Origin of the sequence: Rhodococcus spelaei, assembly GCF_006704125.1 — a bacterium.
GTDB lineage: Bacteria > Actinomycetota > Actinomycetes > Mycobacteriales > Mycobacteriaceae > Rhodococcus_G > Rhodococcus_G spelaei.
This window is the reverse complement of the sequence record NZ_VIGH01000010.1, coordinates 113,645-170,950: the sequence shown is the minus strand read 5'-3', so window position 1 is coordinate 170,950 and position 57,306 is coordinate 113,645. Positions and strand designations below refer to the sequence as shown.

At 68.9% G+C, this 57,306-nt stretch carries 53 protein-coding genes and 1 pseudogene (2 of these 54 only partly in view); 24 read left to right on the top strand and 30 right to left on the bottom strand.

Translation table 11 applies throughout. The annotated features are described in order from the left end of the window. Positions 1-243: the 3' portion of a hypothetical protein gene (locus FK531_RS20610; protein WP_142102795.1), read on the top strand. Its footprint begins 195 nt before the window's first position; 243 of the gene's 438 nt are visible here — the last part of the coding sequence; its start codon lies beyond the left edge, outside the window; it ends in the stop codon at positions 241-243. Positions 244-306: 63 nt separating this feature from the next. On the opposite strand, the gene FK531_RS20605 is transcribed toward FK531_RS20610, so the two are convergent. Further along, a complete protein-coding gene (locus FK531_RS20605; RefSeq protein WP_354003519.1) occupies positions 307-1,569 on the bottom strand; it encodes an MFS transporter in 1,263 nt (420 codons plus the stop codon). 118 nt (positions 1,570-1,687) lie between these two features. Here FK531_RS20605 and FK531_RS20600 point away from each other — a divergent pair, with 118 nt between their 5' ends. Then, on the top strand, positions 1,688-2,278 hold the full coding sequence (locus FK531_RS20600; protein ID WP_246098296.1) for a TIGR03086 family metal-binding protein: 591 nt from the start codon (positions 1,688-1,690) through the stop codon (positions 2,276-2,278). Here the strand turns inward: FK531_RS20600 and FK531_RS20595 are convergent. Next, a complete protein-coding gene (locus FK531_RS20595) occupies positions 2,275-2,724 on the bottom strand; it encodes a MarR family winged helix-turn-helix transcriptional regulator (RefSeq protein ID WP_142102790.1) in 450 nt (149 codons plus the stop codon). The two genes, FK531_RS20600 and FK531_RS20595, sit on opposite strands and share 4 nt — an antisense overlap. Further along, a complete protein-coding gene (locus FK531_RS20590; protein ID WP_142102788.1) occupies positions 2,721-3,332 on the bottom strand; it encodes a DJ-1/PfpI family protein in 612 nt (203 codons plus the stop codon). Before FK531_RS20590 ends, FK531_RS20595 begins: the two co-directional genes overlap by 4 nt. Before the next feature lie 67 nt (positions 3,333-3,399). Here FK531_RS20590 and FK531_RS20585 point away from each other — a divergent pair, with 67 nt between their 5' ends. After that, the gene (locus tag FK531_RS20585; protein WP_181763056.1) at positions 3,400-3,915 is read left to right on the top strand and encodes a hypothetical protein; all 516 of its coding nucleotides are present in this window, start codon (positions 3,400-3,402) and stop codon (positions 3,913-3,915) included. A 209-nt stretch (positions 3,916-4,124) separates the two neighbouring features. Here the strand turns inward: FK531_RS20585 and FK531_RS22910 are convergent, their stop codons facing one another. Together FK531_RS22910 and FK531_RS20575 are read right to left on the bottom strand one after the other, a co-directional pair. Then, positions 4,125-4,253, bottom strand: coding sequence for a hypothetical protein (locus FK531_RS22910; RefSeq protein ID WP_290367641.1), 129 nt, complete (start codon positions 4,251-4,253; stop codon positions 4,125-4,127). A gap of 73 nt (positions 4,254-4,326) precedes the next feature. Beyond that, positions 4,327-4,707, bottom strand: coding sequence for a DUF7715 family protein (locus FK531_RS20575; RefSeq protein WP_142102786.1), 381 nt, complete (start codon positions 4,705-4,707; stop codon positions 4,327-4,329). 111 nt (positions 4,708-4,818) lie between these two features. On the opposite strand from FK531_RS20575, the gene FK531_RS20570 reads away from it, so the two are divergent. Further along, entirely contained in the window at positions 4,819-5,262 is a 444-nt protein-coding gene (locus FK531_RS20570; protein WP_142102784.1) for a MaoC/PaaZ C-terminal domain-containing protein, read from the top strand. Between the two features lie 87 nt (positions 5,263-5,349). Beyond that, entirely contained in the window at positions 5,350-6,684 is a 1,335-nt protein-coding gene (locus tag FK531_RS20565; RefSeq protein ID WP_142102782.1) for a hypothetical protein, read from the top strand. 114 nt (positions 6,685-6,798) lie between these two features. On the opposite strand, the gene FK531_RS20560 is transcribed toward FK531_RS20565, so the two are convergent. Then, positions 6,799-7,266, bottom strand: a complete 468-nt coding sequence (locus FK531_RS20560) for a hypothetical protein (protein ID WP_142102780.1) — start codon at positions 7,264-7,266, stop codon at positions 6,799-6,801. Here FK531_RS20560 and FK531_RS20555 point away from each other — a divergent pair. After that, positions 7,254-7,565, top strand: a complete 312-nt coding sequence (locus tag FK531_RS20555; RefSeq protein ID WP_142102778.1) for a MarR family winged helix-turn-helix transcriptional regulator — start codon at positions 7,254-7,256, stop codon at positions 7,563-7,565. The genes FK531_RS20560 and FK531_RS20555 overlap by 13 nt on opposite strands. Before the next feature lie 24 nt (positions 7,566-7,589). On the opposite strand, the gene FK531_RS20550 is transcribed toward FK531_RS20555, so the two are convergent. Next, entirely contained in the window at positions 7,590-8,177 is a 588-nt protein-coding gene (locus FK531_RS20550) for a TetR/AcrR family transcriptional regulator (RefSeq protein ID WP_142102776.1), read from the bottom strand. 63 nt (positions 8,178-8,240) lie between these two features. Continuing rightward, on the bottom strand, positions 8,241-9,341 hold the full coding sequence (locus FK531_RS20545; RefSeq protein WP_142102775.1) for an NAD(P)H-dependent amine dehydrogenase family protein: 1,101 nt from the start codon (positions 9,339-9,341) through the stop codon (positions 8,241-8,243). A gap of 45 nt (positions 9,342-9,386) precedes the next feature. On the opposite strand from FK531_RS20545, the gene FK531_RS20540 reads away from it, so the two are divergent. Then, a complete protein-coding gene (locus tag FK531_RS20540; RefSeq protein WP_435531080.1) occupies positions 9,387-10,973 on the top strand; it encodes an FAD-binding protein in 1,587 nt (528 codons plus the stop codon). Between the two features lie 15 nt (positions 10,974-10,988). On the opposite strand, the gene FK531_RS20535 is transcribed toward FK531_RS20540, so the two are convergent. Then, positions 10,989-11,768: an enoyl-CoA hydratase/isomerase family protein gene (locus FK531_RS20535; RefSeq protein ID WP_142102773.1), complete on the bottom strand. Its 780-nt coding sequence runs from the start codon at positions 11,766-11,768 to the stop codon at positions 10,989-10,991. A 122-nt stretch (positions 11,769-11,890) separates the two neighbouring features. Here FK531_RS20535 and FK531_RS20530 point away from each other — a divergent pair, with 122 nt between their 5' ends. Continuing rightward, positions 11,891-12,769, top strand: a complete 879-nt coding sequence (locus FK531_RS20530; RefSeq protein ID WP_142102771.1) for an SDR family NAD(P)-dependent oxidoreductase — start codon at positions 11,891-11,893, stop codon at positions 12,767-12,769. Between the two features lie 79 nt (positions 12,770-12,848). Here FK531_RS20530 and FK531_RS20525 read toward each other — a convergent pair whose 3' ends face one another. Next, positions 12,849-14,579, bottom strand: coding sequence for an aldehyde dehydrogenase family protein (locus FK531_RS20525; protein ID WP_142102769.1), 1,731 nt, complete (start codon positions 14,577-14,579; stop codon positions 12,849-12,851). 193 nt (positions 14,580-14,772) lie between these two features. On the opposite strand from FK531_RS20525, the gene FK531_RS20520 reads away from it, so the two are divergent. The 5 genes from FK531_RS20520 to FK531_RS20500 all read left to right on the top strand — a co-directional run bounded on the left by FK531_RS20520 (position 14,773) and on the right by FK531_RS20500 (position 21,696). Then, positions 14,773-15,144, top strand: coding sequence for an SseB family protein (locus tag FK531_RS20520; protein ID WP_142102768.1), 372 nt, complete (start codon positions 14,773-14,775; stop codon positions 15,142-15,144). After that, on the top strand, positions 15,141-15,656 hold the full coding sequence (locus tag FK531_RS20515) for a hypothetical protein (RefSeq protein ID WP_142102766.1): 516 nt from the start codon (positions 15,141-15,143) through the stop codon (positions 15,654-15,656). Before FK531_RS20520 ends, FK531_RS20515 begins: the two co-directional genes overlap by 4 nt. Beyond that, complete coding sequence (locus tag FK531_RS20510) at positions 15,653-20,551, top strand: putative T7SS-secreted protein (RefSeq protein ID WP_142102765.1); 4,899 nt, start codon at positions 15,653-15,655, stop codon at positions 20,549-20,551. Before FK531_RS20515 ends, FK531_RS20510 begins: the two co-directional genes overlap by 4 nt. Further along, the gene (locus FK531_RS20505) at positions 20,551-20,937 is read left to right on the top strand and encodes a hypothetical protein (RefSeq protein ID WP_142102763.1); all 387 of its coding nucleotides are present in this window, start codon (positions 20,551-20,553) and stop codon (positions 20,935-20,937) included. Before FK531_RS20510 ends, FK531_RS20505 begins: the two co-directional genes overlap by 1 nt. A gap of 132 nt (positions 20,938-21,069) precedes the next feature. Next, a complete protein-coding gene (locus FK531_RS20500) occupies positions 21,070-21,696 on the top strand; it encodes an RHS repeat-associated core domain-containing protein (protein WP_181763054.1) in 627 nt (208 codons plus the stop codon). Positions 21,697-22,085: 389 nt separating this feature from the next. Here the strand turns inward: FK531_RS20500 and FK531_RS20495 are convergent, their stop codons facing one another. Continuing rightward, positions 22,086-22,805, bottom strand: coding sequence for a DUF1266 domain-containing protein (locus FK531_RS20495; protein ID WP_142102761.1), 720 nt, complete (start codon positions 22,803-22,805; stop codon positions 22,086-22,088). A 143-nt stretch (positions 22,806-22,948) separates the two neighbouring features. Here FK531_RS20495 and FK531_RS20490 point away from each other — a divergent pair, with 143 nt between their 5' ends. Then, positions 22,949-24,415, top strand: a complete 1,467-nt coding sequence (locus FK531_RS20490) for a plasmid pRiA4b ORF-3 family protein (protein ID WP_246098294.1) — start codon at positions 22,949-22,951, stop codon at positions 24,413-24,415. Positions 24,416-24,431: 16 nt separating this feature from the next. Here the strand turns inward: FK531_RS20490 and FK531_RS20485 are convergent, their stop codons facing one another. Together FK531_RS20485 and FK531_RS20480 are read right to left on the bottom strand one after the other, a co-directional pair. Beyond that, complete coding sequence (locus tag FK531_RS20485) at positions 24,432-25,961, bottom strand: acyl-CoA synthetase (protein ID WP_142102759.1); 1,530 nt, start codon at positions 25,959-25,961, stop codon at positions 24,432-24,434. A gap of 102 nt (positions 25,962-26,063) precedes the next feature. Then, positions 26,064-27,062 (bottom strand): MBL fold metallo-hydrolase, encoded by a 999-nt coding sequence (locus tag FK531_RS20480; protein ID WP_142102757.1) that lies wholly within the window; start codon positions 27,060-27,062, stop codon positions 26,064-26,066. A 285-nt stretch (positions 27,063-27,347) separates the two neighbouring features. Between FK531_RS20480 and recC the strand changes: the two genes are divergently transcribed. From recC to recD, 3 genes are read left to right on the top strand one after another with little or no spacing between them, the layout of a single operon-like run. Then, complete coding sequence (gene recC, locus FK531_RS20475; protein ID WP_142102755.1) at positions 27,348-30,617, top strand: exodeoxyribonuclease V subunit gamma; 3,270 nt, start codon at positions 27,348-27,350, stop codon at positions 30,615-30,617. Further along, positions 30,614-33,943 (top strand): UvrD-helicase domain-containing protein, encoded by a 3,330-nt coding sequence (locus FK531_RS20470; RefSeq protein WP_246098293.1) that lies wholly within the window; start codon positions 30,614-30,616, stop codon positions 33,941-33,943. Before recC ends, FK531_RS20470 begins: the two co-directional genes overlap by 4 nt. Continuing rightward, the gene (gene recD / locus FK531_RS20465; protein ID WP_142102752.1) at positions 33,940-35,805 is read left to right on the top strand and encodes an exodeoxyribonuclease V subunit alpha; all 1,866 of its coding nucleotides are present in this window, start codon (positions 33,940-33,942) and stop codon (positions 35,803-35,805) included. The genes FK531_RS20470 and recD overlap by 4 nt, the downstream gene beginning before the upstream one ends. 16 nt (positions 35,806-35,821) lie before the next feature. On the opposite strand, the gene FK531_RS20460 is transcribed toward recD, so the two are convergent. From FK531_RS20460 to FK531_RS20445, 4 genes are all read right to left on the bottom strand, one after another. Continuing rightward, positions 35,822-36,232 carry a hypothetical protein gene (locus FK531_RS20460; protein ID WP_142102750.1) on the bottom strand — a complete coding sequence of 137 codons (411 nt, stop codon included), beginning with the start codon at positions 36,230-36,232 and terminating at the stop codon, positions 35,822-35,824. Positions 36,233-36,473: 241 nt separating this feature from the next. After that, positions 36,474-36,872, bottom strand: a complete 399-nt coding sequence (locus FK531_RS20455; protein WP_142102748.1) for a type II toxin-antitoxin system VapC family toxin — start codon at positions 36,870-36,872, stop codon at positions 36,474-36,476. Then, on the bottom strand, positions 36,869-37,105 hold the full coding sequence (locus tag FK531_RS20450) for a FitA-like ribbon-helix-helix domain-containing protein (RefSeq protein WP_142102747.1): 237 nt from the start codon (positions 37,103-37,105) through the stop codon (positions 36,869-36,871). The genes FK531_RS20455 and FK531_RS20450 overlap by 4 nt, the downstream gene beginning before the upstream one ends. 75 nt (positions 37,106-37,180) lie before the next feature. Then, the gene (locus FK531_RS20445) at positions 37,181-38,551 is read right to left on the bottom strand and encodes a TY-Chap domain-containing protein (RefSeq protein WP_142102745.1); all 1,371 of its coding nucleotides are present in this window, start codon (positions 38,549-38,551) and stop codon (positions 37,181-37,183) included. 141 nt (positions 38,552-38,692) lie between these two features. Here FK531_RS20445 and FK531_RS20440 point away from each other — a divergent pair, with 141 nt between their 5' ends. Next, positions 38,693-39,121 carry a hypothetical protein gene (locus tag FK531_RS20440; protein ID WP_142102743.1) on the top strand — a complete coding sequence of 143 codons (429 nt, stop codon included), beginning with the start codon at positions 38,693-38,695 and terminating at the stop codon, positions 39,119-39,121. Between the two features lie 89 nt (positions 39,122-39,210). On the opposite strand, the gene FK531_RS20435 is transcribed toward FK531_RS20440, so the two are convergent. The 6 genes from FK531_RS20435 to FK531_RS20410 form a co-directional block, all read right to left on the bottom strand. Then, the gene (locus FK531_RS20435; protein WP_142102742.1) at positions 39,211-39,981 is read right to left on the bottom strand and encodes an 8-oxoguanine DNA glycosylase OGG fold protein; all 771 of its coding nucleotides are present in this window, start codon (positions 39,979-39,981) and stop codon (positions 39,211-39,213) included. A gap of 119 nt (positions 39,982-40,100) precedes the next feature. After that, on the bottom strand, positions 40,101-40,691 hold the full coding sequence (locus FK531_RS20430; RefSeq protein ID WP_142102740.1) for a T3SS (YopN, CesT) and YbjN peptide-binding chaperone 1: 591 nt from the start codon (positions 40,689-40,691) through the stop codon (positions 40,101-40,103). 106 nt (positions 40,692-40,797) lie between these two features. Next, entirely contained in the window at positions 40,798-41,094 is a 297-nt protein-coding gene (locus FK531_RS20425; RefSeq protein WP_142102738.1) for a hypothetical protein, read from the bottom strand. After that, complete coding sequence (locus tag FK531_RS20420) at positions 41,091-41,441, bottom strand: hypothetical protein (protein ID WP_246098292.1); 351 nt, start codon at positions 41,439-41,441, stop codon at positions 41,091-41,093. The genes FK531_RS20425 and FK531_RS20420 overlap by 4 nt, the downstream gene beginning before the upstream one ends. A gap of 12 nt (positions 41,442-41,453) precedes the next feature. Next, positions 41,454-42,779: a hypothetical protein gene (locus tag FK531_RS20415; protein ID WP_142102736.1), complete on the bottom strand. Its 1,326-nt coding sequence runs from the start codon at positions 42,777-42,779 to the stop codon at positions 41,454-41,456. Between the two features lie 38 nt (positions 42,780-42,817). After that, a complete protein-coding gene (locus FK531_RS20410; RefSeq protein WP_246098291.1) occupies positions 42,818-43,111 on the bottom strand; it encodes a hypothetical protein in 294 nt (97 codons plus the stop codon). A 389-nt stretch (positions 43,112-43,500) separates the two neighbouring features. On the opposite strand from FK531_RS20410, the gene FK531_RS20405 reads away from it, so the two are divergent. Further along, entirely contained in the window at positions 43,501-43,923 is a 423-nt protein-coding gene (locus tag FK531_RS20405) for a (deoxy)nucleoside triphosphate pyrophosphohydrolase (RefSeq protein WP_142102734.1), read from the top strand. Then, a complete protein-coding gene (locus FK531_RS20400; protein ID WP_142102732.1) occupies positions 43,923-46,895 on the top strand; it encodes a DUF3427 domain-containing protein in 2,973 nt (990 codons plus the stop codon). The genes FK531_RS20405 and FK531_RS20400 overlap by 1 nt, the downstream gene beginning before the upstream one ends. Before the next feature lie 103 nt (positions 46,896-46,998). On the opposite strand, the gene FK531_RS20395 is transcribed toward FK531_RS20400, so the two are convergent. The 4 genes and pseudogenes from FK531_RS20395 to FK531_RS20380 form a co-directional block, all read right to left on the bottom strand. Continuing rightward, positions 46,999-47,844, bottom strand: a complete 846-nt coding sequence (locus tag FK531_RS20395; protein ID WP_142102730.1) for an HNH endonuclease — start codon at positions 47,842-47,844, stop codon at positions 46,999-47,001. A gap of 103 nt (positions 47,845-47,947) precedes the next feature. After that, positions 47,948-49,827 (bottom strand): annotated as a pseudogene (locus tag FK531_RS20390) (DNA/RNA helicase domain-containing protein). Next, entirely contained in the window at positions 49,775-50,695 is a 921-nt protein-coding gene (locus FK531_RS20385; RefSeq protein ID WP_181763053.1) for a hypothetical protein, read from the bottom strand. Before FK531_RS20385 ends, FK531_RS20390 begins: the two are co-directional and overlap by 53 nt. A gap of 360 nt (positions 50,696-51,055) precedes the next feature. After that, positions 51,056-52,891 carry a DUF262 domain-containing protein gene (locus tag FK531_RS20380; protein ID WP_142102728.1) on the bottom strand — a complete coding sequence of 612 codons (1,836 nt, stop codon included), beginning with the start codon at positions 52,889-52,891 and terminating at the stop codon, positions 51,056-51,058. Positions 52,892-53,248: 357 nt separating this feature from the next. Here FK531_RS20380 and FK531_RS20375 point away from each other — a divergent pair, with 357 nt between their 5' ends. The 4 genes from FK531_RS20375 to FK531_RS20360 are packed head-to-tail and all read left to right on the top strand — an operon-like array spanning position 53,249 to position 55,657. Then, positions 53,249-53,569, top strand: coding sequence for an SAV_915 family protein (locus FK531_RS20375; protein WP_142102726.1), 321 nt, complete (start codon positions 53,249-53,251; stop codon positions 53,567-53,569). Then, on the top strand, positions 53,566-53,853 hold the full coding sequence (locus FK531_RS20370; protein WP_142102723.1) for a hypothetical protein: 288 nt from the start codon (positions 53,566-53,568) through the stop codon (positions 53,851-53,853). Before FK531_RS20375 ends, FK531_RS20370 begins: the two co-directional genes overlap by 4 nt. Then, positions 53,853-55,007, top strand: coding sequence for a hypothetical protein (locus FK531_RS20365; RefSeq protein ID WP_142102722.1), 1,155 nt, complete (start codon positions 53,853-53,855; stop codon positions 55,005-55,007). The genes FK531_RS20370 and FK531_RS20365 overlap by 1 nt, the downstream gene beginning before the upstream one ends. Before the next feature lie 41 nt (positions 55,008-55,048). Continuing rightward, a complete protein-coding gene (locus FK531_RS20360; RefSeq protein WP_142102720.1) occupies positions 55,049-55,657 on the top strand; it encodes a hypothetical protein in 609 nt (202 codons plus the stop codon). Positions 55,658-55,670: 13 nt separating this feature from the next. On the opposite strand, the gene FK531_RS20355 is transcribed toward FK531_RS20360, so the two are convergent. The 3 genes from FK531_RS20355 to FK531_RS20345 form a co-directional block, all read right to left on the bottom strand. After that, positions 55,671-55,949, bottom strand: a complete 279-nt coding sequence (locus FK531_RS20355) for a GNAT family N-acetyltransferase (protein ID WP_142102718.1) — start codon at positions 55,947-55,949, stop codon at positions 55,671-55,673. A gap of 113 nt (positions 55,950-56,062) precedes the next feature. Beyond that, entirely contained in the window at positions 56,063-56,827 is a 765-nt protein-coding gene (locus tag FK531_RS20350; RefSeq protein WP_142102716.1) for a hypothetical protein, read from the bottom strand. Positions 56,828-56,856: 29 nt separating this feature from the next. Then, positions 56,857-57,306, bottom strand: the 3' portion of a protein-coding gene (locus tag FK531_RS20345) for a hypothetical protein (RefSeq protein ID WP_181763052.1). 258 nt of this gene lie beyond the right edge of the window; the window shows 450 of its 708 coding nt (coding positions 259-708); the start codon falls outside the window, past its right edge — the gene reads right to left on this strand; the stop codon is at positions 56,857-56,859.

The following is a 57,306-nucleotide window of genomic DNA, read 5'->3' as shown; positions in this document are numbered from 1 at the left end:
AAGCCGGTGGTGCCGTGGTCGGACGCGCTGTTCGTGATCGACCCCGCGCCGATCATCGGCGTGGTCGAGCAGCTGACCCGCAAGCCCGGCCGGGTCGCGGTCGCGCGGTGCCCGTCGAAGTCCGACGCCGAGGAGGCGTCGGCCTGGCTGCTGGACCGGTTGTCGCGGCTGGCGCCCGAACTGAGCCTGGACACCAAGATCGAGCCGGGCGGCGGCGGCTTCCTGCTGGTCCTGGTGCGCTGACGCGCAGTGGTGCGGATGTGGGGTGCGGGCACGCCGTGTCCGCACCACTGCGGCGAAGCCGCATTACCGGTCGAGTTCCCGCAGCGCCGGCAGCGCGAAGCAGACCGCGCCGATCACGCACACCGGAATCGCCAGCACGAAGAAGGTGGTCTCGATGCCGACGGCGTCGATCAGCGGCCCCGTCAGCAGGTAGCCGAGCGGCCCGGCGGCGTACGCGGTGGACGTCATCACCCCGACCACCCGGCCGCGCATGTGCTCGGGGCTGCGGGTCTGCATGGCGTAGTTCGCGATCGGCCCGACCGGACCGAACACCAACCCGACCATCAACGCGAGGGTCAGCGTTACCCACAGCGGCGGGAGGAACGCCATCCCGACCATGCAGGCGCCGAGCGCGGACACGGCCAGCAGCATCAGCGTCCGGCGGCGCACACGGGAGGCGAGCGCGCCGTAGGCCAGGGCCCCGATCACCCCGCCGACGGCCATCGCCATCAGCACCCACCCGAGCTGCGCCGGCTGGCCGAGTTCGGTGAAGTAGGTCGGGAACAGGACGCTCTCGACCGGCATGTACAACGCCACGACCGCCATGTCGACGAGCGCGAGGGTGCGCAGTAACCGGTTGTGCCACACGAACTTCAGGCCCTCGAGGGTGCCGGTCCACATCGACTCCGGCCGGGTTTCGCGGTCGGGCAGGCCCGCGCCCTCCAGTCGCAGGAAGGCGATCGTGGCGATTGACAGCAGGAAGCATGCCGAGGTCACCCACAGGGTGTTCACCGCACCGATCATCGCGATCAGGACGCCACCGACGCCGGGGCCGATCAGGTACGCGACGTTGTAGTTCGCCTCGTACAGGCTGTTCGATCGGTCCAGTGTCCAGCCGGCGTCCTTCGCGGCGGCGGGCAGCATCGATTCGCGGGCAGCGATGCCGGCCGGGTCGAAGGCCGCCCCGAGCGCCGCCAGAGCCGCGAGCAGCGGCACCGACAGTCCCACAGTCGCGGCCATCACCGGGATCAGCGCGACCGAGATCCCGGACAGGGCGTCCGAGACCAGGGAGGTGCGACGACGGCCGAACCGGTCGACCACGGTGCCGGAGAACAGGCTCGACAGCAGCAGCGGCAGGGTGGCGGCGCCTGCCACGATCGCGGCGTCGGTGGCCCGCCCGGTCTGCTGCAACACCAGCCACGGCAGCGCGACGACCGTGATGCCGTTACCGGTCGCCGAGAGCAGCGTGGCCAGGTTGATCAGGACAAGCGGGCCACGGCGGCGGGTCGGGGTTACCGTCGGCGCGGTCACGGATCGGTCCTTCGCGTCCGGGGAATGCGTTGGAATCGACGCTAACAGTGCCGTTCGGTCGCGCGCGAGTGATTTTCTCCGCGGCGACGAGTTCCGGGCCGCGAAGTGGTCAACACTGAGAAGGGACGTTCCCGTCGTACCGAAGGAGTCCACCGTGCTTGATCTCGAACCGGCCGCGCGTCAGATGATCCGACTGCTCGACGGCATCACCGACGACCAACTGTCGGCACCGACACCCTGCGAGGCGACAACTCTCGGCGCCCTCGTCGACCACGTCGCCGGGTTCTCGGCGGGCTTCACCGCCGCGGCGAACAAGAATCTGGGACCCGGCACCGCCGGCCCGCCCTCCGCGGACGGAAGCCGGCTACCGGCCGACTGGCGGCAGTCGATTCCGGTCCGCGTCGCCGCCCTCGCGGAGGCCTGGCGCGAGCCGGGCGCGTGGACCGGAATGACGCAGGTCGGGGGTGTCGACCTGCCCGGCGAGGCCGCAGGCGCATTCGCGCTCGACGAGTTGGTGATCCACGGATGGGACATCGCCCGCGCGAGCGGGCAGCCCTTCGACTGCGACGGCCCGGCCATCGTCGCGTGCGCCGACGTGGTGGCATCCACACCCGACGCCGTCCGGGACGCGGGTGGCTTGTTCGGGGCCGTCGTGGCAGTGCCCGACGGCGCGTCGCCGCTCGACCGGCTGGTAGGGCTCACCGGTCGCGATCCGGGGTGGACGCCCTCGAGTGCTCGGCCCTAGGCCAACGCGTCGAGCGCCTCGGACAGGGCGGTCATCGCGGCGAGTGCGCGCGTGAGTTCGCCGTGCCCCATCTGCTGCGCCAGACGGCGGGCGAAAACGGCGTGCCGGGGATTGATCTCGGCGATGGCGGCGCGTCCGGCTTCGGTGGGGGCGACCAACTTGGCGCGACGGTGGGCCGGGTTGTCGCGGTACTCGGCCAGGCCACGTGCGACGAGCAGGTCGGCGATCCGTTGCACGCTCTGCCGCGTGATGCCCATGTCGCGGGCGATCCCGGCGACCGGCAGCGGGTCGCGCCGTACCGCGCCGAGCACCTGCCACCATGCGGCCGTGATGCCCGCGGGACGGGCGAGTTGCTCGGCGACGTCGAGGAACTGGCCGTTGAGCTTGAACGCGGTCAGCGCGGCGCCGCTGAGCAGGTGTCGCGCGTCGGCATCGGTGTCCGTCACTGCGCCGTCAACTCGTGGAAGCCGGCCGGATCCCGGTCGCGGTAGAGCTTGAACCACGATTCGAGCACGCGCGGCTCGAACACCTCGAGTCGCGCGAGGATCGCGTGGGCGAACTCGACCGGGGCGAGTCCGCTCGCGGTGATCAGGCCGTCGTCGTCGACGGCGGGCATGTCTCGGTAGAGCGCTGCGCCCGCATAGCCGGTTCCGGCCAGGAACTCGACGGCGTTGCTGGTGTGCTCCCGGTCGTCGAGCAGGCCGGCCAGGGCCAGCCCGCCGGTCGCACCACAGATGGCCGCGACCGGAACGCCGGCGGCGAGGAACTCGCGGGCCTTCGCCGACCACACCTCGAACTCCGCGGTACTCCAGATCTCGTTGCCGGGCAGGATGAGCATCGCGCTCTGGTCCGGATGTAGGTCGGTGATGGCGAGGTCGGGCAGCATCCGCACGCCGCCCATGGTCGTGATCGGTTCGGTGCTCGCCCCGACCGTCGCGGTGGCGAAACGGCCGGGGGTCTTGTGCCACTGCGGGTTGTTGATGTGGGCGATGGCGTAGCCGACCTCCCAGTCGGCGAGGGTGTCGTACGCGGCGAGGTGCACGGTTTCAGTCATGGACAGCACGCTGTCATGTTGACAGTGCGCTGTCAATGGCGATCGGGCCCGCGCCTACCCTGGATCCATGCCCGAGCGCAACGCGTCAGGACCGACCGGAGCGAGTGGTGCCCGCACCCGATGGGTGCGGTTACGTCGCGAATGGCATTCCCGGCTCGACCCGAGTGAACAGTCGGCGGTGATCTCGTGGGGCGCGTTCACTGCGACCTTCGTCTCGGTCCGCGCGCTGACGCACTGGATCCGCGCCGGGCACGGGCCGACGAGTGGTGGTATCAGCTTGGGTGGACGCCACTTTCACCACTACAACATCGGGATCGCGCTACTGACGGCCGTCGGGGCGGTCGCGATCAGGGGTTCGGAGAAGGACCGTCGACATCCGGCGGTCGCGCTCGCGTACGGGTCGGGTGGGGCGCTGATCGTCGACGAACTCGCGCTGCTGCTGGACCTCGAGGACGTGTACTGGGCGAAGCAGGGCCGCACCAGCGTGGACGCGGCGGTCGGCGTCATCGCGGCCGGCGCAACCTTCTTCGCGGGTCTGCCGTTCTGGCCGGCGGCGCAGAAGGTGCTCGGTCCGCTCGACTGACGTGGCGAATCATGCTGAGCGGCTTAGACGCCCGACTGGGGTCAAACGCGTACACATCGCCGTTTCCGTTGTGGCACAACTATTCCGGTCTGAAATGGCCTGGTGGCCGCCTGTCGCCCTCGAGTCAGTCGACACGAGCAGCGCGGAGCCGCCCTCCACCGCAGACCTTGGACCGCTGAGGGACACCCCACGCGGGCGGCCGTTGGGTGTCAACCCTCAGCGAGCAATTCCTCGACGAGCAGCAGCACATCGCACATGTCCTTGCCACGAACGGACTCCTGCCGCGAACGGTGACTGTGCGCAACGCGGAGGCGCAGGATCGGCGAGGTGACGCGCACGAGTGCGAGCGTGTGAGGTCTGACTATGCCCGTCCACTCACATACGGACAGGCAAGCGGGCGGGCAGGTGGCGCTACTCTGCCTCTCGCGCCTGGAATTGGTCGATTCGCCGCTCGATAACGGTCCCCACCGGCCAGTGCTTCGCGATCACCAGCAGTTCGCGCGCCAACTCTTCAGCCAAATTCGGCGGCCACCCCGCTTGCTGAAGGCCTGATCGGAGAGCCTCGACATAGTCGTCGTGGGTAAACCCCTCGATTTCGGCCACCCGTGCGGTGGTGGTGGCGCGGTGCGAATTGAGGCCGCCGAACGCCCGCCCACAACCGCAGCCGCCGTCGGGATCCGCCTCGTCCTTCGCGCAGACCAGGCCAATCCACACGAGTTCGCCTTCCACGCAGTAGTCGAAGTCGTTGTCTCGCAGTCCTTGAGTCTGCGCAGTCGCCACAAGTGCCCGCATTGTGATTCCCCCTCCGGTCGATTTGACGAAGTGTGGCAGCGAGGTCTGACATTCCCAGTCCACCGTGTCTGGTCGGATGGCAACTGATCGGCGGCCTGGCAGACTCGAGCCATGGACGAGGTGAAGTACGCCGAGGACCTGGTGGTCGGTGACGTGATCGATCTCGGCTCCCACACGGTCAGCGAGTCCGAACTGGTGGACTTCGCGACCGAGTGGGACCCGCAGGACTTCCACACCGACCTTGCTGCGGCCGAGCAGGGCTACTTCGGCGGACTGATCGCCAGCGGCATGCACACCCTGGCGGTGTTCCAGCGACTGTCGGTGCTCGGCGCCTACCGGCACTGGGGCGTGATCGGTGGCCGCGGCCTGCGCGACGTCCGGTTCCTGCGACCGGTGCGGCCCGGTGACGTGCTGACCGGCCTGATGGTGATCGACAGCGTCGAACTGGATGATCGTGGCCGCGGGCTGGTCACCACGACCGGTGAGCTGGTCGACGCGCAGGGCCGGACGGTGTTCAGCCTGCTCACCGAGTCGTACCTGCGCCGCCGGCCGTGACCGGTTCGCCGGGGGTCTGTCCGTCCGGCCTGCGGCGACGCGTCTGATCCGCGACGATTGCCAGAGGTGCCGGGTCGGGAGGTCGGTATGCCGGGAGACGAGCCGCGGGCGCTGCGGCCGCAGATCCGTGCCGTGGCGACGGCGGCGGTGACGGCGGCGGTCGTGGGAGCCCTCGCCCGGCGGTGGTCTGCGCCCCGGCCGGGGGGCGGACCGCGCCCGGCTCTGCTCACTCCCACTCCGACCGCGTCCGTCCCGGCACCGCCGCGCGTCGAGGCGCTACCGGACGCGGAGGAGGTGCAGGTCGCCTACCTCGGGGTGCGCAGGCAGTTGTGGTCCGGACTGCTGACCATCCCGTTCGTCGGCTTCTGGATCGCCGCGCTGGTGGTGTGGGTGGCCACGCCGCCCGGCGAGATCGCAGACGCGGACTCGACTCGGGGGATCGTCCTGGAATGGCGGTCGGGCGTCTCCGGGATGATCAGTCCCGCCGACTCCCTGACGCTCGCCGTCGCCCTGCTCGCGGTCATCGCGACGGTGAACATCGCGGTGAGCTTTCCGGCGCCGCGTAGCTCGGTGATCGACCAGGTCGCGACCATGTTCTGGAGCAACTCGTTGCGGGTGTTCACGTTCTGCGCCGCGGCGGTGGCCGTGGCGTTGGCGCTCGTCAACTGGGCGTCGACGCCGCATGCGCGGTCGTCGGTCGGCGTGCTCGTCGGGGTGAGCGTGATTGCCGCCGGATGCGTCGTGCTGTCCGCGACGATCGGGATCGGCAGCGAGAACGCGGCGCAGCGACGTCGTTCGTTGAGTCAGATCGAGGGCAGGCTCGAGCAGGTCCGGGCACGTCTCGAGCGGACCCTCGGATTCGATTCCACCGCAGCACATGTGGTCGCCGAGCCGGTCCGCTGGTGGGCGCCGTTGCGATACGTCGGCCACGTCCTCGCGGCGGCGGTGGGGGCCGCGGTGATCACCGTCGTGATCAGCGTGGCCGTCACGAGCGTGGTCGGTGAGGGGGAAGGCTGGGCGTCGCTCGTTCTCGCGTCGGTGATCTGGATGGTGCTGGTCACCTCGGTCGTGTGGTACTTCGGCTACCTGCGCTGGACTGGATACCACCGGCGGGAGCAGTGGAGTCTTCGGGTGAGTCCGTGGATCTTTCGGGCGCTGTGGCTCGGGCTGGCGCTGATGCTCGCGCTCGTGGCGGGCGACGGCACGGACCCGAGTTCCTTCGATGTCGGCGTCGTCCTCACCGCGCTGAGCCCCGCGATTCCGATCGCTCTGTTCGCGCTGGCCCGGCCCGACCGACACCTTCCCGTCCTCGGGTGGGCGGCCCGGCCCGTGTGGGGCGCCGTCGTTCGGTCGCTCGAGTCGAGGCGAGCGGAGCTGACCGAACGACGGCGCGAGAAGCTGCAGGGGATGCGACCGGACTGACCTCGCGGGGCGCGGCTACGCCGAGCGCACCGACCGGAAGAACGCCCGCACGTCGCCGACCAGCAGCTCCGGCACCTCCAGGGCCGCGAAGTGCCCGCCCTCGCCGAACTCGCTTCAGTGCACCAGGGTCGGGTTCGCCTTCTCCGAGACGCTGCGGACAGGTCGGACGATGTCGTGGGCGAATACGGCCATTCCGAGCGGGGCGGCATCGGTCGGTCCGCCGCCGCGTGGGCCACCCGACTCGAAGATCAGGCGCGCGGACGAGCCTGCGGTACCGAAGAACCAGTGCAGAGACGCGTCCGTCAGCAACGTGTCGTCCGGCAGCGGGTGTGCCGGGTCCGTCCACTCGCGGGTCTTGTCCGCGATCCAGGCCAACTGCCCGGTCGGCGAGTCGGTCAGGGAGTAGGCGATGGTCTGCGGCCGCGTCGCCGACATCCGCATGTAGCCGGGCGGGTTGGTGAGGAACGTCCGGATCTTCTCGACCCGCGCGACGTCGTCCTCCGACAGCCCGTCGAGGGGGACCGGGCCGTGCGGCAGGTAGTTGACGTGCACGCCGATCACGGCGTCCGGTGCCTCGACCAAGTCAGGCCTCGCTCGGCAGGCGCTGTCACCTCGACCGGAGCGAGCTCGCCGCGATCGTCGGCGAGCTCGAGACGTCGGGATACCTGGCGCGGGAAGCGGACCCGGCGGATCGGCGGCGCAACATCGTGACCATCACACCCGACGGGACCGCACGGCTGACGCGGCTGCGGCACCTGGCATCGGAGGCGCGCGACGATCTGCTCGAGCCGCTCAGTGTGGCCGAGCGAGCCCAACTGACCTCGCTCGTCGAGCGGGTGGTCGAGCATCATGCCGAGCTCCGGGGTTCGGGCTGGGCCTGAGGGGCGGGCCCGGGTGTTACCGCCTCAGGCCTTGCGTTGTCCCGCCATGATCAGCTTCGCGGTGGTCTCGAGGCGCTCGGCGATCTGCGCGTAGGACTCGTAGCCCATGCCGGCGCGCACGAGGGCGCCCGACCAGGCGATCTCCAGTGCCTCGAGCACGTCGGGATCGTGCCGGGGGCCGAGCGCCTCGCTCAGTCGGGCGCGGATCTCCCGCCCGATCCTGATCCGCAGGTGTTCGACGTCCGGATCGTCCCCCATCATCGCGGTGGTGACGGCCGCGGCGAGCTCCGGTTCGTCTGAGACGAGCAACGCGACCTGGCGGAGGACGTCGCAGACCCGCTCGACGGAATCGCCGTCGGCCGGCGTCTCGTGCGGAAGGGCGTTCAGCCGACGCCAGAAAACCTCGGCGACCAGGTGACTCTTGGACGAGAAGTAGGTGTAGGCGGTGGCCGCGGCGACGCCCGCCTCGGTGGCCACCATGCGCACCGTCAGGCCCGAGAATCCGTTAGTGCGCAGGACCGTGACCGCCGCCGTCGTCAGTCGGTCGACCGTCTCGGCCTGCTGCTCGGACAGTCGCCTGCGCGTGGATTCGAACTTGCCTTTGGTGGACACGTGTCCAGACACTACGGGAGTCGCAGGACTCGGGCAAAGCGAGCGCGGTGGTCTGCCTCGCCGTCAGCTGGGCTTCGGTGCCAGGTCCGGGTGCGCCCGGCCCGCCATCAGCGGCAGGTCGAGGTAGGTCTTGATGCCCGGCTCGGCCCGGCAGACGTACGGGATCGAATTGACCAGGTGATTGGCGGTCGCGACGATGCCGGGGTTGCGGTCCCAGCCGTCCTCGGGCCGCGCGGCCTGGAATCCCTTGAAGGTGACGAGCTGGTCGGGATCGCCCTTGATCTCCACCTCGAACCGCTCGCCGGCGTCGCCGAGCGTCCACGCCGGGTCGAGGTCCTCCTCGCCGATCAGCCAGTTGACGGCGACCCGCGCGACCGTCGTCTCGCCGACGACGGCGTCCCACTGGAAACGCTGCGCGGCAACGCGTCCGGGCTCGATGACGCCCATCGGCGAGTCGATCATCGCGGTCGCCACCGCGATCTGGTGGTCGGTGCGGATCTCCGCGGTCGGGTCGAATCCCATGCCGTCGAGGATCAGTCGCAGCGACTGGGTGAAGCCCCCGGTCAGCATCTTCAGCATCGGTCCCACCTTCGCCTCGTCCGGCGTCGCCCCGAAGCACATCACCCAGCGCAGCACGTCGGGCGCGTTGTACCCGCGCATGTCGGAGAACTCCTCGGCGCGAACGAAGGTCGCGGCGGACGTCATCACCGACAGCGCCAACGGAAACAGGTCGGTGATGCCACCCGGGTCGATACCCGTGCCGTGCAGGGTCACCCCCGCGTCCCGGGCGGTGGTCTCCATCCTCGCGTCGGCCTCGGTGGGCCGGAACCAGCCGAGCGGTGTCACCACGTTCTTGCCGGACTCGAGCAGTCGTGCGACCTCCCGTTTGTCGGGCATCAGCGGGGCGTAGACCACGCAGTCGGCGTCGAGCGCGTAGACGGCCTCCGGGTCGTCGGTGGCGAGAACCCCGATCGGGCCCTGCCCGACGATCTCGCCGACGTCGCGGCCGACCTTGTCCGCGGAGTGCACCCAGCACCCGACCAGATCCAGGTCGGGGTGGCGGAGTATGCCCTCGATCGCAGCGCGGCCCACCCCGCCTGTCGCCCACTGGATCACCCGGTACGCCACTGTGTCCCCCTCGACTTGTGCGGTACTCCGCTGCATCTCCCGAAGCTCTTCCGGATGCTAGAACACGTTCTACTATTCGGGATGGGAATCGCAGGTCAGAACCTGGAACGTGCGCGAGGGAAGGCGATCGACGTGGTGGACTGGAACGAGGAATGCGACGTGCTGGTGGTCGGGTCCGGTGGGGGCATCACCGGCGCCTACACCGCGGCCCGCGAGGGACTGTCGGTCATGCTGATCGAGGCGACCGACAAGTTCGGCGGCACCACCTCACTCTCCGGTGGTGGCGGCATGTGGTTCCCGGGCAACGCGGTGCTGCGGCGCGCAGGCGACGACGACACCGTCGAGGACGCGCTCACCTACTACCGGGCCGTCGTCGGTGACCGCACCCCGGCGGAGCTGCAGGAGGCCTACGTGCGCGGCGGGGCCCCGCTGATCGACTACCTCGAGACCGACGAGCATTTCGTCTTCCAGGTACTGCCCTGGCCCGACTACTTCGGCAAGGCACCCAAGGCGCGCGCCACCGGCAGGCACATCGTGCCGAAGCCGATCAAGGCGTCCGAACTGGGCGAGCTCCGCGAGTCGCTGCGCCCGCCGCTCGGGGCCGAGCGGCCCGGCGAGGAACTGCCGAAGTACCTGATCGGCGGGCAGGCACTGATCGGCCGATTCCTGTTGGCGCTGTCGAAGATGCCGAACGCGACCCTGCACCGGAGCACCTCGCTGGAGGAACTCGTCGTCGAGGACGGGGCGGTCGTCGGCGCCGTCGTCGAGCACGACGGCCGGCGTCGGACGATCCGGGCTCGGCGCGGAATCCTGTTGGCCGCTGGCGGTTTCGAACAGAACGAGGACATGCGGGCCGAGTTCGGCGTCCCCGGGTCGGCGCGCGACACCATGGGGCCGTGGGGCAACCTCGGCAAGGCGCACCGGGCGGGCATCGCGGTCGGCGCGGACACCGACCTGATGGGTGAGGCCTGGTGGTCGCCGGGCCTGACCCATCCGGACGGCCGCTCGGCGTTCGCGCTGTGGTTCACCGGTGGCCTCTTCGTCGACGACGGCGGCAACCGCTTCGTCAACGAGTCCGCGCCCTACGACCGACTCGGCCGCGACATCATCGCGCACATGGACCGGGGTGGGGTCACCGCGCCGTTCTGGATGATCTACGACGACCGGGAGGGGCAGGTCCCGCCGGTGCGGGCGACCAACGTGCCGCTGTTCCAGACGGAGCAGTACGTCGCCGCGGGACTGTGGAAGACCGCTGACACCCTCGAGGAACTCGCCGCGCAGATCGGAGTGCCCGCGGACGCGCTGGTCGCGACGGTCGAGCGGTTCAACGGGTTCGCCCTGACCGGTGTCGACGAGGACTTCGGTCGCGGCGACGAGGCCTACGACCGGGCGTTCTCCGAGGGTGCCTCCCCGCTGGCGCCGGTCGCGAAGGGGCCGTTCCACGCGGCGGCCTTCGGTATCTCGGACCTCGGCACCAAGGGCGGACTGCGCACCGACGCCACCGGCCGGGTGCTCGACACGTCCGGGGCGCCGATCCGCGGCCTGTACGCCGCGGGCAACACGATGGCCGCGGCCAGTGGAACGGTCTACCCCGGCGGCGGCAACCCGATCGGCGCCAGCATGCTGTTCAGTCACCTCGCCGCGCTGGACATGGCGGCGGGGGACTGACGCGGGCCAGGGCCGTCAGGCCGGGAGGCGGGTGAAGTCCGGCTCCCGGCCCTGCGCGAAGGCGGTCAGTGCCTCGATGTTCGCGGGGCCGCCCATCAGTTCCGCGAAGCAGGCGTTCTCGCGTTCGCGGGCGGCGTCGATCTCGGCCCGCAGCGGCGCGGTCATGGTCCGCTTGACCGCGACGAGGCTCGAGATCGGCTTCGCGGCAAGAGCTTCGGCGTGCCGGCGGGCGGTGTCCATCAGCTCTTCCGGCTCGCACACCTGCCACACCAGGCCCATCTCCTTCGCCTGCGCGGCGTCGATCCACTCCGAGGACATCAGCACCCAGGCCGCGTTCTGCCTGCCGATCAGGCGCGGGAACAGGACGCTCGACGCGGCCTCGGGGGCGACGCCGAGGCCGGTGAACGGGCACTTGAGTCGGGCGGTGTTTGCCATGAACGCAAGGTCGGCGAAGCCGAGGACGGTCGCACCGATGCCGAGTCCGATGCCGTTGACCGCACAGATCAGCGGCTTGGGGAACTCGAGGAGTGCGTCGATCAGACCGGTGAAGCCGTGCTTGCCGGGCGTGAAGTCGGGATCGCTTGTGCGGGCGGCCATCTCGCGCAGGTCGGTGCCCGCGCTGAAGGCCCGACCGCTGCCGGTGAGCAGGACGACCGCCACGTCGGGGTCGGCGGCGGCATCGCGGAGTGCCTCGGTGGTGGCGTCGTAGAGCGCCTCGTTGAACGCGTTCAGCGCGTCGGGGCGGTCGAGGGTCAGCGTGCGGACGCGCTTGTCGTCGTCGATGCGGATGCTCATCACAGCATGCTAGGGCGGACGGCTGCGGCTGGACAAGTGTCTGGACTATGGTTCGGGCAGATGGTGGAATGCAACCGCAGCCGGGCCCGGATGCGCGTCCGGACGGGGAGGGTGTTTCTTCGATGAGTTCAGGTCCAGACAGCGGATTGGCCGGACGCGGCGCGGTGGTGACCGGATCGAGCCGGGGGATCGGTCGGGCGGTCGCGTTCGCACTCGCGGCCGAGGGCGCGGGCGTCGTGGTGAACGGACGCGACCCGGCGGCCGCCGAGCAGACCGCCGCGGACATCGTCGCGGCCGGCGGTCGCGCGGTCGCGGTGCCGGGATCGGCCGCGGCGGACGGCGTCGCGGAAGCGCTGGCGGACGCGGCGGTGCGGGCGTACGGATCGGTGGACGTCCTGGTCAACTGCGCGGGCGTCGCCGAGCCACCGGGATCGTCCATCCTCACCATCAGCGACGACCAGTGGCGCGAGCAGATCGACGCGCACCTGACGTCGACCTTCCGCACCTGCCGGGTGATGGCCCCGCTGATGGTCGAGCGCGGCGCCGGCGCCATCGTCAACACCAGCTCGTTCGCGTTCCTCGGCGACTACGGCGGCACGGGGTATCCGGCGGGGAAGGGGGCGGTCAACAGCCTGACCCTCGCCATCGCCGCGGAGCTGGCGCAGTCGGGCGTGCGGGCGAACGTCGTGTGCCCGGGCGCGTCGACCCGGTTGTCGGTCGGGGACGAGTACGTCCGGCACATCGAAGACCTGCATCGGCGTGGAATGCTCGACGACGCGATGCGGCACGGATCGCTCAATCCCGCTCCGGCCCAGTACGTCGCGACCCTGTACGCCTTCCTCGCCAGCGATCTGTCGGCCGGGGTGACCGGCGGCATCTTCGCCGGATCCGGCGGCTTCGTCGGCAGATTCGACCGGCAGACACCGGCGTTGGTGGCCTACCGCGACCACCTGACCGCCCCGCCGTGGACACTCGACGAGCTGGCCGGTCAGCTGAGCTGACGGTCGCGTGCGAGGCGTCCTCGCGAACTCGACTGTTCTTGAGCTGGACCGCTTTTCGCCATTTCGGCACCCGGGCCGCTCAGCCGCGCAGCGCGGACGCGAAGATCGCCGGCAGGCGAGTCCAGGACGGGTCGCCGGCGAACGCGGTCAACAGCCGTCCGGTGCCCGCGGCGGTCTTGTTGCCGACGAACCACGGCGGCTTCGGCGTGATCGACCATTCGCGGTGCATCAGCGACCGCGGGGACGGTCGGAACGGCCCGCGAACCACGGTGCGTTCCGGTCGGTCGATCAGCATCGCGTTGTGGACCACCCCGATACCGCTCTGCACGTCGGAGAGCGTGTGTCCCGGGAACGCACCCCAGGTTGCCGCGGCGGTGAGGAACCCGAAGCCGGTCCACGCGTTCACCGCGATGGTGCCGTAGCGAAGGAACTCGAGTAGCGCGTCGAATCGATCGCCCATCGCGTCGATGGTGCTGGGCTCGGCGATGATGTTGACTCCGAGCGTGCCGACGAACCGGTCGTTGACCACCTCGGCGGCCCGTGTCGCGAAATCCGTTCCGTCGTCCCGCAGTTCGATCACGCCGAGCACAGGCCCGAAGTACTCGGTCTGAAGCAGCGGGGCGAACTCGTCCGGCTGCAGGCCGGACACCAGAACCCGGCCGCCGTGCTCGCCCAACCGTTCGGCGCGCGGGTACGTCTCGGCGGCGCTGGCGACCCGGGCGTCGCTGCCGGGGTAGTAGGCGGGGCGGGCCGGGGCACGGTCGACTGCGGCGCGCAACGCGGCGAGGAACTCGTCCCGCTGCTCCCATTGCGCGGCCAGCACCACCACCTGCGCCGCGATGCAGTTGTAGCCGCCGTTGTGCAGGCGTTGGGTCGCGACGTGCTCGGCCTGGAACTCGAGATCTGCGCGGCTCCACTTACCGGGCAGGACGATGGTCGGCGACACCCCGCCCAGTTCACTGGTCATCCCCTTGTCGAGGAGCGGCTCGCCCGCGGCCTTGCGCCTGGCGCCCTCCTCGCCGGTGCCGAAGACGATCGCGTCGTGGGTGAGCGCGCTCCCCGTCATGTGCACGTGATCGACCAGCCGATGGCGGGTCAGGTACGTGCCGACGTCCGCGCCGCCGGTCAGCAGCCGGACCGCGCCGACCGCGATGAACGGCTCGAGCACCTTTGCGAAGACCGGCAGCATCCGGTCCATGATCGGGTTGAGCTTGAGGACGACGACGCGGTTGTGCGCGATCAGCTCGTACAGCACGTCGAGCGGGGCGATGGCGGTGATGTTGCCGGCGCCGAGGACGACGCCGACACCCTGGGTTCGGGTCGGGTCGAGCTGGGCGAGACCCGCCTCGCGCTGTGCCGTCGCACGATCGACGCCAGGCTGCAGCCACACGTCGGCACTGAATCCGCTGAGCAGCAGTCGGTCGAAGACGGTCATTGGTAGCGCGCGCACGGTGGTGCGCCCGCCGGGAGCGGTCCCGAAGGTTGCGTCGGCGAGCGGGCTGGCGCCGGATTCGAGTTTCGCGAGGCTTGCGGCCAATCCGGTCGTGGCCGTCGCCACGGGGTACGGACCAGACATCCATTCCTCGCCGACCAGTGCGGAATTCGGGTCGAGTCCCTTGACCGCCACCGCCGCATCCACCCATTCGTCGGCGTGTTCGACGGTGAGGTCGCGCACCCGGTCGAGCAGTCGCCGACGCCGGCCGAGGGACAGACCGGCCCACGTCTTCTCGCCCTCGACGAGGTCGGCCAGGGCCCGGTCGACCTCGGGGTAGCTGGTCTGGGCTTCGGGATCGCTCACGGCGGGCTCCATTCGATTCGTGGCGGGTGGGCCGCGCCCGCCGGACCTTCCACCGTGATCCTCGTCGCATCGGATGCCGTGCGCCATAGGCGACAACTGAAATCGCAGCTCCGGGGCCTGCACGCTATCCTTGGCCGGCGTGACGCCGCGGAGGTGAGGACGGATCCAGCGGTGTCGAGGGGAAAAACGTATCCGGGGGGATGACGTGGGGGCACTGGACGACGGCTGTGGCGAACTGCTGGCCGAGATCGACGCGTTCTACCAGGGGTTCGGCCAGCCCGACGCGCTGACGGCCGCACTGCGGTCGGCGCTGCTGCTCGTGCCGGTGACCGGCGACGACAGGCTGCTCACCAGCGATTACGGCGGGCTCACCTGGATCTGCGTCTTCACGAGCGAGGTCGCGTACGCCCGGTATCTGGCCGATCGCGGCGAGTTCGAGCATGGCGGGTTCCGCGCGTTGCTCGGCAGTCGCGTCGTGGACGAGCTGATTCCGGCGCTCGACCGCCCGGCGGGCGTCGTCGTCGATGTCGCCGGTGCGTCGCCGATGGCGTTCCCGCCAATGGAGGTCCGCGCGTGAGCGACGAACTCGGCGTCGACCCACAGGTACTCGCTCAGGCCGCCGCCGGGATCACCGCGATCACCGGCACGCTCGCCGAACTCGGGATCGGTGAGTCCGCCTCGCTCGGACGCGGGTTCTCGCTGCTGACGCTCTCGCCGTTGGAAGCCGGCAAGCAGGAGGTGCAGGGCGCGTTCGAGGAGTTCACCGAGCGCTGGTCGTGGGGAGTCCGGTACCTGGTGCGCGCCGCCAATGCCATCGCCGAGCAACTCGACCTCGACGCCGGCCGCTTCCACGAGATGGAGCAGACCCTCTCGAACACCCTCAAGACAGTCTGGACCAACGCGGTCGGCGATCCGCACCTCAGCGGCGACGAGATCGGGCAGCGCAGCTGGGCAGACACGGTCGCGGACAACCCGGTCAACCAGACCCTCCACCCCGACTACAGTTCGGAGTCCTTCCGGGCGGCGGCGGACAAGATCCAGGCCAACGCCGAGTCGTCCGCGCAGGCCATCACGGGGGCGGATCGATGAGTTGGCTCAGTGACACCTGGGACGACGCCACCGGTGCGATCAACGACGCCGGTGACTTCGTCGAGGACGCGCTCGAGTCCGGGGTCGAAAAGCTCGGGCAGGCAGTCGATGCGGGATTCGACGCCGCGGCGGGTGTCGCGCGAAACCTCGGCGCGGGCGGTGTCGCGGACGCGCTGACGAGCGCCGGAGACGAGATCGCCAGCCGCACCGGCGGCCCGGTCGACGAACTCGAACTCGAGCAGACGGACCAGCCGGACAAGCTGATTCGGGGTGAGCCGGGGGCGATCTCGGACGCCACCTCCACCCTCGCCGACCTGTCCCGCAGCATCGCCGACACCGGCCAGGCCCTCGCCACGATCGACGCGGCCGACTGGACCGGTTCCGCCGCAGACGCTTTCAACAGCGTGTACGACCAGCAACCCGGACTGTGGCGCGCCGCGGCGGACGCGATGACGGCGGCCGGACAGAGCCTCACGTCGTGGCGGTTCACGGTGGAGGCGGCGCAGGCCCGAGCCGCCGAGGCCGTCGCGATATGGAAACGGGCCGAGGCGGAGGAACTGGCGAAGAAGTCCGGGTACGCCGCGCTCAGCGCCGAGGCGCAGGCGGGCATCCCGCTCGTCGACACCTGGACGGCCATGCGGGAGGAGGCCCGCGAGATCCTCCGCGGCGCGCGCATCGACCGGGACGGCGGCGCCGGGCAGGTCGCCGAGTCGCTCGGTCGGGCGACGGCCGCGGCGCCCGAGGAACCGCCGTTCACGGCGCGGATGTTCGCCGACTACTCCGACACCATGGACGCACTGACCATGGGCGCCACCAACTTCACGTCGGGACTGGTGACCGGGCTCAGCGGGATCGTCGCGTTCGTGCGGGCGGTCGATCCGACGGACCGCTACAACATGACCCACCCCGCCGAGTACGCCGCGGCGATGTCCGACCTGTCGGCGGGCCTGGTGGCCGCGGCGACGAATCCCGGCGCGGTGGTGAGCGCGATGCTCACCGACATCCGCCGGCACCCCTTCGAGTTCGCGGGCAGCCTCACCGGTGACGCGATCCTGACCGCGGCCACGGGCGGCGCGGGCGGTGCCGTCGCCGGGGTACGCATGGGGGAGCGGGCCGCCGAGTTCGCCGTCGACGCGTCGCGGACCGCTCGGCTTGCCGACGGGCTGGTCGACGAGGGCAGTCACCTGCCGACGCGGCTGGAAACGTCAGCGCCGCACCCGGACTCGGGCGAACCGCACGGCGTCGACGCGCCGGGACCCGAGCCGCACGCCTCGCCCGCGGCGGCGGGCGACGGACAGTCGGCGCCGCATACCGACCAGCCGAACCCGGGCCCGCAGGAGCGGGCCGAGGCCGACGCGGGCGCCCATCGCACGGCCGAGGAGGCGGGCGTCGACAGTGACCGCACCAGCGGCCAGAACTGCGAGGATCGCGACCCGGTCGACGTGGCGACCGGCGAATTCCTGCTTCCCGACACCGATCTGACGCTGCCCGGCGTGCTGCCGCTGACACTTGCGCGGCGACACCGGTCCGACTACCGCTTCGGGCGCTGGTTCGGGCCGAGTTGGTCGGCGACCCTCGACCTGCGCGTGGTCGTCGAGCAGTCGGGCGTGACCTTCCTCGGCGAGGACGGGGTGATGCTCACCTACCCGCACCCGGAGGTCGGCGCCGAGGTGTTGCCGGCGGCCGGGCAACGCTGGCCGCTGACCCGGACGGAGGCGGGTGGCTACCGGGTGCACGACCCCGATCGCGACGTCACCTGGCACTTCGCCCCGAAGACCGAACTGGGTGGGCTCGACGGCGCGCTGGGCAACCTCGCGATCAGCGCGATTACGGACCGTCACCGCAACCGAATCCTCTTCCACTACGCGGCCGACGGCGCCCCGGTCGAGGTCGAGAACTCCGGGGGCTACCGCGTGCTGATCGACAGCAGCGGCGGCCGGATCACCCGACTGTCCGTGGTCGACGGGGACAGCGCCATCGTGGTCCGCCGGTTCGCGTACACCGGAGGGCATCTCACCGCCGTCACCAATGGCGACGCCGGTGTCACCCGCTACGGCTACGACGACGACGGGCGAATGCTGACCTGGCTGGACGCCAACGGCAACCGGATGACGAACACTTACGACGACCGCGGTCGCGTCGTCGTGCAGCGCGGCACCGACGGAATCCTCGACTCGACGTTCGACTACGCCGAGACCGCCGACGGCGCAGGACGAATCACCGCGGTCACCGACTCGACCGGTGCGGTCACCACCCACGGCTTCGACCGGGACCTGCGCCTGCGGGACCTGGTCGACCCCGCCGGTGGGCACACCCACACCGACTACAACTCCCGCCGCGAGCCCCTGCTGGTGCGCACCCCCGACGGCGCCACCACCCGCTACCTCTACACCTCGGACGGGGACGTCGCGCGGATCACCCGCCCGGACGGTCGTGTTATCGCGATTGACTACCGTGCGCCGAAACACCCCGTCGCCGTGCGCAATCCCGACGGATCCGTGCGCACCCAGGAATGGGACGACGACGGCAACCTCGCGACCACCGTCGACGAGGCCGGGGCACGCACCGAGTACGGCTACCACCCCGGCGGGTCCCTCGCTAGCGTCACCGGGCCGCACGGCGCCGCCACCTTCGTCGACTGTGACGGTGTGGGCCTGCCGGCGGCGGTCACCGACGCGCTGGGCGCGGTCACTCGCATCCGGCGGGACGGGTTCGGCCGACCGGTCGCGGTGACCGACCCGACCGGGGCGGTCACCGCGTACCGGTGGTCCGCCGAGGGGCGACTCGTCGAGCAGACCCACCCGGACGGGGCGGTGGAGGCGTGGGAGTACGACGGCGAGGGAAACCTGCTCGCTCACACGGACCCGCTCGGGGCGGTCACGACGCACGAGTACGGGGCGTTCGACCTGCCCGCCGCGCGCACCGATCCGGACGGTTCGGTGACCCGGTACTCCTGGGACACCGAGCGCAGGCTGGTCGCGGTGACCAATCCGCTCGGCGAGACGTGGACCTACCGGTACGACCGCGCCGGCAGGTTGATCGCCGAGACGGACTTCGGCGGCGCCACCACGACATACACGCACGACGCGATCGGACGGGTCGCGACGGCCACACCGGCGACGGGCGTCACCCGCCGCCACAGCTACGACGAACTGGGCCGGCTCACCGGCATTCGCGCCGACTCCGGCGAGTTCCTGGCGTTCGGCCACGACCCGGTCGGCCGGATGACGTCCGCGGTGTCCGGTGCGGCCGAGACCCCGGTCCACGCGATCGAATTCGGCTACACCGCCACCGGGCAGCTGCGCAGCCAGACCGTCGACGACCTGTCGGCCATGCGGTTCGAGCACGACGCAGCGGGTCGGCGAAGCCGGCGGTACTCGCCGAGCGGGGGAGACACCGGCTGGCGGTGGGACCCGTCCGGTCGGCTGGCGGCGCTCACCGCGGACGGTCACCACCTCGACTTCACCCACGACCCGCTCGGCGCGGTCACCGGCTGGAAGGTCGGAGAGCTCGCGGTCACCCGCAGCCACACGGCCCGTGGGCAACTCGCCGCGCAGACGGTCACCGCCCGCCCGGCACCAGTCCTGAATCTGGGCCTCGGTACGGATGGGGGTCCGGGGCCGGCGGTGTTGCGCCAGGACGTGTACGAGTACCGGCCCGACGGGTATCTGAGCAGTCACACCACCGTCCGCGGCGACGCGGCGGACCCGGATCGGGTGTTGCGCCGCGACTACGCCCTCGACCCGGTCGGGCGGGTCACCGCCCTCACCCGGAACTCCGGCGCGGTCGAGAGCTACACGTACGACCGGCTCGGAAACGTCGTGACGGCGGAGTCCGGGGCCGACCGGCGCGAGTACCGCGGCAACCGGCTGATCCGCGACGGTCGGCATCGCTACCGCTACGACGCGGCCGGTCGGCTGGTCCGCAAGACCACGACCCGGATCTCCCGGACCCCGGACGTCTGGCACTACCGCTACAACGCTTTCGACCAACTGGTCGGGGTGACCACACCGGACGGGCAGCGGTGGCGGTACACCTACGACGCGCTGGGGCGCCGGACGACGAAGGCGCGGCTTGGTGGCGACGGCGAGGTTGTCGAATCGACCCGGTACACCTGGGACGGAACACAACTCGTCGAGCAGACTCACGCCGGCACCACCACCCGCTGGAACTACCAGCCCGGCACCCACACCCCGCTGACGCAGGCGTCGAGCCAGGGGGAGGTGGACGTCGAGTTCTACGCGATCGTCACCGACCTCGTCGGCACGCCGGTCCAGCTGGTCGAACCCGGGGCCGCGGAGACCGTCGGGACGGCGGCGGCCTCGCTGTGGGGGCGGACCACCTGGCACGGCGAGGCCGGCACGCCGCTTCGGTTCCCCGGTCAGTACTTCGACAACGAGACCGGGCTGCACTACAACCTGCACCGCTACTACGACCCCGGCACCGCGCGGTACGTCACGCAGGACCCGCTGGGGCTGGCGCCGTCACCGAATCCCAATGCGTACCCGCACAATCCGACAGTGTGGACCGATCCGTTGGGGTTGGTGCCGGAGGCGTGTGGGAGTGGAACCACCACCGATGTCAGCGCTACGGTCAACCAGGTCGAGCAAATCGATCCTCGACCAGTCAAGCCAGAGCACGCGCTCGACAGGTGGAACGATTTCTTGGGGCCTGGCGAGCACACCGCAACGAACCCACGGACTGGGATGCCGGATCCGGACCGGATAACTTCCGCGGACGGCAGTCGCAGCATTCGATTTGGCGGGCACGAGATGAACAGCAGTCCAACGAAGTTTCACTATCATGAGGAGGTGTGGTCGTTCTCGCCCGTTGCCAACTCCTGGAGTCTTGACAATACAGTTGTGCGAGTGCCATTTCCGAAGGGAGCCTGGTAGTGCTGATTACTCTGAGATCTCCTGCGCGGACCCCTGGCGATGAGGTCGTAGTGCGGGCCGACGGCGGAGACTGGAGGGCAATCTGGCGCGGGGCGTCGAGCGTTGACGGTGGCGCAACTCTGGATGTCGAGGTAGAGGTTACGGATCCGGTCTCGTGGGGCGGGGTAGATGTTGCGCAAGATGGTGTTGCGGGCATCTCGGGGAAAAGGGGAACCGCTACGGTCTGTGGTCAGGTGATGAGCGTGGCGGATGACGGTGTTGTTGCACTCGATGTTCGACCAGGTCTTCTTCTGGTCGAATTCGATGGCGTTAGACCTTTGATTCGGGTCGGTGACTTCATCACGTTCGATGCGGGAGAGCTCTTGATCTATCCAACTGGAGTTTAGTCACGACCTCCGGGGAGGTGTAGGAGTGAGCCGACCGGATATTGAGGTAGACATTGCGGGCGCCGACCTTGCGGACCGCACCTGGGGCGGAACACAACTCGTTGAGCGGACTCACGCAGGTATCACCACCAGGTGGATCTACCAGCCCGGCACCCACACCCCACTGACGCAGGCGGCGAGGGTCGTACTACCTGGCACGGCGAGGCCGGCACGCCGCTTCGGTTCCCCGGTCAGTACTTCGACGACGAGACCGGGCTGCACTACAACCTGCACCGCTACTACGACCCCGGCACCGCGCGGTACGTCACCCAGGACCCGCTGGGGTTGGCGCCGTCACCGAATCCCAGTGCGTACCCGCACAATCCGACGGGGTGGACCGATCCGTTGGGGTTGGTGCCGGAAGCTTGCGGGGGAGGGGCACCGACCGCGATTGTCGACAACGGCAAGTATGACTACCTATTCGGAAATGTCGACTCGAATCAGCACAATGCGGATCGATCTGCGCAGAATGCGGAGCAGTTGGCACGGATAGGAATCCACGATACGGCCGCTGGGCGTGCACTCCTGCAGGAACACTTCGACGGCGTCGTATCAACGAATGAGAACATCCTTCGGACGTTCTCAACAGAGTATGGGCAGTTCCAGATTCGCGAGTCGCTACTGTCAGGTCCAGGTGGCTTCCTGAAGCTAGAGTCCACTTGGCAGCCAACGTCAGATGGACTTCGACTCACCACAGTCATCCCGCGGGGTGGAGGATAATGTCATATCAGCAGTTCGAAATACCGACCGTCGAAGAGTTGGCGCAGATCGACCGCATGGAGGTTGAGTCGGTCGCAGGGGAACCCGGAACGGTGGTAGTCCGGTCATCGACGTCTGATGGAGAGAGTTTCGAGCTAGTTGCGGACCCACTCGGTCGTTCGATCAGCTTCGTGTGGTGTATCGGAGAACGTCCGATTCTTGAGGTATTTCGAGAGGGTGCCACGAGACTCGGGTTCGCTGAAGACGGCGACCGTCTCGAGATTCGGGTGGAATTCGCTGGCTCTGATCTTGGGGGACAGTTCCATATTTCTGTTGGATCCGAGATCCTCGTAAAGGATTCTCTTCTCTTTCGATGACCGGCCTCGCAGCCGCGGTCTCTCGTGCACCGCTCAGAACTGCATGTGTCGCCACGGACTGTCGGGATGCCCGGTCAGGATCCGGTGACCGTCGAAGACCCGTTGGTAGTAGGAGTTGTAGCCATCGTCATCGAGCCGGATGACTCGGCCGAGAATGTAGCTGGCGGAGAACTCCTGCCAGGACACGTATTTCGCTCGGGCAAGCGTCGAGGCTCGGAGGATGCACTGTTCCGCGACGACGGATCCACAGTATTCGGCGAGGAATCCCCACCGCGCCATGTTCACCGCACGCCCGTAGTCGTAGGCCAGCATGGACGTGACGAAGCCTTCGGGTGGGATCAGGCCGTCGGCGCGAAACCGAGACTCGTACCTGCCGACGCGCTGGGCGATGCTCCGACACTGCTTCTCGACCTCGGCGCTGTGTCCGCTCGTCCGGCACCACTGCGTGATGCAGTCGAGCCACTGCGACATCGAGATCGATTCCACTCCCCACTGCTGCCGCGCGGTCATTCGGATCGCCAGGACCACCTCGCCGTCACCGCCGATGTTGCGGCCGGCGAGGAGGTCTTGCATCGCCTTCTCCCAGTCGGGTCGGTCGGTGATGCTCCACGATCGAGAAAGCGCCGCGGGCAGCTTCCGGGCTCGGATCGGATCCCGTGAGACAGTTCCACGGGTAGCCGTTGTGGACGGCGAGGTGTGCGCCGCACGCGAATCCGTGCGCCAGCGGGCCGTAGAACGGGCCGCTGGGTTCATGGACAAGTCGATCAGTGTGGTTGCAGACCGGGCCTGACATTGGCGGAATTCTTCCAGGTCCGGTCCGCAAGCCAATGGTGGGTAGGGCCTCCATGTGTCCGACCTGCCCTCGATCGGCGCGACACTTGCCCTACCCTTGCGCCATGGGAGCCTCAGCCATGCAACCCCGCCGCCACCTTCGGGTGGTGCCCACCGAGCCGGAGGCGCTGCGCACCTTCATCGATCAGGCCGCCGATCCGGACGAAGTCCGATCACGCCTCCTGCAGCAGTTTGTCCGGCGCCGGCGGGACGCGGTGGGCTACCGGCTCCGGATCGAGTTGGACGGCATCACTCCAGTCATCTGGAGGCAACTCGTGGTGCCGTCGAACCTGACGCTCGACGCACTGCATCCGTTGCTGCAGGCGGTGATGGGCTGGAGTGACTATCACCTCCACCAGTGGGCCCGCGTGAATCCCCAGGATCCAGACGACCGTGTGACGTACGCGATGCGGGCAAGCATCGAGGACAGTTTCGCCGACGAGGACGACGACGTATGCGAGGAGGATGTGCGCCTGGACGAGGTCCTCACCGAGCCCGGGAATACCCTGCAGTACGAGTACGACTTCGGCGACGGCTGGGAACACACCCTCGTCCTGGAGGAGATCGTCGAGGACCCGGCAGCGAGCGGGGTCGAGTGCCTCGCCGGTCAGCGAGCCTGCCCTCCGGAGGACTGCGGGGGCGCGTCCGGTTACGAACACCTGCTCCAGGTGCTCGCCGAGCCCGCACACCCGGACTACCAGGAACTGCGGGACTGGGTGGGCCCCGACTTCACGCCGGAGGCCTTCGATCTCGATGCGGTGAACACTGCGCTGCAGCTGCGGGATGCACTTCGGCGGCACCCGCCCGTGCTCGACTCGCAGCTGGCGGGGTTGTTGACGCGCATCCCGTATCGGACTGCGCCACTGCTGTATTCGCTGATTCCCCGCGCCGAGCTACAGGACCGCGCTGACCTGAATTTCGACGAAATGCGGGCGAGTGCCCTCGCACACCTGCGATGGTTACTGCAGCGCGTCGGCGCCGACGGCATCACGTTGACCGCGTCCGGATACCTCCCACCTGTCGACGTCGCGGCCGCCCGAGACGAGCTCGACTGGGGCGGGAGCTGGATCGGGAACAGCACCCGTGAGGTCGACAACTACCAGGTTCAGGTGCTGCGAGAGGCCGGGCGTGCGTTCGGGTTGACCCGAAGGTACAAGGGCAGGCTTCTGCTGACGAAGCGGGGGGCGTCGATGCTGCGCCGGGACGACGAGCTGTGGCACCACGTGGTGACGACGCTGCCGCTCGGCAAGGAACGCGTCGAGCAGGAGGCCGGCCGAATCCTGCTGCTCACCGTGGCGGGCGGCGCGTCGGTCAACGAGCGCCGCGCGATCATGGTCGAGGCGTTGACGGTCCTGGGTTGGCGCAACGGCGACGGCAGCCCACTCTCCCCGTCCGACGCAACCTGGGCCGCCGAGCCGACCTTGGCATTCCTCAGGATGATTGGGGCGTTGGTCGACAACTACCGTCAGCCCGACGCGCCCGCGGATCCCGATTGGGCGCGCGGGTTCACCCGCATGGCGTTGTCGATGTAGTTCGCGTGCCGTGACGTCACGCCGGCGGCACAGCCCGCAATTCCCGCTTGAGCAGCTTGCCGCTCTGATTGCGCGGGAGGGACTCGACGAACCGAACCTGCTTGGGCACCTTGAACGGTGCGATCCGCTCCTTCACGTGCGCGATCAGCGACTCCGCCGTGACTCCGTCGTGGTCCTCGCGCAGCACCACCACCGCGGTGACCGCCTCGATCCACTTCTCGTCCGGCGTGCCGACGACCGCGACCTCGGCGACCGCCGGATGGGTGTAGATCGCGTCCTCGACTTCCCGTGAGGCGACGAGGATTCCGCCGGTGTTGATGACGTCCTTGATCCGGTCCACCACGGTGATGAAGCCCTCCGCGTCCCGCGTCACCAGGTCGCCCGAGTGGAACCAGCCGTCGCGGAAGGCGTCCGCGGTCGCCTCCGGGTTCTCCCAGTAGCCCTGGCACAGCTGCGGAGACCGGTACAGCACCTCGCCCGCTTCGCCGTCGGGCACGTCGTTGCCCTCGGCGTCCACCACGCGGGTCTCCACGAAGAACACAGCGCGACCGCAGGAGGACGGCCGGTCGCGGTGCTCGTCGGGTTGCAGCACGGTGGCGAGTGGGCCGATCTCGGACTGCCCGAAACAGTTGTAGAACCCCAGGTCGGGGTACTTCTCCCGCAGTCGATTGAGCACGGTCACCGGCATGATCGACGCGCCGTACTGCGCCTTGCGCAGCGACGACAGGTCGCGGGCGTCGAGGTCCGGATGTGCCGCCAGCGGCACCCACACCGTCGGCGCGAGGAACAGCGACCCGATCCGGTCCGCCTCGATGCGTCGCAGGATCTCCGGAATGTCCGGCGCCGCCATCAGATTCACCGTCGCGCCGACCGAGAGGTAGGGGAGCAGGAAGACGTGCATGCCCGCCGAGTGGTACAGCGGCATGCAGATCAGCGGGTTGTCGTCGGCGGCCAGGTCGAGCGCGATCACCGAGGACACGTACTCGTGCACCAGCGCGCCGTGAGTCATCATGGCGCCCTTGGGCTTCGAGGTGGTGCCCGAGGTGTACAGCAGCTGTGCCAGGTCGGTCGACCCGGGTGCGGTCTGCAGATCCGGGATCGGACCGTTGCCGGCGACGTCGAGCAGGGATCCGCCGGCGTCGCGCAGGGGCAGCACGTGCTCGACCGTCAGGTCGGGCAGCACGGAATCCAGGGTGCCCGCGAGCGCCGGGTCCACCAGCACGGCCCGCGCCCCCGACTGCGAGACCAGGTAGCGCAGCTCGTCGCCCGTGAGGGCGTAGTTCACCGGCACGTGCACCAAACCCGCACGGGCACAGGCGAGGAAGCCGATCGCATAGGCGTCGGAGTTGGTGCCGTACGCGGCGACCCGATCGCCCGCCTCGAGCCCCAGCGACAGCAGGTGGCCGGCGGCGCGGGTGACCGCGTCGTCGAGCCGTCGGTAGCTCCAGTCGCGGCCGTCGAAGGTCAGCGCAGTGCGGTCGGGGTACTTGGCGGCCGAGCGGCGGAGCACTCCGTCGACGGTGTTGGTGCGCGGGTCCGGGCTCATGTTGGCCAGGTTATAGGACGTCCAAGTATCACGGGCGGCTTCGCCGCCCGTGAGTCCTTCTGGTCCGCCAGGGGGCCAGAAGGACTCACGGGCGCGAAGCGCCTACCGCCGCGCGAACACCGCGGGCTCGCTGCCCGGCACCTGCCCGACCTGCCCGCGGGCGACGAGGTGCCGCAGGTGCGCAGCCGCCTCGGACAGTGCCATGCCCTTGGCCATCGGGTGGAACTTCTCCCACGGCCGGTACCACTTCATCCTCCGGGCGACCTCCCACACGGTGATCTCGTCGTCGCCGAACGCGTCGAGCAGGTGGGTGAGGCGCTCCTCGTGGTGCTCGATCAGCTCGCCCGCGCGGCCGGCGACGTCGTCGATCGGCAGCCCGTGCGCGCCGAGGCCGCGGGTGACGTCCATCGACTGCACGCGGCGCAGCGAGTCCAGGAACTCGGCCAGGGCGTCGCGCTCCTCGAGGGGGTAGACGAAGTTGCCGACGTGCGGGGTGGTCTTCTGCAGCACGTGGTCGCCGGTGAACATCACGTCGGCGTCCTCGAGGTAGAAGCACGCGTGGCCGGGGGTGTGGCCGGGGGTGAACACCACCCGCAGCCCGCGTCCGGTCAGCGCGATCAGCTCGTCGTCGGCCAGCACCCGGTCGGGCGTCGACTCGGGGCCAACCGGGGACTTGCCGTCGGACGCGGCCCGGAACGCGTCCAGGTCCTCCTGGGCCGCGCCGGCACGGGTCAGGTTCACCTGCTGATCCGCCATCCACTCCTCGCCGTGGTCCGCCGACATCTTCGCGAACATGTCCATGTCGTCGGCGTGCATCGCGATCCACGCCCCGGACGCCTCCCGCACCCGCCCGCACAGCCCGGTGTGGTCGGGGTGGAAGTGGGTGAGCACCACGCCCTCGACCTCGGTGATCGAGTGCCCGACCGACTCGAGTCCGCTGGTCAGGCCCTCCCAGCCCTCGTCGCCGTCCCAACCGGCGTCGACCAGGACCAGTCCGCCCGGCGACTCCATCGCGTACACGAGGGTGCTGCCGAGGGGGTTGTGCGTCATGGGCACGGAAATCTGGAAGATGCCATCGCCGATGGCCGTTGCGTCGGACATTGGGTACCTCAGTCACTAGTGGAATAAGTCAACTCTTTGCAATCATCATTACCGCATCGCCGCACGTCCTGCAGGCCTGGGTCCCGCCGAGCGGGCGTCGGGCCGCTCCGCACGCGTTCTGGCTCCGTCTCAACCCGCTGCACGCACAGCGGGGCGAGACGGCGGCAGCGGGGGTGTGCAGGACTATGGCGACGCCCCCGTGTCGGTCCCGGGTGAGACGATGGCCGCCTCGCATAGTGATAGTCCTGAACCGATCGCCGCCGACAGTGACGACAAGGGGGAGCCGTGCTGACGCTGCACCGCGCCGAGCGCACCGACACCCTGGCCGTCGCGTTGGCCGGAGTGCTCGCAACGCCGCTGCCGGATCCCTTCGCGCGCGAGGTGATCGCGGTGCCCGCCAAGGGCGTCGAACGCTGGCTCACCCAACGCCTCTCGCACACGCTCGGCGCGGTCGTCGGGGACGGGGTCGCCGCGAACATCGAATTCCCCTCGCCGACAAGGCTGGTCGACGGCGCGCTCGCCGCGGCCACCGGAACGGGAATCGACGACGATCCGTGGCAGCCCGCCCGCCTGCTGTGGACGTTGCTGTCGGTGATCGACGACAGCCTCGACGAGCCGTGGTGCGCGGTCCTGGCCCGACATCTCGGCCGCGGCGTCGACGGCGATCACCGCGCGGGCCGCCGCTACGGCACCGCGGCGCACCTGGCCGAGCTGTACCGCGCGTACGCCGCGCAGCGCCCGTCGATGCTGGTGGACTGGGCTGCCGAACGCGACACGGACGGTGCCGGCGGCCCGCTCGACGAGGACCTGCGCTGGCAGTCGCAGCTGTGGCGACGGCTGCGCGAGCGGATCGGCGTCCCCAGCCCGGCGGAACGCCTCGACGCCGCGTGCGCGCGGCTGCGCGCCGAGCCCGGACTGGTCGACCTGCCCGCCCGACTGTCCCTGTTCGGTCCGACGCGGCTGACCACCGACCAGCTCGCGGTCCTGGCGGCACTGGGCGCGAACCGCGATGTGCACCTGTGGATTCCGCATCCCAGCCCGGCGATGTGGACCGCGCTCGCGGCGGTGCCGACGCCCGCGACCCGCGCCGACGACGACCGCGCGCTGGCCGTCGCGCACCCCCTGCTCGCCGGCCTCGCCCGCGACGTGCGGGAACTGCAGGCCCGACTGTCCGGGCTCGAGCTCACCGCCGTCCACCACGACGCGGCGCCGCCCCCGGGCACCCTGCTCGGGAGGCTGCAGGCCGACATCGCCGCCGACCGCGCGCCCGCCCGCACCGGCCCGGTCGACGACACCGTCCAGATCCACTCCTGCCACGGACCGGCCCGACAGGTCGAGGAACTGCGCGAGTCGCTGCTGCACCTGTTCCAGGACGACCCGGGCCTCGAGCCGCGGGACGTGCTGGTCATGTGCCCCGACGTCGAGGCCTACGCCCCGCTGATCCGGGCGGCGTTCGGGCAGGACGCGCTCGGGCACCCCGGGCATCGGCTGCGGGTGCGGCTCGCCGACCGCGCACTGCATCAGACCAATCCGGTTCTCGCCGTGGTCGGTTCGCTGCTGGAGCTCGCCGATGGCCGCGTCACCGCCAGCCAGGTCCTCGACCTCGTCGCGACCGCCCCGGTTCGCCGCCGCTTCCGGTTCGACGAGGACGATGTCGAACGCATCCGCGAGTGGACCACCGCCGCGGGCGCACGCTGGGGGATCGGGCGGCGCCAACGGGCCGCGTTCGGGCTCGACGGCTTCGCGCAGAACACTTTCGCCGCCGCGCTCGACCGGATCCTGCTCGGCACCGCCGCCGACGAATCCGACAGTGCCTGGCTCGATCTCGCGCTGCCGCTCGACGACGTGGACAGCACCGACATCGACCTCGCCGGTCGGTTCGCCGAGTTCGTCGACCGCCTCGACGTCGCGCTGCGCGGCCTCGCCGGACCGCAACCGGTGCCGGCGTGGTCGGCGGGGTTGGCCCGGGCCCTCGACCTGCTCGTCGACACGGTCCCCGCGGACTCCTGGCAACTCGGTCAGGCCCTGCGGGAGGTGGCCGCGGCCGTCGAGCACGCAGGCGAGTCGACGCTGCGCCTGCCGGACGTGCGCGCGATGCTGGCGGCGCGGCTCGCGGGCCGGCCGACCCGCGCCAACTTCCGCACCGGCGAGCTGACCGTGTGCACCATGGTCCCGATGCGGTCGGTTCCGCACCGCGTGGTGATCCTGCTCGGCCTCGACGACGAGGTGTTCCCGCGCTCGGCGGGCGTCGACGGCGACAACGTGCTGACCCGCACTCCGCTTCTCGGGGAACGTGATCCGCGCAGCGAGGACCGGCAGCTGCTGCTGGACGCGATCATGTCCGCGAGCGAGAAGCTGCTGCTGTTCTACACCGGGTCGGACCCGGTCACCGGAGCGACGAGGCCGCCCGCGATCCCGCTCAGCGAGCTCCGCGACATGGTCGAGGCGATGGTCGGGCCCGAGGGGATCGGGTCGGTCGTGACGCGGCACCCCCTGCAGCCGTTCGACGCCCGCAACTTCCGACCCGAGGTGCCGCGCAGCTTCGACCTCGCCGCGCTGGCCGGCGCCAAGGCCGCGCAGCACCCGGTGCCCGCCGACACCCGTTTCCTGGCACGACCACTCGCGCCCCCGCCGATGGACACAGATGTGGACCTGGCGGACCTGATCGCGTTCCTCGTGCACCCCACCCGCGGGTTCCTGCGCCAGCGCCTCGGCATGACGGTCCCCGAACTCGACGAGGACCTCGCCGACGCCCTCGACGTGGAACTGGACCCGCTCGCGCGCTGGGACCTCGGGCAGCGGATGCTCGACGCCCGACTGTCCGGCACCGAGCTGGCCGACTTCCGGTCCGCGGAGTGGCGACGCGGCACCCTGCCGCCGTTCCACCTCGGCGAGACCGCGCTCGGCGGCGTCGAGCAGGCCGTCGAGACACTGGTCGCGGTGAGCCGCGGGGTGCACACCGGGCCGCCCGAGACCGTCGACGTGGACGTCGATCTCGGCTCCGGGCGCCGGCTCACAGGGACGGTCGGCGGGGTGCACGGCGCCGTCATCGCCCGCACTTCCTACTCGCGGCTCGCCCCCAAGCACCGACTCGAGGCGTGGGCGCAACTGCTGGCGGTCGCGGCGTCGGCTCATGCGGACCGCGGCGAGTGGCGGGCGGTGACCACCGGCCGCGGCCAGTTCAGCAGGCCCGCCTGGCGGTCCACGCTCACCGCGCCCGCGGACGCCCTCGCGCAGCTGCAGGCCCTGGTCGCCCTCCGCGACCGCGGACTACACGCCCCGCTGCCCGTCGCCACCGGCGCGTCCGCCGTCTACGCCGAACGCCGCGCCGGCGGGGCCAGCGTCGAGATGGCCCTCGACGCGGCCGCGAAGGAGTGGGGTGGCGACTTCGGTGACGGCAAGGACCGGCACATCGGCTACGTCTACGGGGCCGCGCCCGCGCTGGGTGCGCTCACCGCGGAAGCGGCCGCCGGCGACGAGGAGACGCGCTTCGGCGTGGAAGCCCGGCAGCTGTGGGACCCGCTGCTCGACGCGGAAGTGCAGGGCCAACCGTGACCGAGACTCGCACCTTCGACCTGTGCGGCCCGCTGCCGCACGGCACCACCGTGCTCGAGGCCAGCGCCGGCACCGGCAAGACCTACGCCATCGTGGGCCTGGCCGCCCGGTTCGTCGCCGAGGCCGGAGTGGACCTCGCCGACCTGCTGCTGGTGACGTTCAGCCGCGCCGCGACCAAGGAATTGCGCGAACGCACGCGGCAGCGGTTCGCCTCCGCCGCAGCGGCATTGGCGGACCCGGAGGCAGCCCGGCGCAGCGCCGAACCGTTGATCGCGCACCTGGCCGACGCCCACGACGACGAGGTCGCGGCGCGCCGGCGTCGACTGCTGCAGTCGCTGTCGGACTTCGACGCCGCCACCATCGTCACCACGCACAGCTTCTGCCAGCGGGTCCTCGACGGGCTCGGCGTCGCCGGTGAACGCGACCCCGACGCGGTGCTCGTGGAGGAGGCCGACGACCTGGTCACCGAGGTGATCGGCGACCTGTACCTGCGCGACTACGGCCGCTCGCCCGCGCTGCTCGGACCCGCCGACGCCCGCAAGGCGGCCAAGGCCGCGGTCTTCGACGGGCAGGCGATCCTCGCGCCGGAGGACGCCGACGGGACCGAGGCGGGGGAGGCGGTCGAGTTCGCGACCGCGGTCCGCGCCGAGGTGCTGCGCCGCAAGCGGGCCACCGGCGTCCGCGACTTCGACGACCTGCCGCTGCTGCTTCACGGGGTGCTCGCCGACCCCGAGCACGGCGACGCGGCGTGCCGCCGGATCCGGGAGCACTACCGGGTGGTGCTCGTCGACGAGTTCCAGGACACCGACCCGCTGCAGTGGGACATCCTGCGCCGCACCTTCCACGGCGACCGAGGAGCAGACACCCGCGCGCTGGTGCTGGTCGGCGACCCGAAGCAGGCCATCTACGCGTTCCGCGGCGCCGAGGTGCTCGCCTACCTGGACGCGGTCCGGTCCGCGGACAGCCACCAGGAACTGACCACCAACTGGCGCAGCGACCGCCCGGTGATCGACGCGCTGGCCCACCTGCACGGCGGTGCCGCGCTCGGCCACCCCGACATCGTGGTGCACCCGGTCGGGGCGAACCACCCGACGTCGCGGCTGCCCAGCCTGCCGCCACTGCGCCTGCGTTACCTGCCCCGCGCCGGCGCGGGACCCGTTGGCAGGTCCGGGTTCCCGTCGGTCGGGCCGCTGCGCGGCCGGGTCGCCGCAGACCTCGCCGCGGACGTCGTCGCGCTGCTGCGCCGCGGCGACCCGCTCGACCTCGGGGCCGGCCCGCGGCCCGTCGCGCCCGGCGACATCGCGGTCCTGGTGCGCACCAACGCGCAGATCACTCTCGTCCACGACGCCCTCGACCGCGCCGGGGTCCCGTCGGTGCTCGCGGGCGGGGCCAGCGTGTTCACCACCGCCGCCGCGCGGGACTGGCTGTGGGTGCTGCAGGCGATCGAGCAGCCGCACCGCGCCGCGCGGGTCCGGCTCGCCGCGCTCACCCCGCTGCTCGGGCACACCGCAACGGTGCTCGACGAACGCGGCGACGACGTGGTCGCCGACGTCGGGGCGCGGCTGCGCGAGCTGTCCGCGGTGTTCGCGCAGTCGGGGTTCGCCGCGCTGTTCGAAAGGCTCTCGGCGGCAGGGGAGTTGGAGGCGCGACTGCTGGCCGTGCACGGTGGCGAACGCACGCTCACCGACCTGCGGCACGTCGCGCAGCTGCTCAACGCCGTCGCGGTGGACGAGTCGTTGGGTCTGACGGCGCTCACGCGGTGGCTGACCGAACGGATGAAGGACCCCACCTCCGGGGTGGTGGACCGCAGCCGCCGGCTCGACAGCGACGCCGCCGCCGTGCAGATCGCGACCGTGCACGCCAGCAAGGGCCTCGAGTACCCGATCGTGTACCTGCCGTTCGGATGGGACGCGGCGAAGAAGTCGGTGCCCGACCGGCTGCTGCTGCACGACGACGACAACCGGCGCATCCTCGACGTCGGCGGGCAGGGCAGCCCCGGATACGCGCAGCGCAAGAAGAAGCACGAGACGGAGGAGGCGGGCGAGGAGCTGCGCCTGCTGTACGTCGCGCTGACCCGGGCGAAATGCCACCTGGTGCTGTGGTGGGCGCCGAGCTTCTCGACCTCCGGGTCGCCGCTGCACCGGATGCTGCTCGGCCGCAGGCCCGGCGAGCTGGCCGTGCCGCTGCGGTCGGGGGTGCCCGCCGATCCGGTTGTCGCCGAACAACTCTCCGACTGGGCCGCGTCGGCCGGCGACGTCGCGACGGTGGAGGCGGTCGGGGCGGACCCGATCGTCGGCGAGGAGTGGGTCCCGCAGTCCGGGGAGGCCGGGGAGCTCGCGGCCGCGCGGTTCGACCGGGTGCTCGACTTCCGCTGGCGCCGCACCTCCTACTCGGCGCTGACCGCGTCGGCGCACGACGCGCACGCCCTCGCCGCGTCCGGCGTCGGCAGCGAGGTCGAGGACGCGGGCAAGGACGACGAACCCGACGAGCCGCCGCTGCGCCTGCCCGACGACTCCGGGATCGCGTCGCCGATGAACGGGCTGCCCGCCGGCGCGGTGTTCGGCACCCTCGTGCACGCAGTGCTCGAGATCGTCGACACCGCCGCCGCGGATCTCGACGCGGAGCTGCTGCGGTGCTGCCGCGAGGCGACGACCGGCCAACTGTCCTCGGTGGACCCCGAGCAGCTGGCGGTCGGGTTGGCACCGGTGCTGCGCACCCCGCTCGGGTCGGACGCCGGCACCCTCGCCGACATCGCGCCCGCGGACCGGTTGCCGGAACTCGAGTTCGAACTCCCGCTGGCCGGCGGCGACGCGCCCGCGGTCGAGGTGCTGCTCGGGGCGGTCGCGGGACTGCTGCGCACGCACCTGCCCACCGACGACGTGCTCGCCGGGTACGCGGACCGGCTCGCCACGCTCGAGCCGACGCCGCTGCGCGGCTACCTGACCGGCAGCATCGACGCGGTGCTGCGCCTGCCCGGGCCGCGTTTCGTGGTGGTGGACTACAAGACCAACCGGCTCGCGCCGGGGGACGTCACGACCGCCGACTACACCCGCGGGGCGATGGCCGAGGAGATGATGCGCTCGCACTACCCCTTGCAGTCGTTGCTGTATTCGGTTGCGCTGCACCGGTACCTGCGCTGGCGGCTGCCCGGATACGACCCGGCGCGGCACCTCGGCGGTGCGCAGTACCTGTTCGTGCGCGGCATGGTCGGACCCGACACCCCGGCCGGCTGCGGCGTGTTCGACTGGCACCCGCCTGCCGCGCTGGTGACCGAGCTGTCGGACCTGCTCGCCGGCCGGGTTCCACTACCGGAGGTGACGGCGTGACGGACGTGCGGGTGGCGCAGCGCGGCAAGGGTGTGCTGCGCGAGTTCAACGAGGCGCGGGTGCTGACCGCGGCGGACGTGCATGTCGCGCTGCGGCTCTCGGCGCTGAGCGGTGAGCGGTCGGAGGAGGTCCTCCTCGCCACCGCGCTGGCGGTGCGGGCGGTGCGGTCGGGCTCGGTGTGCCTGGAACTGGGCCGGATGCGCGAGGTCACCGTCGACGAGACGCCCGGCGAGGACGCGGTCCCGGTGGACCTCGACGCGCTGCCCTGGCCCGAGGACGCGGCGGTCGCGGCGGCGCTGCGGGTGAGCCCGCTGGTGGTCGGCGGCGCCGCCGGACCGCTGCGCCCGCTGCGACTGGTCGACACCGACGACGGCGGGCTGCTGTACCTGGAGCGCTACTTCCGGCAGGAGGAGACGATCCGGCGGGTGCTCGACGAGCGGGCGGCGCGGCGCCCGGCGGTCGACGAGGACGCGCTGACGCGGGGTCTCACGGAGCTGTTCCTCGACGGCGACGGCCGGGCGTCGGCGGCCCCGGACCGGCAACGGATCGCGGCGGCGGTCGCCGCGACGCATGCGACCTCGGTGATCGCGGGCGGTCCGGGCACCGGCAAGACCCACACGGTCGCACGGATTCTCGCGCTGCTCGCGCGCCAGCCCGGCCCGGCGCCGCGGATCGGGCTCGCCGCACCGACCGGCAAGGCGGCGGCGAGGCTGCAGGAGTCGGTGCGCGAACAGGCCCCGTCGCTCGGCCTGTCCACGGACCTGAGCGCGATGACGCTGCACCGCATGCTCGGCTGGCAGCGCGGCGGCAGGTTCCGATACAACGCGACGAACCACCTGCCCTACGACGCGATCGTGGTCGACGAGACGTCGATGGTGTCGCTGACGATGATGTGCCGACTGCTCGAGGCGCTGCGCCCCGACACCCGGCTGGTGCTGGTCGGCGACCCCGACCAGCTGACCTCCGTGGACGCCGGCGCGGTGCTCGCCGACCTGGTGGCGCGGCCGGTGCGCGGCACAGCGAACCCGGCGCTGGCGCGGGTGGTCGGCGCCGACCTCGACGCCGCGGACGACCCCGCCGAGGCGGCGCTGAGCGCGAGCGAGCGGGACCGGTTGCGCGGCGGCGTGATTCGCCTCAGTCGCGGCAGGCGGTTCGGCGGCGCGATCGCGGAACTGGCGGTCGCGGTGCGCGAGGGCGACGCGGACGCGGCGCTGGAGATCCTGCGCAGCGGCGACGAGCAGGTCTCCTTCGTGGCCGAGGACGAGCTGTCGGGACTGCGGGCAGACGTGGTGGCCTCGGCGGTCGCGGTGACCGAGTCGGCGGAGGCCGGGGATGTGGCCGAGGCGGTGCGGCGATCGGAATCGCACCGGCTGCTGTGCGCGCACCGGGACGGTCCGTACGGGGCGAGCTGGTGGGCGCGGCAGGCGATCGAGTGGGTGGGGCAGGCGTCCGGGCAGCGTCTCGACCCCGAGCACTGGTACCCGGGCCAGCCGCTGCTGGTGACCGCGAACGACCACGAGGCGCGAATCTACAACGGCGACACCGGAGTCGTGGTTCGCCGCGCGGACGGGAGTCTTGCCGCCGCGTTCGCGCGCGGGCAGGAGCCCGTCCTTCTGCACCTGAGCAACCTGTCCGCGGTGCAGACCGTGTACGCGATGACGATCCACCGCAGCCAGGGCAGTCAGTACGACACGGTGTCGGTGGTGTTGCCGGGGGAGGAGTCGGCGCTGCTGACGCGGGAGTTGCTGTACACGGCGATCACCCGGGCCCGCATTCACGTGCGGATCGTCGGGAGCGAGGCGGCGGTGCGGGCCGGGGTGGGGCGGCGGGTGTCGCGGGCGAGCGGGTTGCGGCGCGGGTAGACCGGCGGCGACGCGGTCAGTTCGCGGCGGCTTCGCGCAGTTGTCGGAGCGACTCGCCGGAGGTCCCGAGCGCGGCGACGATCGCGCTCCACGAGTAGCCGGCGTCCCTGGCCGCGGCGAGGCTGTCGGCGAGGTCCTTCTCGGCCTGGGCGTGGGCGCGCGCGGCGGCGCGGAGGATCGCGAGCGGTGTGGGCTCCAGATCGTCGGCGTCGGTCGCGTCGGGCGCCTCGCTGGGCTCGACTGCGTCGACCGCCTCGGTTGCGTCGCTCGGTTCGCTCGCGTCGGTTGCGTCCGTCGCGTCGGTTGCCACGCTCTCCTCACACGCGTCGCCCAGCTCAGCCAGCTCGGTCTCGTCTGTCGGCGTGCTCTCGAAGCGTTTGGCGAACTCGGCGGCGTGGTCGAAGATCTCTTGGGTGGTTCGGGTCATCGGGGCACCTCGGGTACAGGGGTCGGACAGGGGGTTCTCGGCGAGACGATCACGCTCGCGTGGTGGGACCGTGGCATCGGCGGGCGCGGGTCTGCGTGCTGCTCAGCCGGCGCAGTGCTGGTGTCGGCGTCGGAGCCGGTGGGCGTCGTCCGTGGCGGACATGCGGCTCCTTTCGCTGCGGGTGCGCCCATGGTGCCACGACGGTGCGGTGGCCCGACTGGCGGTCATCGCGGCCGCGCCGTCAGACCAGTTCGACAGTGCAGGGCAGTTCGGGCGCTCCGGACAGGCGCGCGTCGGCGGTGAGCAGTGGGACGTCGAGCAGGGTCGCGACCGCGACGTACATCGCGTCGTAGAAGGTCAGGTTCTCGCGCAGCGGCCACGCGAGTGCCGCCACCGGCCCGGTGTGCGGGTAGCGCTGGTCGATCAGCGCAGCCGAGGTGAGCAGTCCCGTGTGGGCCTCGGCGGGGCTGATCAGGCCGGCACGCTCGTGGCGGCGCAGGACGTTGCCCACCTCGGCGTCGATGAGGTGCGGGGCGTGACGTCGCGACCGGGAAAGCCTCTGCCGCAGTTCCTTTGACTCGGTGGTGCGGCCGAGGAGGGCGAACAGCAGGGCGGAGGCGTCGAGCACGCAGTCGGTCACCGGCGGTCGGCGTCGAGATCGGCGAGGATCGACTCACGCGTCGCGCCCGGAGCCTCTGAGGCCCAGCGGGTGGACGCCATGCGCTCGAAGACCTCGTCGGCGGTCGGGGATGCGGCGAAGTCGATCACCACCTCGCGCATGTACGACTGGATGGATCGTCCCGCGGCGCGGGCCCGGGTGCGGATGACCTCGTACGTCTCCTCGGGCAGCTCGCGGATCTGGATCGTCGCCATAGCGCTATTTTAGCGCTGCAGCGCAAGGGGCTGCTGGGTCAGTCACAAACGCAGCTTTCGGGAAGTCTGCGCAGCTCAGCGAGGTGCATCGAACAGGGTGAGCTCGCTCGGTTCGTCGAACAGTTCCAGCTGCCGTGGCGGTTCCTCCGGGGGCGCGGGGGTCAGTCCTGGCCGGGAGAAACTGACCGCTCGCAGGGCGCCGCTCAGCGCGGCGAGCGTTCCGGCCCAGGCGGTCGCCTCGCCTTCGCAGTGAACGACCTCGTCCGGATTCGCCTCGGCGCGAGCCCTTTCCAGCGATCCGCCCCACTCCGCCGTCCGTTCGGCGCTGATCCGCATGTAGTCGAGGATGGCGGCGCGGTCGCGTTCGCAGACGTCGGCGGCGGTCTCGGCGGCGAGGGTGCCCTCGCCGTAGCGCACCAACTGCATCACCGCCATCAGCGCCGGCGGTACGTCCGGCGCGCGTTCGTGGTTGGCGACCGCCGGACGGGGTGTGGTGCGATGGCCGACGGCATCGAACCGTGCGGCGAACGCCCGGTCCACGGTCGCGAGGAACGCGGTGACTCGCTCGAGCAGGTCCGTCAGATGCCGTGGCACGAACGGGAACCCGGGTATCTCGACCACCGCGTTCAGCCGGTCCTCGCGCAGGACGAACCGCAGGTGCGACCAGCGTGCGGTGAGGTCGGCGACCGTCTCGGCGGCGCGGGTCCGGCCGCCGATCCGGTAGAGCAGCGGCACCGACAACCGGACGACGGGTTCCGTGTGGTGCGGGATCACGAATACGGCGTGCCCCTCGATGGTCAGGACGAAGTCGCCGTCCCCGTCGACCTGCGGCTGGTCGCCGAGCAGGTCGGTGAGGGCGGCCTCGACGAGGTCGCGCAGGTGGTCGGGGTCGCGCGGGGCGACGGCCACCATCGGGTCGACGTCGGAGCTCGCGAGCCAGTCGCGCACCGTGGGACCGGTGAGGTGGCCGGCTCGGCGACCGACCGCCTCGGCGCGGAGGAAGCTCGGGTGCGGCACGCTCCACACGTCGCGGAACGTGGCCACCGTCATCGACGCGAGCTGGTCGGACCATCGGACGGTGCGGTCGAGGAAGTGGGCCGGCGACCCGTCGGCGGGGTCGTCGTCGGGCCCGCAGGTGGGGTGCTGCCAGCCGAGCTCGCCCAGAAGTGTCTCGTCGGCGGGCGACAACGCGAACCGGGGGTCGAGGAACGCGTTGGACGGCACCTCGCAGCGCACCAGGTCGTCGGACCAGGCCAGGAACTGCACGCACGGGAGGTAGCCGCCGGCGCCCGGTTCCTCCGCGAGCTCGACCACCAGGATGTCCTCGCCGCGCATCGCGCCGATGTGGTCGGCGAGGGTGCCGCGGAACTCGCGCCACGCCAGTTCGACGGCCTGGTCGAACTTTTCGAGGTCGGGCAACGGTGTGGTCCCATCTGCAGCGCGCACCGGCCGCGCTCCCGGCCGTCGTCATGCAGGGTATCGCCAGTAGCGGACCGGGAGCGGCAGACGGTCGAAGTCCGTCCGGGAATCGGGAGGCGATGTCGGTGCCGAGGGCTACGGTTGCCGCACCGTCGGGGAGGAGGTGTCATGGCATTGGTGGACTGGTACGACTCGTGGGAGCCGACCCAGGATCAGCGGACCTTCCCGCACTGTCTTCAGGTCGACGTGCCGATCGCGGAGGTGATCGAAGTTCTCGACGGGCTGGGCCTGACGTTCGTCAGCGAGGACGGCCGGAACCGCGACGGCCTCCGCGCGGCGGGCGACGGGTTCGAGGTTCGCCTGCACGACGTCGCCGCCGGAGCGCTCGGGCTCGGTGTTCTGGAGGGTCCACTCCCGCCGACGGTGGCGGTGTTCGTGACCGGGCGTTCGGGGTTCGCCGATCGGAACGCGGTCGAGGCCGTTCGTCGCTACCTCGAGCAGCGCACACCGTGGCGGATCGAACTGCAGAACAAGTACTTTCAGGAGATCTCCGTGCGAGACCGGGTCGGCCAGATCGGGTGCCGCCACGGAGATTGATCGGGTCGGGAACCGATCGGGACCTTGCCGCGTCTGACACCTTCGGTCTTGTTTAGGGACTCGTCGCGTCGATCACCGTGTGCCTCGCGTCAGAACAGCGTGGGTTCGGCCAGCGCGCCCTGCCGGGCCTCGCGCAGTCGGGCGCTCCACCGTTGCACCAGCCACATCTCGATCAGTTCGGGGCGGGTGTTCGCCCGCGCCGCCCAGTCGCCGAGCAGGGTGAGGTACCGGTCGTAGCGGCGGAGGGTGAAGCCGCTGACCGACGGATCCTCGAGCCAGCCCTCGTGGATCAGCGTCGAGACGCCGTACTGGTCGATCAGCTGGGCGCGTCCGGTGGAGGTCCTCGCCTCGACCGCCCACAGATATACCGCCAGCAGCGACACCCCGACGCCGGGCGTCTCGGGCCAGCCCGACCAGGACGCACTCGCGGCGTTCGGCAGGGAGCGCTCGCGGGCGCAGTGCTTGAGGACGGCCCGGATCCGGGCGAGCGGGTCCTCGCCGACGCGGGCGTGCGGGTTGACCACGTCGGGGAAGCGGCGTTTGTAGCGGCGGTGCGGGTGTGCGCCCTGCCAGGCGGCGCAGAGGAACAGCAGTCCGAGGCCGTCGTCGTCCGCGTCGATCAGGTCGCTGCCGAGCCGAAGGTCGTTGCGCTGCACCACCGCGACGCCCTCGGTGACGATGCGACCGTCGAGATCGCGGCCGCGCAGCCGGATCTCGTGCTTGGCGAGCGCGAGGTGCTCGTTCCACCAGTCCAGGTCGACCGGGGCGCCGTCGTCGAGGACGTGCAGTGGGTAGGAGCGGGTGTGGCACCACTGCACGCACGCCTCGGGCGGCTCGAATCCCTCGTCACTCAGCTGCATGGGGCAAGGGTGCCAGCCGGTACCGACAATCCGGGTGAGGGTGGACGCCGGTGTCGGCGCCAGGGTTACACGTGGGCGCCGCGCCGCCCCGGGTTCGAGGCGGCGCGAGCGTCGTGGACTTAGGAGGACGTGGCCGGGGTGATGCCGAGGTCGCCCTCGACGTGCTCGCCGTCGTGGCCGCACGCGCAGTCGTCGCCGCAGCCGCCGCCACCGCACTCGCCGGCGTAGCTGTCGTCGTCCGCGTCGCAGTCCAGGGTGCCGCCGAACCGGGCGGCGAAGTCGTCGTCGAGGTCGTGGGTGAGGTCGTGCACCTCGTCGATCAGGTTGAGCAGGTGCTGCGGCGCGAACGGGTCCGCGTCGAGCAGCGTCGAGACCAGCAGGTGCTCCTCGCTGAGCGCGAAGCGCAACCGCGGCCACTCCTCCGAGAGCTCGACCAGCTGGGTGGTGGCCAGCGCGCGGTCGGTGATGCCGGTGACGATCGACGACCACACGTGCAGCTGCGGGCCGTCGTCGGCGACCGTCACGTAGACCGCGAAGCCGTGCACGGGAACCGCGATGTCGCCGTCCTCGTCGGTGTCGGGCTCGGAGCCGAGCAGCTCGGCGAGGGTGCGCACGCACAGTGCGTGCAGCTGGTCGCGCTCGTCGGTGACCACGGCGAGGGCGCCGTCGATCCGAAGCGGCTGGTCGTCGGTGGTGTCGTGGTCGGTCATCGGGTCCTCTGTCCTGCGCGGGGGAATGTGCGGGTCCACGGTAGTGCGGGGGAGTGACAGGGGGTTGGCGGGCGGGTGGACGGCGGTGGACGTCGGCGTGCGCTGATCACCCGACGATCGCGCCGACGACCTTCCCGACCACGGCGACGACGGGAATCGTCAACAGCAGGAGTATCGGGGTGAGCACACCGACGAGAATCCCGACCGCGACGCGTCGACCGGTTCCGCCGCGCGCCAGGCAGAGGATCCATGCCACGAACCCGAGGACGATGGCGAGCCACATCCAGGCCGGAGTCGGCGAGTCGGTTGTCGGCATCATCACGAGGCCGACCAGGGCGAGCAACGTGACCGTCGTCGACGCGTAACTCGCGGCGCCGAACGGGGAGTTGCGAGTTTCGGTCACACCGACACCCCAAACGGGGCGTTGGCGTTCATCGCGAGGTGAAGCGAGGCGAACACCAGGCCGATGAACGACGCCGTCACCATGCCCAGCGCCAAGCCACGCCAGGCCGCAGACCCACGAACGAACAGCGGTACCGCGAGCAGCATCGTGATCACCACTTCGGTTGCCACCGTGGTGAACTCGACGACGAAATTTGCGGTGCCGTCCGGGGCGAGTGTGTCGACGAGTGGGGCTATCGCAAAGAAGCCAGCGACCACGAGTGCGAGCCAAAGCGGGGTCCCCAGCGTCGCGGCTCGCCAGTAGTCTGGGCCGGTCGTCGTCAGACGCGCACGAGTCGCTTCGTCCATGATGGCCATCCTCTAGTTGACTCGTGGTGGGTCGGCGGGATCACCCAGCACGGTTCCGGGGAGATCTCGCACAGTGGGTGGAATTCGCCCGCCCCATTCCTGGATGTACTGGAAGGGCTCCAGCGCCCGTTCGCCGCTGCCGAGGCCGTGAGTAGTCCACAGGTTGAGGGCGGGACCCCACGATTCGCCAGATTTTGCAGGGTCGACTGCGACCGTGTGTGTCGTTCCCCGCGGATCGTCCTGATAGACCTCGAAGGAAGGATAGTCAGCACGGGTCCCGCTGATCGTGACGCCCGTCGATCCCGGAGCGCCAGGCTCACCATGTCCGGGTGTGAACACCACGTCTCCGTGCACGGTCGGCATCACGGCTGCAGGGGCCTCGAGCGGACCGACCTCCGGTCGAAACGGATTCGCGGCCTCGTACTTCAATCGAACCGACCCGTCCTGTGCCTGCCAGACCTCAGCGTCCGGAGAACCCACCTTCACATTGCCTTCCGTGTCGACCGAGGGGTTCTGTCGCATTACGACCAGCCCGTTCTCGTAATCGATGAACGTCGTAACTCTGCTGTACTCCGGATCGAACTCCGGGTCGTTCGGTCGGTTGTCGCCGAGATCGTAGGCCGGAACGTTGAAGACGGAGTACGGCTCGATGAAGCTGCTTGTTCGGACAACGCCTTGTCCGGGTACGGGTTCGATACGCACAACTTTGATGCTCGGCGGTATGCCTTGATACTTCTCCGTGTAGCTGTGTGGATTTAGTGCGGTCGCAGTCTGCCAGTCGCTCGGCGACTGCGGGTAGCGCCCGAACAGTTCGTGGAAGGCCTCTGCAGACTCCTGATCGCGGGCCTCTCGCGGGGAGATGACGTGTTCGGCGCCCGACGGATCGAGCCCCTCCGGAAGTTGATTGCCACAGGCCCGGATCGCGGTCGCCGCGTCACGGATTCTTCTCGCCGTTGCGTTCGCCTCGGCGATGAGCTCGGTGAGGGCGGAGCCGATCGCACTGGAGTGCTGATCGACCCGTGCAGCATCGCCGGTGACGGCCCAATCGTCGGCAACCGAGCAGTGGTCGTTTTCAGCGTCGGCCGTCCGGCTGTTCAACGTGCTCAGGTGAGACGCCAACGCGCGGCAGCCCTCGTCGAGAACCTGCGAGAGGGCGAGGACTTCGTGAGAGGTTTTCGTGCCGGTATCGCAGTCGGTGCCGATGCGGTCGTACGCAGCGTCGTATGCCGAGCCGTGCCAGTGGTTTCCGGCATCCTGGATTCCCGATCGCATTCGATCGAGTTGGTTGCTGTATTCGGCGTCGCCAGCTCTGACGCGAGTGGCGATATCTGCCAGCATCGCCGGAGTCCATCCTCTGATCTGGCTGCGAGTCGGCGTCAAAGCTGTGCTCCGACAGCCGTCAGTTGTGTACGGAAGGCGTCGTCCGTGACCTCGAAATCCCGTGCGTTGCCTTTCGCGATGGCGGCGATTCGCCTGGCGCGCTGAGCCATTCGCAGGTAGGCGCCTTCGACGAATTCGCCCGCCTCGTCCAACGCAGCGGCGACGTCGGAACCGGGTAGGAAATCGCCGGAGGTCCGGATGGAGTTACGAACATCGATATCGTCGATCGACTCGCCGACCCCGTACATGGCGGACGCGAGTGCGCGCAGTTCCGCCGGATCGACATTCATATACATCCCCCCTGCTTCGCGATCGCGGCGGCATCCCTTGCGACGCGAAAGCCAGCGCCCCCCGGCGCCTGTGGCACGAGTCTAGTCGGGGCCCATGTGCACTTGCCGCAGCGGAGGTGATCCAGTCGTCGCGAGGAGTCGCGGGTAGGGGCGTCAACACCTCTTGTCGGGCTGCACCGCACCGTGCACGCGGTGGGCGACGGTAGCGGCGGGCCCTGCCTTCGGGGGCGGATAATGCACCCTTGCAGGGAAGGCCTTCCGCGGTCGTCGACATCGAGTCGACGGTACGTTGGCCCAGCGTCTGGTGTCTGTCGTCGAACGCGGCGCAGGGGCGGCGCTCGGGCGGCGGTGCGTGTACTCGGGCGGCGCACTCGGTAGGGTGCGAGCCGATGGACGAGACAGGTACGACCTCAGCTCCGAAGCGTCGCATCCACGTCGTTGGTGCGGTGCTTGTGCGAGACGGAATGATCCTCGCGGCCCGCCGCAGCGACGGCATGTCGCTGCCAGGCATGTGGGAGTTCCCTGGCGGCAAGATTGAGGCCGGCGAGAGCCCGCAGGAGGCACTTCGCCGCGAGCTCGAGGAAGAGTTGCTGTGTCGTGCGGAAATCGGTGAACGTGTCGAAACCACCGAGCACGAGTACGACTTCGGCGTGGTCATCCTGACCACCTACTTCTGCACACTCATCGATGGTGAGCCGCAGCTGACAGAACATGCGGAGATCACGTGGCTCCCGGCCGCCGACCTCGGTGTGCTCGAGTGGGCGCCTGCCGACATTCCTGCAGTCGAGCGACTGCGCACCGCGTCCGTCTGATGGCAGCTGGCATCGAGAGGCTCTTGCGAGCTGACACCGCGTTCGGCTTCATCGACGCGTCTCTCCCTTCCGATCAGGTTTTCCAACCGCTCCTCATTTCGAATGAGGACGAAAACACGATGCTGCGGGCCGTTCGGCACGAACTACATCGATCACAGCGGTTCGTATTCTCGGTGGCGTTCGTCACGACGGGAGCACTCGCGCTGCTCAAGCAGGCCCTGCTCGACTTTCGAGGCAAGGGCGTGATCGTCACCTCGACGTACCTCAACTTCAATGAGCCCGACGCGTTTCGTGAGTTGCTCACGCTCGACGGAGTCGATATCTACGTTCACCCCGGAGTGGAACGAGGGTTCCACGCGAAGGGGTATCTGTTCGAACATCGCGAATCGACGACTGCAATCGTCGGTAGCTCGAACCTCACCGCCCGCGCGCTACAACAGAACGAAGAGTGGAACCTTCGCTTCTCGGCGCTTCCGGGCGGCGACATTGTCGGTCAGTTGCGGCAGGCGATCGAGCGTCAGGTACAGCGATCTGAGCGGCTGACTTTCGAGTGGATAGATGCGTACGAACGCCATTATCAGCAGGGTCGTCGTGCGTTCTCCGGCGACCTTCCCTTCGCTCCGGAATCACAGGTCGAGCATGTGCTCGACGTCGACATCCTGGTCGGCGGCAAGGCACACGACGCTCGGATACTTCCGAATGCAATGCAGGTCGAGGCGCTCGAGGCGATCGACCTGGTTCGTGACGCAGGCGAGCGTCGTGCCGTCGTCATCTCGGCAACGGGCACTGGGAAGACGATCCTCTCGGCACTCGACGTGCGGGCAGTCGGTCCTCAGCGAATGCTGTTCGTGGTGCATCGGGAACAAATCCTCGACGCTGCCATCGAGGCATATCAGCGGGTGCTTGGAGAGCCGGTCAGCAAGTTCGGCAAATTCGTCGGATCCCGACGCGAGCTGGACCACAAATATGTGTTCGCGACGATCCAATCGCTCTCGCGGCCCGAGAACCTGCGTGCGATCGACCCCCGGCACTTCGACCACGTGCTCATCGATGAGGTGCACCGAGCGGGTGCGGAGAGCTACCAGCGGGTGATCGACCACCTCGACCCGGACTTCCTGCTCGGGTTGACCGCCACCCCGGAGCGAACGGACGGGTTCAACGTCTTCGAGCTGTTCGACTTCAACGTCCCCTACGAGATCCGGCTGCAGGCTGCACTCGAAGCCGACATGCTCGCGCCGTTCCACTACTACGGCGTGACCGACTACGTCGACGCCGACGGCGCCACCATCGAGGAAACGGCAGACCTGGCACGGCTCGTCGCCGACGAACGGGTGGACCACCTGATCAGAGCGATCCGCATGTACGGGCACACCGGAGACACGCGGGGACTGATCTTTTGCGGCCGACGGGACGAAGCGATCGAGCTCTCACGGCTTCTGAACCAGAAGCAGGTTCGCGACACCCCGCTGCGCACCCGCACGCTCATGGGGAGTGATTCGGTCGAGACGCGACTGGAGGTCGTTGGAGAGCTCGAACGGGGAGAGCTCGACTACATCTTGACCGTCGACATCTTCAATGAAGGCATCGACATTCCGGCGGTGAACCAGATCATCATGCTGCGGCAGACGCAGTCGAGCATCGTGTTTACGCAGCAACTCGGTCGGGGACTGAGGAAGGCGCCGGGGAAGGACCACCTGCGGGTGATCGACTTCATCGGCAACTACACGAACAACTACTTGATCCCGATCGCGCTGCTGGGTGACAGCTCGCTGAACAAGGACGTGATTCGGCAGAAGCTGATCCGTGCCAACGACGCCGGCGTCATCTCGGGCCTGTCCAGTATCAATTTCGATCAGGTGTCGCGTGATCGGGTGCTGCAGTCGCTGGCTGCGGTGTCACTCGACAGCATGAAGAACCTGAAAGAGGCGTTCCTGCAGCTCGAACAGCGATTGGGGGAGCCGCCTCGCCTCATCGACTTCGCCCGATTCGACACCGTCGACCCAGTGGTCATCGCGACGAAGCACAGAAACTACTGGGCATTCCTGCAGAAGCTCAAGCGTGAAGACGAGGTACTTCCCGAGCCCCTCGCCGAGGTGCTCAACTTTCTCTCGGGTGAACTGCTGGTCGGGAAGCGTCCTCACGAGCTGTTGCTGCTACGCGAGTTGTTGGCGGGTCGTCGACTCGACGAACACGAGTACCGATCGCTGCTCGGAGAGCAAGGCTGCGTGAACGACGACGCGACGATCGAGTCCGTGCTGCGGGTTCTGTCGCTGGAATTCTTCACGGCGACCGAGCGTCAGAAGTACGGCGACGATGCCCTTGTGGTCACCGGCGGTTCCCGGTGGGAACTCTCACCAAAAATCACGGACATGCTTGGTGCGTCACCGAAGCTCGGTCAGCATGTCGACGACATTATCGAGACGGGGTTGTTCGTGGCCCGGCACCGACACGGCTGGACGGGAGAACTTCAGGTCGGCAAGCTGTACTCTCGCAAGGACGTGTGCCGGCTGCTCAACTGGAAGTCCAACGAGTACGGCACGATCTACGGCTACAAAGTGGATGTCGCGTCGCAGAGCTGCCCGATCTTCGTTACCTATCACAAGGCCGATCATGTTTCGGAAAGCACACAGTACGAGGACGAATTCCTCGACGCATCGACCCTGAAGTGGTTCACGCGGAGTCGCCGTACGCTGCAAAGCGCCGAAGTGCGATCGATAGTCGAGAACGAGGTCCCGCTTTACTTGTTCGCGAAGAAGAATGACGCAGAGGGGCTCGATTTCACCTACCTGGGGCTCGCGGAGTCGCGAGAGCCGGTGCAGGAAAAGATGCCCGGTGGTTCGGGCAACATGCTCGACGTGGTGACGATGAAGCTCGCCCTCAAGAAGCCGATGGATGAGAGCCTGTATCGGTATCTGGTGACTTCGGGTGCCGAAGAGAGCAGGGACTTAGTGCAGGGTCCCAGCGGTTGCTGACGAACGGCGCCTTTCACTACCGAAGGGCTGGGGGTTGGCGCAATTCGGCCATGTAGCCTTTGGCGCCGCCGGCGAGAGATCCTGGCGTACTTCAGGTAGGGGTTCACGCCCATTCACAACTTTCGCGGTGGCGCGCGAGTGCGTGGGTATCGGGGTGCGCAGTTGAGGAATCCGGCAACTGGAGAGTCTTTCCATGCAGCGGCTTGTATTCGCTGTTCCGCAGCCACGGTGCCAGGAGGACGGTCGTTGCATCAGAGACGGTGAGCAGTCTGAGGTCGAAGAGTGTGTGGATGTCGGACCGCAGAAGGAGCCTGTTGGTGACGTGGTTGGTGTGGTCACCGTAGTAGCGGTCGATATGCGCGGCTTCGAGAACGGAGGTCACCGTGGAACCGGTGACTGCGCATTTACCGGCATAGGCGATGATCAGACGGTTGCGGAATCGTGCCTGCCCTCTTCGCAGTGTGATCTGGCGTTCGGCACGTTCCCGCATGTCGGCACCGGGCGTGTACGAAACTGGGACATCAACGAAGGCGACATCCGACTGTTTGCCGAACTGCGCGCGTAGGAACAACTCGGCGTTGGGTTCTGTGATTTCGTTCGCCGGAGACTGCGCCGCGTACTTCTTACCCCCGGCCGTTCTCAGCTCTTCCCATACAGCAAGGTGGGGGACATCGTCGCTGATCACCTCGAACTCGAAGCGATGCGTGTACTGGCCGAGGTGATTGTCCACCCAGCGGGCAGGTCTGGAATGGGGGCCAATCGGGTACAACGATGTTGTCGCCCGTACCCAGGACACGAGACCTGTCTTGGCGAGCCAGAAGTAGACGTCGTCGCCGGGTTCAATCCGTCCAAAGAATCCAGGGCGCCGGACATCCCACAACCTGTCATCCCGCGCGAACCCCCAGTGCTCGGGGGTCTCCTTACCGATCTTGACAACCCAACTGGTCAATGCCCATGCGCCTATCCGGTCTCGCACCGGGTGGAGGCATGTCCTGTCGCGGAAGCCTGTCGGGCCGTGCTCGTTCTGAGTTTTTGTCCAACCCGCTGAATGCTCAGCGGGATTCGTCGATCAATGCGCGGAGCGCATCCCTCGTCTGCTCATCCGTCGAGTAGATGACGGTGCCGACCATGCCGCGGGTCAGCAGCACCTTGTAAACGTTGCGAACCAGCTTGTCGAAGCGGACGTCGCTGATCTTCTTGGCGTTCTTGAAGTCGGGGTCGCGATTGGCCGCGCGAACGGTGGTGAAGCCTCCGTCACGCCACACCAGGTCAGGTCCGAGGATCACGCCGTTCCAGTCGTACTCGAAACCTTGTGCGGTGTAGACGCAGCCGACCTGGTCGAAGCCGCCGTCCTCAGTGGCCCACAGCGGTGCCGGGGGAGCGTCGCCGATGCGCCTGTCGCTCTTGCTGTTCCACGGTCGTGCCCAGTCGTCGATGACGACGTCGGGGACGAGGGTGCCGTCCTTGCGTGCGTCGCTCCACGGCCAGCAGTAGCCGGCGGTGATGCGTGCCCCGTAGCCGCGATCGATTTGTTGGGTCAGCAGGTGCTCGAGTTCCTGCGGGGTGTCGGCGACGCGGACGGCGAATTGGGGATCGCCCTTCCACTTGTATGGGCCCCGTCAGTCAAACCCAGGAGGCGCTTGACCCACAGCACGTACTCTTCGCTGCCGCCGCACCGGAACTGCTCGCCGAGGTGCACGTGATGGACGTCGAGGCCGAGCGACTTGGCGTGAAGCTCGATCTGCTCGAGTGAGCCCATCTCGCCGGGTCGCACAATCTGGTGCTCGTCGAGCAGGAACACGGGTACTCGCGCCGCCGCGATCAGCTCGTCGATCTGCGGCCGGTCGGTGCGCAGTTCTGCTTTCGTGTAGCGGTCGACGGAGGTTTCGCGAATCCGATGAGCCTCGTCGAGAATGAGGACGTCGAGGCCATTCCGTTCGGCCGACATGAACTGGTTGAAGTACTTGAACATCTTCTGGACCCGTGGCGCTCGGTGGCCGGCTACTTTGCGAAGGGTCTGGGTGAACGAGCGGGAACCGGTGGCGTGCAGCACGGTTCGGCCACGACGCGCAAGCTCACCGACCAGCGACAGCGCGATGACGCTCTTGCCGCTGCCTGGACCGCCTGTGACGACCACGATTCGCTTGGCGTCCGCGGACCGCGCCTGCTCGACGGAATGCAGGACGAGGTCCACGGCTAGCTGCTGGTTGCCGAGGAGGTGGAACTGGGGTCGGTCGCGGACCTCAGCCGCCGCGACCTTGAGTAGCTGCTGCGATGGCGCGACCGCCGACCGCATCAGGGTGTCACCCGCGACATGGCCGGCTGCGTCGCCGGACAAACGCGATTGGAGGAACGCGAACATGTCCGCGCGATCGGCGCCAGTGAACAGGCGGCCGGTGATACCTGTCGGGAAGCTGCGGAGGTCGGACACCGATGACGGGTCGGTCGCGTTGTGTAGGTAGGCCATTCCGGCGAGCGCGTCCGGTTGGTTCTCGATGGCTCGCGCGAAGTCAGCGAGGTAGTCGCAGTACCCCTTCACCTGGGCTACGGGATGCAGCTTGGGTCCGCCCGGCATGCCGGGAACCTCGACGAGCTCCGGACTCCCCTCGAACCGGTAAGCCGACGACCACTGCTTGAGTTCGACCACCACATACGAGGCCGCACCGGTATTGGGATGGACGCCGGCGAGCACGACATCGGCGCGCTGCGACGTCAACGGAAGGTGGTACTCGATCAGCATCTCGACGTCGCCCAGGCCCGCATCGACGAGATCCCGAGCGAACACGGGGAGACTGCGGCCCCACGACTTCTGTTCGGCCTCGCTTGCTCGGCGCCCGGTGGTGAACAGCATCTGATCGAGGAGTTGCTCGACCAGCGAGTCAGGGTGAGCGATGCCGGCGACGCGTTTCGCCGACGTACGAAGCAAGGTCAAAGTGGGGTCCCCCGGGCAGCACGAATCGAGTCGTGCGGGTGGGGGCATGTCCGTGGCCGTGAATCACAGCGGAAGTCCGTCGGGCCGCGAAAAGAACACTATCGGACACCGCCGACAGGAAATCGTCACGGCCCGGCCGATGGCGTGTCCGGGCTACGACTCCGAATGCGTGACGATCTGTGCCTTCTCGTGGAGGACTTCCTCGGCCGCCGGATTGTTCACGATGCGGGCGGCGAGCGAGTGACGCGCCAGCGCCTCCGGGAGTGCTGCGGAACTTCAGGCCCTTGAGTGCTTTCTTGTCCACGAGGGGGAGCGGACGGTCGCCGTTGTGGGTTCGGAGCTCGGCGAGACCGCGTCGAATGTCGTCGACCGAGAGGTCGCCGTGGAGCCGTAGGGATTCCGCTCCGATCCGCTGCCGCGGCGGAACAAGACCCGGCGCCCACGCGGCGGGTGTGCGGTTGGCTTTCGCCCCTGCCCAGGTCCACCAGCGCCAGTCGTCCCGCCCGTCGCGTGCAATGACGAACGCGCCCTCGATGATGTGGTCGGCGCGTTGTAGGCGCATGTCGTCGAGAGTCGCCACGGCTCGTCTGGCGAGCGTGACACCGGCCGGCTGGACCCCGAGCAGGACGTCGCGCACACCGCGGGTGATCTCGAAGGATGCGCCATCGGGAAGTGACATCCACTTCGCGCGGCCCTGCAGATCGGTGTTCTCCACGAACACCTGACGTCGGTTCCAGTCGATGTGGGTGACCTTCCACGACCGGCCGCCGAGCAGGAGGACCCGACGACCCGAGCCGACCCCGTCGACCCTGCCGCAGGCGGTTCCGGCAGCGATGTCGAAGGATCGGATGACGTCTGGCTTGAGCACATGGCTCAGGCCAGACCCGCAAATCTGATGAGATCGTCGAAGATTGGCAGGGCGTCCGCGTAGCAGTCGTTGCCTGCGACGACCACATCGTCGTGGCCGGTGGGTACCTCCGGTGGCAGAAGGCCTGCGCGCCGATCTGCACCACATCCGGGGCGTCGGAGTGGATGGCTTCGGCGTAGGCGTCGGCCGGTCCAGACGGGCCACCTCGGCTGTCGCTGGTCGACACGAGGTGCATCCTTGCCGGGCATATGGAGGTATGAAGGGGCTGCCGCGAGTCAACTGAACCTGGGGCAGTCCCATTCGGATCGCCAAAGCGCTTGGCACACAGAAGTTATTCGAGAGTGTATTGACGGCTGTGGATCAGGCAGCTGGCGCCGTGCTCCAGATCTCGAGCGCTAGGGAGATGAGCACCTCGGTCCGCACATCAATCGCCTTGGCATCCCAGTGTTCAAAAGCCTGCAAGCGCGAGTTGATCGTCGTCACCGTCGTGTTCTTCCCGACAGTGCTCAGCTGGGCGATGCTTCGCGTCAGGTAGTTGCCGCTCTGGGAGTAGAGCGGCTTCTTCGAATCGTAGAAGTCGTTGCCTGCGACTATATTGTGAGGCTTCTCGAGGAGTGTGAGGTTCCCGAGGCGGTTCACATACGACTGGTAGTCCTCGTCATTGCCCTCACACCACTCGCCGAGGAGATCGCTGCGCGGCGTCTGCGGCAAGATGTGCTCGATCTCGAGATTCGTGTACTGACTGAGCAGTCCGCGGGTCTTGGTTCCGGAATGGGCCATGTCGACATGCTGGGTAATTCGCGCGAGCAGATAGCGCGAGCGGTACTTCGGCATTGATCCGAGCCGGTAGCGGCGAAGAGCGTCACGCAGTTCGTCATGCTTGGAGGCGATCGAACTCTGGAAGTGCGTGGCGATGAATTCGTTCAGAGCCAACCGTTGCGTGGCCTCGTCCGTGATCGTCGAGAATTCTCGGATCTCATCCGCCCACCGCGAGAACAACGCCTCGAGGTCTTTGGTGGACGTGCGCGTGAACACGTAGAAGAAGAGAAAGTTCTCGATTTGCTCGACCAGGTGCTCGAAGTTCGCGGGGCGTAGCTTTCCGCCTGCCAGCAGGAGGACGTGATGCTGGCTCAACGAAGTCCCAGTCAGATGCTGCAGGTTCGCCAATGCCGCGCTCGGGCTTCCCTGCGAATCACGCCCACTCTGAAACGCGAGGTAGCGCTCGACGTTTGCCGCCACCGTGTCGACGAACTCGAAGGGTCTCGTCGCGTATCCGGCGACCGCGGCATTGTCCTTGTCGACGAACCACGAGTAGATCTGATCCTCGCGTACGATCCCCTTGCTGTGCGCGTCGCGAATCTTGTAGTTCGCCATCACGAAGTACCGGAGGAAACGCAGCGGCTTCTGCTTCTTCTGCTCGAGGGGCGTCGTGATCTTCTTCCACTTGTCTTTCAGCTTGGCGAAGTCGTCCTGCTTGACCTGCGCGAAGAGGAGATTCTTCAGCAGGTCCATCGGATTGAGCCCGATGCCACGCTCGTTGATGGTTTCGAAGATCTTCAACGCGCTGCTGACATCCGTTTGAATCTGGATGAAGATCACGTTGTTTGCTAGATGTCCCCAGAACCGCGCAAGGTCGGCGTGTTCCGGGAAGTTGTGGTCGAGGTACTCCGATATGGCCAGGAAAACGTCGGTCAATCGTGCTGCCGACCCGAACCGTTCGATGGCGGCATGGTCGAGGGCGTCGGACAGCTCGCCGTCTGCTCCGTCGTATTGCCGGAGGAACTGGACCAGATCGGCTGCGTTCTCGTAGCAGGGCTCGAGCCGAAGCCGCGAAACGGTCATGCCTTCAAGATTTGTGTAGCTACTCGCGAGCAGACCCTCGATCGTGGGCTGCTGCGGATGGCCCCGAAACCGACGGCGCAGCGCGCACAGCATCAGGAAGAACGTGGTGGTCCTCTGCTGGCCGTCGATCACATCGAGCTCGTCCGCTTGCCGACCGGGCCCGTCCGCTGCCACCAGTACAGTGCCGACGAAGTATTGCTTACCGCCGGCGTCGATGCTCTCGGTGATGTCGTCGAGTAGCTGGACGGCTTCGGTCGGACCCCATACGTACTCGCGCTGATAGTCCGGAATCCGGTAGAAGCATGACTGCAGCGCCTGCGTAATGGTGAAGCTGTGGGTCTGGATGAGCGACATGCGGATTCCTGATTCGATCGAGAATATGGTGAGACAACGAAAGAGAATAGGCCCATGGTCGGACACCGGTGTGCAGCGCGTGTACATCGGCGCGAATCGACTGGCTGCAGAGCCATCGACCTCGCTGCCGTCCTCGAATGGCCCAGGGGCTAAGGAAGATTGGTCCGACTCGGCGCGGCCGGCATATCCGGCGTCGAACTTGGCGTACGACCAGCTTTCCCACGCACGAGGGCCGGTCAGCCCTTCCCGCGCAGGTATTGGAGAACAGACCCGGCGGTATGGCGTGATGTAGCATCCCGCAGGTACTGCGCTGGGGAGCCCGCATCTGCGGGCGGCGCGTGCACGGGGGTGATATTGATGACTGACGGGAATCTGCCCGGTGGGGTGGTAGTGGTGCCGATCCACGCGCGGCCGAGCGGCTCGGGTGTGGCACAGATCGAGATGCGGACCGTGCCCGGTGTGGGCCTGGTCCTCCCGGTCTATTCGTCGATCGGAAGCCTGGTCGCCTGCTGCAGCGAGATTCAGCCCTGGATGGCGCTCGACGCGGACGGGCTGAACGAGGTTCGGCGGGTCACCGAGTTCGACGTGATCGTGCGGGACGTCGACCTCCGCGGTGAGGCCGACGAACCCGATGATCCGTCGACACCGCAGAGCTGGTTGGAAGAGGCCCGACCATGAGCGACGGGATGATGGTCGACAACCTGTGCGAGCTGGCGGTCGTCTTGGCGGACGGCGCCCAGGGGTTCGAGAACTTGGCCGTCGATGCCCCGGCAATCCCCGACGCGGGCGCGTCGAGCGGTGTCGTGGCGGAGCTGCTAGTGGCGCTGTCGGAGGCGATGTCGACCGCCGCCTTGTCGGCGGCGAACGCGGCCGACCTCGTGCAGGCCAACGCCGCGGAGTTCGATGCGACCGAGGGCGCGAACGCGGCGCGGGTCGCCGGCGCCAAGGGGGTGCCGCGCTGATGCCGATCGACATTCGGGTGGCGGGCGATCCGGCCTCGTGCACTGACTGTGCGAATTCGCTCGCGGCCGTGGCCAGCGGCGCGGAGCAGCAGGCACACAGCTTCTTCGACGCTCGCGATCGCTCCGAGTCGCAGTGGCACAGCAAGACGGGCGACGAGTTTCGCGACCGGGTCGGCGCGATGGGGACCGGCACCATCGACGTGGCGGATCGGGCCGGCGAACTGAGCAAGGCGATCCGAGTCTTCGCGGACGACCTGGGCACGGTGCAGGCTCGCATGCGGCAGGCCTCGGAGGTGGCTGCCGTCGGCGGTCTGGCGGTGACCGCCGAGAGCATCGGCGACCCGGTCGACGAAGGCGCCGTCGGAGACGATCCGGCACGCGACGAGTTGCGGGCCCGGCAAACCGCGGCGTATCAGGCGGCGTTGCAGCTGGCCGAGGAGGCACGGGAAATCGAGCGCAGCGCGCACTCGGTCCTGAACCAGACCGTCGAGGGCACGAAGATGCTCGTCGACGACGCGAAGAAGCAGTGGCAGTGGCTGACCGCCGGCGCGGTCACCGGGTACATCGGCACAGTCGTCGAGCAGGCCGACTCCTGGGGAGTCACGGCCGCGACGCGTGCCGCTCAACTCGACACCATCCGGACCGTCGCGGCCGAGGCGGCGCTGAGCGGTGATCCGTTCCGCGAGGCCCAGGCGGCGCGCGCGTTGGGGGTGTTCGAGAAGTCCGCGGAGGCCGCGGAACGCGCTGCTGCGGCGAACTCGAAACTGGTCCTGGGTATGACGGACAACGCCTTCAGTCAGGCGATGGCCAAGACCCTCACGGGGCCCGGCGCGTCAACGCTGTCGAAGGTGGGGTCGAAGGTCCCGTACGTGGGGGTGTTTCTCACCGGGATGCAGACCGTCGCTGACGTCCACGCTGCGAAGGACGGGGGTGAGGTGGCGAAGGCGGTCGGAAAGGACGTCGGTGGTTTCGTCGCCGGCAGCGCCGCGACCAGTCTGATTCTGGCCAGTGCATCAGGTGGCCCGGTCACGCTGCTGGCGGTGGGGGCCGGCCTCGGGGTCGCGTTCGGGGTGGGCGCCGTCATCGACCACTGGGACGGAATCTCCGACGGCGCGGGCGCCGTGGGGCGCTGGGTCTCGGGGGTGTTCGAGTGACGTCACCGCGGAATGCACTCGGATGGTCCAGTCCTGCCCCGATGCCGAATCCGGAAACCGGTGAGCCCCGCCCGCCGCACGCACCGCGGCTGACCGCACGCGACCGACCGACACCCACCGATCGGGCACCGCTCAAGCAACCGCCCCTGCCGGACGGGGCCGGGCCGATCCTCGAGTGGAGCCAATACCGTCGCAGGGACGGCTGGTACGCGACCGCCGGAACCTGGTTCCTGGGCGCCGCATTGTTGACTGCGAACTACAAGAACTTCGACTGGATCACCGACTGGATCTACTGGCCGATCTTCGCGTCGGCCTTGTGGTTCTACCCACGCGTGGTCCGCAAGTCGTGGCTCGCGGCGGGTGCCACCTGGGTGCAGAACGACCGCGCCTGGGTGAACACCTACGAGCTGGTGAAGATCGAGCTGGTCATCAACGGGATCCAGCGGGTGATCCGGCTGACCGACTCATCGGGCCGCCAGGCCCCGGCGATCGATATCAAGGACATCCAGCCCAACATCGCGCTGTGGGACCTCGTCTACAACGGGATGCTTCACTCGATCGCGAACGGGAACTGCGAGGTGACGCCGCGGGCGCAGCGGGTGCTGAAACTCCCTGCGGGACAGGCAACGGCCCGGCGCCGGTCGAGCTGACTGCGCCCCGCCGCTACGCCAGCAGGTCCTTGTACTCCGGGTTCTCCGCGACGAACTTCTCCACGTACGAGCAGCCCGCGATGATCTTGAGCCCCTCGGCGCGGGTGGCGTCCAGAGCGGCCGTCACGACCTTGCCCGCGATGCCCTGCCCGCGGAAGTCGGGCTCGGTGACCGTGTGGTCGAAGGTCCGCACGCCACTGATCTCGGTGTAGTCGGCGTGACCGGCGAGGGCATCACCGACGTAGATCTCGAAGGTGCTCTGCTCCGGCTTGTGCTCGATACGCTCGGCCACGGTCGGTCCTTTCGTCGGTGTCCTCACTTCGCACGCTACATGCGCAGGATGCCTCGGATTCAACCGAACGCTCCGCGTGGCTGTTCCCGCCGTGCACTCCTGCGAGGTGCCGGTCAGTCCTGCCAGCCGGGGTAGAACGGCTCGATCGTCGGTGGTTCCTGGTCGGTACGATTCGGCGCGGGCGGGGTGGGACCGCCCCAGCGCTGCTCGACCCACGGGTAGCACAGCTGCCGCGTCGGGGTGGAGAAGTCTCCTTTGTAGCGGGTGATCTTCCAGTCTCCGAACACGTTGCCGGATGGTCGAGCCGTCCGACCTGCGGGGCCGGCGATGTTCGGCATCACCGGCTCGCGTTGCGGGATCGTGGGCGAAGTTGTGGGGGTGTCATTGGGCGAGTCGGCGCGTTCGGCGGTGACGTTGATCGCCCAACGTGAGTGAGACCTGCTGGGATCGGGTAGCGGGAAGTGCGCGTCGACATCGCGCGACAGTCCGGTCTCGTCGAGGCACACCACACCGTCGATCGAGGATTCTGATGCGGTCCGTACTACTAGCTTGAAGTGAAGGGTGCCGATCTCGTCGGCGGTATCGTCCATCCGAATCTTGCCGCCGACAGTGCCGTTCGGGCCTGCTGCCTCCGGATAGCCCGGGTCGGTGTAGTCGCGGCCGATGCCCATTTCGATCTGGTCGCTCTCGGCGGCCGCTCGAATGGCCTGCACCGCGGGTGATTCGAGGTCGATGGTCGGGTCGGTGTCGTCCCAGCGGAAGGACACCGACCACGGTGCGGGCGGTCCCAGTTCGGGCTGGTCCTCGGAGCCGCATGCGGCGCACGACAATGCGAGAGCTGAGACCAACGTCGCCGACCAGATTCGCGTTGTCCTCATTCGGAGCATGTGCATAGTCGGTGAGCCGTTCACTTCTGCCAGCCGGGGTAGAACGGCTCGATCGTCGGTGGTTCCTGGTCGGAACGAGACGGCGCGGGCGGGGTGGGGCCGCCCCAGCGCTGCTCGACCCACGGGTAGCACAGCTGCCGCGTCGGGGTCGAGAAGTCGCCGTTGTAGCGAGTGATCTTCCAGTCTCCGAACACGTTGCCGGATGGTCGAGCCGTTCGTCCTACCGGACCGGTCATCTCCGGCATCACCGGTTCGCGTTGCGGAATCGTGGGTGACGTTGTGGGGGTGTCATTGGGCGAGTCGGCGCGTTCGGCGGTGACGTTGATCGCCCAGAGTGAAAGTGATCTGCTGGGGTCAGGCAGGGGGAAGTGACCGTCGACGTCACGGGACTGTCCGGTCTCGTCACGGCACAACACACCGTCGATCGACGATTCTGATGCGGTCCGTACTACCAGCTTGAAGTAGAGGGT

What these genes read in the sequence shown, in the direction of transcription:
- FK531_RS20410 (WP_246098291.1), bottom strand. Translation starts at nt 43,111, where the DNA reads ATGAATGTCGATCCGGCGGAACTGCGCGCACTCGCGTCCGCCATGTAC.
- FK531_RS20360 (WP_142102720.1), top strand. Translation starts at nt 55,049, where the DNA reads ATGCCGAATCCGGAAACCGGTGAGCCCCGCCCGCCGCACGCACCGCGG.
- FK531_RS20525 (WP_142102769.1), bottom strand. Translation starts at nt 14,579, where the DNA reads ATGGAGCCCGCCGTGAGCGATCCCGAAGCCCAGACCAGCTACCCCGAG.
- FK531_RS20490 (WP_246098294.1), top strand. Translation starts at nt 22,949, where the DNA reads ATGGGAGCCTCAGCCATGCAACCCCGCCGCCACCTTCGGGTGGTGCCC.
- FK531_RS20415 (WP_142102736.1), bottom strand. Translation starts at nt 42,779, where the DNA reads ATGCTGGCAGATATCGCCACTCGCGTCAGAGCTGGCGACGCCGAATAC.
- FK531_RS20430 (WP_142102740.1), bottom strand. Translation starts at nt 40,691, where the DNA reads ATGACCGACCACGACACCACCGACGACCAGCCGCTTCGGATCGACGGC.
- FK531_RS20585 (WP_181763056.1), top strand. Translation starts at nt 3,400, where the DNA reads ATGCCCGAGCGCAACGCGTCAGGACCGACCGGAGCGAGTGGTGCCCGC.
- FK531_RS20350 (WP_142102716.1), bottom strand. Translation starts at nt 56,827, where the DNA reads ATGAGGACAACGCGAATCTGGTCGGCGACGTTGGTCTCAGCTCTCGCA.
- FK531_RS20460 (WP_142102750.1), bottom strand. Translation starts at nt 36,232, where the DNA reads ATGACCCGAACCACCCAAGAGATCTTCGACCACGCCGCCGAGTTCGCC.
- FK531_RS20545 (WP_142102775.1), bottom strand. Translation starts at nt 9,341, where the DNA reads ATGCAGCGGAGTACCGCACAAGTCGAGGGGGACACAGTGGCGTACCGG.
- FK531_RS20480 (WP_142102757.1), bottom strand. Translation starts at nt 27,062, where the DNA reads ATGTCCGACGCAACGGCCATCGGCGATGGCATCTTCCAGATTTCCGTG.
- FK531_RS20575 (WP_142102786.1), bottom strand. Translation starts at nt 4,707, where the DNA reads ATGCGGGCACTTGTGGCGACTGCGCAGACTCAAGGACTGCGAGACAAC.
- FK531_RS20590 (WP_142102788.1), bottom strand. Translation starts at nt 3,332, where the DNA reads ATGACTGAAACCGTGCACCTCGCCGCGTACGACACCCTCGCCGACTGG.
- FK531_RS20380 (WP_142102728.1), bottom strand. Translation starts at nt 52,891, where the DNA reads ATGTCGCTCATCCAGACCCACAGCTTCACCATTACGCAGGCGCTGCAG.
- FK531_RS20535 (WP_142102773.1), bottom strand. Translation starts at nt 11,768, where the DNA reads ATGAGCATCCGCATCGACGACGACAAGCGCGTCCGCACGCTGACCCTC.
- FK531_RS20440 (WP_142102743.1), top strand. Translation starts at nt 38,693, where the DNA reads ATGGCATTGGTGGACTGGTACGACTCGTGGGAGCCGACCCAGGATCAG.
- FK531_RS20365 (WP_142102722.1), top strand. Translation starts at nt 53,853, where the DNA reads ATGCCGATCGACATTCGGGTGGCGGGCGATCCGGCCTCGTGCACTGAC.
- FK531_RS20485 (WP_142102759.1), bottom strand. Translation starts at nt 25,961, where the DNA reads ATGAGCCCGGACCCGCGCACCAACACCGTCGACGGAGTGCTCCGCCGC.
- FK531_RS20540 (WP_435531080.1), top strand. Translation starts at nt 9,387, where the DNA reads ATGGGAATCGCAGGTCAGAACCTGGAACGTGCGCGAGGGAAGGCGATC.
- FK531_RS20435 (WP_142102742.1), bottom strand. Translation starts at nt 39,981, where the DNA reads ATGCAGCTGAGTGACGAGGGATTCGAGCCGCCCGAGGCGTGCGTGCAG.
- FK531_RS20495 (WP_142102761.1), bottom strand. Translation starts at nt 22,805, where the DNA reads ATGAACCCAGCGGCCCGTTCTACGGCCCGCTGGCGCACGGATTCGCGT.
- FK531_RS20400 (WP_142102732.1), top strand. Translation starts at nt 43,923, where the DNA reads ATGGCAGCTGGCATCGAGAGGCTCTTGCGAGCTGACACCGCGTTCGGC.
- FK531_RS20565 (WP_142102782.1), top strand. Translation starts at nt 5,350, where the DNA reads ATGCCGGGAGACGAGCCGCGGGCGCTGCGGCCGCAGATCCGTGCCGTG.
- FK531_RS20375 (WP_142102726.1), top strand. Translation starts at nt 53,249, where the DNA reads ATGACTGACGGGAATCTGCCCGGTGGGGTGGTAGTGGTGCCGATCCAC.
- FK531_RS20405 (WP_142102734.1), top strand. Translation starts at nt 43,501, where the DNA reads ATGGACGAGACAGGTACGACCTCAGCTCCGAAGCGTCGCATCCACGTC.
- FK531_RS20420 (WP_246098292.1), bottom strand. Translation starts at nt 41,441, where the DNA reads ATGGACGAAGCGACTCGTGCGCGTCTGACGACGACCGGCCCAGACTAC.
- FK531_RS20510 (WP_142102765.1), top strand. Translation starts at nt 15,653, where the DNA reads ATGAGTTGGCTCAGTGACACCTGGGACGACGCCACCGGTGCGATCAAC.
- FK531_RS20450 (WP_142102747.1), bottom strand. Translation starts at nt 37,105, where the DNA reads ATGGCGACGATCCAGATCCGCGAGCTGCCCGAGGAGACGTACGAGGTC.
- FK531_RS20570 (WP_142102784.1), top strand. Translation starts at nt 4,819, where the DNA reads ATGGACGAGGTGAAGTACGCCGAGGACCTGGTGGTCGGTGACGTGATC.
- FK531_RS20530 (WP_142102771.1), top strand. Translation starts at nt 11,891, where the DNA reads ATGAGTTCAGGTCCAGACAGCGGATTGGCCGGACGCGGCGCGGTGGTG.
- FK531_RS20370 (WP_142102723.1), top strand. Translation starts at nt 53,566, where the DNA reads ATGAGCGACGGGATGATGGTCGACAACCTGTGCGAGCTGGCGGTCGTC.